This window comes from Mycobacterium sp. RTGN4, from assembly GCF_033804635.1.
Classification (GTDB): domain Bacteria; phylum Actinomycetota; class Actinomycetes; order Mycobacteriales; family Mycobacteriaceae; genus Mycobacterium.
In genome coordinates this window covers 1-56,731 of record NZ_JAPZLB010000019.1, presented here as the reverse complement: position 1 = coordinate 56,731, position 56,731 = coordinate 1, and the positions used below count along the sequence as shown (strand labels likewise).

The window sequence follows — 56,731 nt, the reverse complement described above, 5'->3', positions numbered from 1 at the left end:
CGGCCGCCAAGGCGTTGGCGCAGGAGTTCGCCGTCGAGATCGCCAGCGGCATATTCGAATTGACCGGTACCTCGGGTACAGACGGCGAGGCCAATCTCGACAGGCACTGGCGCAACGTGCGGACGCACTCGTTGCACGACCCCGCCCGTTGGAAGTACGTGCACCTCGGCAACCACACCCTGCACGGCGCCCGCCCGCCGCGGCTGGGCCTCGTGTACTGACCGCACCGGAACTCGAAGGAGCCGAATCATGAGCTACCAGAAGCGCTTTTATCTGACCGGAAGCATCAATGCGCCCAGCGTCGAGGACGCCTACCGTTTCGTCGGTAGCAGGCTGCAGCCTGGCGTGACGCGCGTGCCCGACGGCGAACCCGGCGATCGGGCCAACTGGGTGCTCACCCAAACGCCCCACTTCCTCGACAACCCGACGTTGGACGTCGTCGAAGCAGGCGGGCAACGCCTGGCCCGATTGCGGCCAGGTACGACCTCCGCCGACGTACGGTTTCCGGTGTTCGACTATCAAGACCACGCGATCGCGTCGTACGCGCTGTTCGTGGCGGCCCGCGAGCGCGGCGAGCTAGCCGCTGATTCGAAGTTCCTGGTGTCGATTCCGACGCCGTTCAACGCGGTCAACTTCTTCGTCGAGTTCGAATCGCAGGTCGAAGTGGCGCTTGCCTACGAGCGCCCGCTCAAGGACAGCGTCGATGCAATCCAGGCCGCGATCCCGCACCAGGACTTGGCAATTCAGTGGGACCTGCCGGTCGAGGACGCCACGCTCGAGGGCTGGTTCCCCAATCCGTACCGTGACTTCGAAGAGATCTTCGCCGCCACGGCGCGGCCTGCGTCGTGGGTGTCCGACGACGTCGAGTTGACCTTCCACCTCTGCTATGGCGACTCGAAGTTCGGAGCCTCGCCGTTCATGGGTGACCCGCCCGACGAGGAGGCGGCCGCTCGCGGAGGCCGACACATCTATCCGAGGGACGCATCCGTGATCGTCGCGGTGGCCAACGGACTGTCCCGCCACGTGCCGCGCCGCATCGATGCGTTCCAGGCGGCCACGGTCACGACCTGGAACAAGCTGGCCCACTGGCAACCCCTTGCCAACCTCGCGATCGAACCCGAGACCGAGTTCTTTCTGGGGCTGCTGCATGCAGAAGATGGGGCCGCAGGCGCGCGCTACCGGGCTTCCCTCGCGTCGAAGTTCCTGCCGAACTTCGGACTGTCGACCGAGTGCGGGCTCGGACGCCATTCGACGGATCAACTCGATCAGGTGGCCCAGGCCGTCGCGGAGTTGTTCGAGACCAGGGCGGCGGCGCTGGCCTGACCACCGATGGTGGCGCGGGCGCTCGACTAGGTTGATGCGGTGCGCACCTGGGTGATGTTGGCCGCTGCCATCGTCAGCGAGGTCGCGGCGACGCTGTCGCTGCGCGCATCCCAGGATCACGTCGCCTGGCTGGTCCTCGTCGTGATCGGCTACGCCATTGCGTTCGTCCTGCTCGCGCTCGTGCTGCGGGCCGGCCTCGCCGTCGGTGTCGCGTACGGCATCTGGGGTGCGAGCGGTACGGCGCTGACCGCAGTGTTGGCCGCCGTCATCTTCCGCGACGCGCTGACCTGGCCCATCGCCGTGGGCATCGCACTGATCATCGCCGGGGTGCTGTTCGTCGACCTCGGCGCTCGTCCGGTCGCGGCGGATTCCGACTCGTGACGATGTGGCTGGTGCTCGGCTGCGCGATCGGCGTCGAGGTATTCGGAACGTTGGGTCTGCGCGCCTCCGACGGGATTCGGAGGAAGGCGTGGATCGCCCCCGTGGTGCTTGCCTACCTGGCTTCCTTCTACTTGCTGTGGCTGACCTTGGCGCTCGGGATGCCGATCGGGATCGCCTACGGGGTGTGGACGGCATGCGGCGTTGCGCTCGTAGCGGTCATCGCCCGCTACCTGTTCCGAGATCCGCTGACCCCCAAGATGATGATCGGCATCGGTCTCATCGTGGCGGGTGTGCTCACGATCGAGTTGGCCGGTGTCGTGCACTGAGCACGCCGGCCGCCGCGACGATGACCAGCCCGGCGACGGGCACGATCAACAGACCGACCCGCAGACTCGTCGCATCGGCGATCATGCCGACAACTGGTGGCGCACCTACGAATCCGATCCGCATCAGCCATGCCACCGCAGTGAGTCCACTACCGGGTCGAAGCCCGGGCAGCCGGTCCGCACCGTGCATCGCGGCTGGCACCGCGGTCGCGACGCCTAGCCCGGCCGCGGCGAAGCCTGCGATGGTCCCCGGCACCGTTGGGAAGGCCAGCGCGATCCCCATGCCCGCGGCGGTCAGCAGGCCGCCCGTGCGCACCACCGCACGCTCGCCGAAGCGATCGACCATGCGATCGCCTGCCAGCCTGCCCACGAACTGGAAGCTCAGCAACGCAAGATAACCAAGCGCCGCAGCGCCTCCGGCGGCGCCCAGATTGTCACCCAGATACAGGGTGGCCCAGGAAGTTCCGGCATCTTCGACGATTGCCCCCGCGATCGCGATGGCCACCAGTAGGAGCAGTGCGACGTATACGCCGCGGGCCGCTCCACTGTCTGCCGCAGGCCCGGTTGTCGGACCGCCGTCGCCATCGGGGCCAGGGAGCAGGAACCGATATGCGGCCACCGCGACGCCGATGAAGAGCACTGCGGATACGCCCAGATGCGTTGCGCGCGGGACGTTCAATGCGATCGCCGCGGCGCCCATCGCACCGCCGAGCACTGCACCGGCCGACCAGACCGCGTGCAGCGAATTGATAATCGATCGTCCGTAGCCGCGCTGCACGCGCAGCCCGTGGGCATTCTGCGCGACGTCGGTGACGGCGTCACACGCCCCGCCGATGAACAGCGCGACCGCGAGCAGCGCGGGCAGGGTCGACGAAGCTGCCACGAAGAGGAGTACGGCGATGCCGATGGTGCCGGCGACGGCCATCCGGGCCGACGTGAATCTGCGGATGAGCGCACCAGCGCCGAGTCCGGCAACCAACGCTCCGGCGGGGAAGGCCGCCACGATGATGCCGTACCCGGTGTTCGAAAGCGTCAGGTCCGTCTTGATGCCGGGCAGGCGCGGCACCAAGTTGGCGAAGATGGCCCCGTTGGTCAGGAACAGCGCGGCCACCGCGACCCGGGCCCGACGCTCGCCCTTCGACGGCTCACCCGCGCGTGCGTCGAGCCCTCCAGACGCCATGTCGGCGACGATACTTGGCCAGTGGTACCCAAGCCGGGCGCGCAGGGGTCGTTACCGGCAAGATTGGCGTAATGACAGAGCTGGCCGCATCGCTGGTCGAATTGGCCGGCCGCTACGGAGTCGCGACGGGATACGACGACTGGGCGGGTCGCCACCAGGTAGTCGCGGAGTCGACGTTGGTGGCGGTGCTCGCCGCGCTGGGTGTACCTGCGGCCACCGAGGAAGAACGCGCCGCAAGCCTGCTCGCCCATGACAGCGACTACTGGCGGCGCTGCCTACCGCCGGCGATCGTCGTGCGGGCGGGGCGTCCTTCGCCGTTCTGGGTGCACGTCGCGCATGGTGATCCGGTCGGCGTGTGGATCCGACTCGAGGACGGCTCGGTTCGCGCGGGCCTACGCCAGCTGGAGAACAACAGCCCGCCCAACGATGTGGACGGGCGGTTGGTCGGAGAGGCGACGTTCGAACTGCCTGCCGACCTCCCGCTGGGATACCACGAACTTCACGCCCAGGCCGGTTCTGTCGACACCAGCACCAGGTTGATCGTGACCCCGGCGGCGCTCACGCTGCCCGCGACGCTCGGCAGCGGCCGCACGTGGGGGTTGGCCACGCAGCTCTACAGTGTGCATTCCGAAAAGTCTTGGGGTGTAGGCGATTTGACTGACCTCACAGATCTGGCGGTGTGGTCGGCGGCGCGTCACGGCGCGGGGTACATCCTGGTGAACCCCCTTCACGCGGCCGCGCCGACGGCGCCGATGGAACCCTCGCCCTATCTGCCGACCTCGCGGCGCTTCGTCAATCCGTTGTATCTGAGGGTGGAGGCGATCCCGGAGTTCGCCTACGTCCGCCACCGCGGTCGGCTGAACAAGGCGCGCGCCGTCGCCCAGGCTCACGCGAAGGCCTCTAAGCTCATCGATCGCGATGCTGCGTGGATCGTCAAGCGCGATGCGTTGAAGAGCGTGTACCGCGTCGAGCGCTCCCCGGGGCGGGCCCTGGCCTATGACGCTTACCGGGCTCGCGAGGGCCGCAGCCTCGACGACTTCGCGACGTGGTGCGCGTTGACTGAGCATCACGGCAACGACTGGCACGAGTGGCCGAGCGAGTTGCATCACCCGGGTGGCCAGGCGGTCACCGACTTCGCCGCGGCGCATTCCGACGAAGTCGACTTTCACCGCTGGTTGCAGTGGCAGTTGGACGACCAACTCACCCACGCGCATTCGAGCGCGCTTCGATCCGGGATGGCGCTCGGCGTGATGCACGACATCGCCGTCGGCGTGGATCCCAACGGTGCCGACGCGTGGGCTCTGCAGGACGTGCTCGCGCTCGGCGTCGCCGTCGGCGCACCGCCCGACGAGTACAACCAACTGGGGCAGAACTGGTCCCAGCCGCCATGGCGGCCGGACCGACTCGTCGCACTCGGCTACGAACCGTTCCGCGCGCTGGTGAACGCGGTGCTCAGGCACGCGGGCGGGGTTCGGATCGACCACATCATCGGGCTGTTCCGGCTCTGGTGGATTCCGCAGGGTGCCAAACCCACCGACGGCACCTACCTTCGCTACGACCACGAGGCCATGATCGGCATCGTCGCATTGGAGGCTCATCGTGCCGGTGCGGTCGTCGTCGGGGAGGACCTGGGCACCGTCGAACCGTGGGTGCGTGACTACCTGCGTGAGCGTGGTTTGTTGGGCACGTCGATCCTCTGGTTCGAGCAGGACCCATGGCGTGACGGAGAGCCCTTGCAGGCGCAGTGGTGGCGGGAGTACTGCCTTGCCTCGGTGACGACGCATGATCTGCCGCCGACCGCGGGTTACCTAGCCGGCGAGCACGTGCGGATTCGCAAGGAACTCGGATTGCTGACCAGACCCGCCGACGAGGAACTCGCGGCCGACCGCGCCGAACAGGCGGGCTGGCTCGCCGAGCTGCGGCGGGTCGGGGTGCTCTCGGCGCAGGATCCCTCCGTCGACGACATCGTGCGCGCGCTCTACGAATACCTCGGCCGCACGCCGTCGCGTCTGCTCGCGTTGGCGCTCCCGGACGCCGTCGGTGACGTTCGCGCCCAGAATCAGCCCGGTACCACCGACGAGTACCCCAACTGGCGGGTGCCGTTGGCGGATCCCAGTGGCCGTCGGATGCTGCTCGAAGACGTCTTCGTCGACCCGCGTGCGGACGCGCTCGCCGAGGTCATGCGCGGTGCGGTAACGACCACACCCGAGTGACCGAACTTCACGTGAGCGACTCATCTGCGATATGTTCGCAACGCACCGCGACACCCGGAGGTCACGTGAAGAAGCTTGTAGTGCTGGGGGCCGGCGCCATCGCCATGGCCTCAGCCGCCCTACTCCACCCGGCCGTTGCCCTGTCGGATCCTGCGGGCGCGTCCTCGGTCAACGTGGTCGGCGAGCCGTACGCGAAGGCGCTTGCCATTCTGAAGAGCCAGGGCGCCAGGGGTGTCTTCGGCGGCTCGTTCGGAAGCGACGTGCCTCAGTCGGCGTGCATCGTCGACAAGCAGAAGATCAACTCCAGCGGCAAGATGATTTTGATGCTCAACTGCACCACGAAGGCCGTCCAGGACGCGACGGCTAGTACGCCGCAAGCCCCGACCGCAGCCACGGGCGCCGCTCCAGGCGCGCCGGCACCTGGTACGCCCGGCCAGGGCACCTACGGTGGCCCCATCGGAGTGCCCGTCCCCGTCGGCTGAGGTTCAAACACCCGGTACCAGCGTTCCCACCTAACGTCGTAGACTTGCTCTTGTCACTTCGCTAGGAGGGCTTGCCATGCTCCGACCACGTCGCTTCGACATCGAGATCGATCCAGGTCCCGTCCAGATCCAGGCCCGCAAGGTCCACTTCGACGTCACCGGGATCCCCGCGCACTGGATTCCGGACCACCCGGTGGCCTCTCATATGGTCAGCCTGCTCAACATCGTGTTGCCCGCCGCCGAGCGCTGGTTCGTCGCGACGTACAACGAGGCACTGCCTCTGGTCAGGGACCCGAAGCTGGCTGAAGACATCCGTGGCTTCATCGGCCAGGAGGCCACCCACGCCGACACTCATGAACAGGTGCTGCGTGAGTACATGGACGTCAACGGCATCGACGTCGCGCCCATGCTGGAACTCATCGAGTACGTCTTCGAAAAGATGCTGGCTCCCAGCGACACCGCCGACCCCAGGCGCCGGATGAACGAGCTCTGCGACCGGTTGTGGCTCATCGCCGGCATCGAGCACTACACCGCCCTGCTCGGCGACTTCTCGCTGAACTGTGCGTGGGACGACCACGACGCCGATCCGACGATCGTCGATCTCTTCCGCTGGCATGGAAGCGAAGAGGTCGAGCACCGCATGGTGGCCCACGACGTCGCCACCTACTTCCGCGACAGCTACTTCGATCGCATCCGTGCCATGTCGATCGCCATTGGGATGATGTATTTCTTCTTCCAACGCGGCGCGTGGTACCTGGTCAAGTCGGACCCGAGCCTCGACGTGGGCTGGTTGCGCATGCAGCGCATGCGGATGCGCGACTCCAAGCTGGGACTGCTACCGGTCTTCCGAAAGCTGTTCGGCTCCAACACGTTCATGTACTTCCGGCCCAGTTTCTCGCCGGAGCAGATGGGATCCACCGCGCAGGCCGTCGCGTATCTGGCCAGCTCCCCCGCGGCCCGCGCGGCGCACCTTTGATGGGCCTGGTCTCGCGGTGGCGCGAACTGCCGCCCGCGCCGGCCAGTCGTCGGGGTGGGCGCGCATGGTCGGTCGGGCTCGCCGACGCCGCGGTGTCGGGGCTCTTCGCGTTGTCCGGCGCGTGGCGCAAGCCGGCAGGCCTCCAGGTCGTCGAGCGTGCCATTCCGCTTGTCGTCGCCGCCCGTGACGTCGTGGCGCGCGACCAGGACGTTATCGCCGTGCGCTTCGCCGCCCCTGGTGGGAGCGACCTTCCCAGGTGGCACCCGGGTTCACATCTCGACGTCCACCTGCCCAGCGGACGCGTCCGTCAGTACTCACTGTGCGGGGATCCGCAGGACAGGTCGTCGTACCGCATCGCGGTGCGTCGCATACCCCACGGTGGCGGCGGCTCGATCGAGATCCACGATGAACTAGCGGTCGGCACGCCAGTAACCACGAATGGGCCCCGCAACGCGTTCCCACTCACGATGCCGGGCTACGGATCGCCGACTCAGCAGTTCCGCTTCATTGCGGGCGGCATCGGGATCACGCCCATCCTGTCGATGCTGGCGGCGGCCGAAACGGTGGGTGTGGACTGGTCGATGGTGTACGCCGGCCGCAGCTTGGACAGCCTGCCGTTCCTCGAGGAACTGGCCCGCTTCGGGCCACGGGTCGACGTCCGGACAGACGATGTCCACGGCTTGCCATCGGCCGCGGATCTGCTCGGCGAGTGCCCGGACGGGACGACGGTCTACGCATGCGGCCCCGCGCCGATGCTCACCGCGATCCGTACGCAGCTGGTCGGGCGCGACGACGTCGAACTGCACTTCGAACGGTTCGCGGCGCCGCCGGTGGTCGACGGTTCCGAGTTCACGGTCACCATCGGCTCGACCGGCCAATCGGTTGACGTCGCTGCCGACGAGACCATACTCACTGCGCTCAACCGCGCGGGGGTACACGCCCCGTACTCCTGTCAGCAGGGGTTTTGCGGCACCTGCAGGACCAGGGTGGCATCGGGCACCGTGGACCATCGCGACACGCTGCTCACCGACCCAGAACGCGACGCCGGAATGATGCTCATTTGCGTCTCCCGCGCGGCAGCCGACGAGCCCCTCGTGCTCGAGCTCTGAGCCGCACCGCGGCGGACTACGATGCGCCCATGGCGTTGGCCGACGGGACGACTTTTGCCGGTTACACCATCGTGCGGCGGCTGGGCTCCGGCGGCATGGGTGAGGTCTATCTCGCTCAGCACCCCAGACTGCCCCGTCAGGACGCCCTCAAGGTGCTTCGTGCCGAAGTCTCCGCGGACGGTGAATATCGCGAGCGCTTCGAGCGCGAGGCCGATATCGCGGCCACCCTTTGGCACCCTCACATCGTCGGCGTGCACGACCGTGGCGAGTTCGGCGGCCAGCTGTGGATCGCCATGGACTACGTCGACGGCACCGATGCCGCTCACCTGCTCCGGGAGCGCCATCCCGACGGCATGCCTGGCCTCGAGGTCGCCGCGCTCATCACCGCCGTGGCCGAGGCGCTCGACTATGCACATCAACGCAACCTGCTGCACCGCGACGTCAAGCCCGCCAACGTGCTGCTTGCCCATCCCGATTCACCCGATCAGCGCATACTCTTGGCCGATTTCGGGATCGCCCGCTGGGCGGACGACCCCAGCGGGTTGACGGCTACCAACATGACGGTTGGCACGGTGTCGTACGCGGCACCCGAGCAGCTGATGGGCGGTGTGCTGGACGGGCGGGCGGACCAATATGCCTTGGCGGCCACGGCATTTCACCTACTTACCGGCGCGCCACCGTTTCAGCATTCCAATCCGGCCGTCGTCATCAGCCAGCACCTGAGCGCGACTCCCCCGGCCGTCGGCGACCGCCGCCCCGAACTGTCGGCGCTCGACCCGGTGCTCGCCAAGGCCTTGGCGAAGGACCCCAAGGACCGCCATGAGCGATGTGCAGACTTCGCACGCGCGCTGGCCCACCGGATCGGCGCGGACGACGGGTCCGACGCAACCCGGCTGTCGCACGCGACGACGGCCGCGCCAGCAGGCCGCCGGTCGCTGCTTCGGGCAGGCGTCATCGTGCCCGCCGTGCTGGCATTGCTGCTGGTCGCCGCCGTTGCCTTCGCGCTGCTGGAGTTGACCCGTGCTGACGACGAGCAGACCGCGCCGCGGACTACCAGCACATCGCCGACGACTTCACCCAGCACGCCGGCTCTGCTTACGCCCCCACCGCCCCCAATCACCGCGACGGTCACCGAGCAGGAGCCCTCGACCAGTGGCGTGGCCACCACGACGGCTCCCGCGGCGCCGGTCGCAGTCATCGGGGCAAGCTGTTCGCCCGTGGGGGCCACCGCCACTACCGCCGGCGGGCAGCAGGCCTACTGCTCGAACCTGCAGGGCACGGGCAGCACGATCTGGTCGTTGACACAGGGGGACGTGCCCAGTCCTACGGTGACAGTGACGACCCAACCGACCGATACGCCGCTGCCAACCGAGGAGGAATCGCCGGTGCGGGTCTGCATGCAGCAGACCGGGCAGTCGCGCTTGCGTTGCATGTTGGACATCCGGCGAAGCAACGGTCGGGCGTGACCGGGCCGCCCACGATCGCGGTGGCGGACCGGCTGGCGCTGACCGACCTGGTTCACCTCTATGCGGCCGCCGTTGACGACCGAAGATTCGACGACGTCGTCGAATTGTTCACCGATACAGCCGAATTGCGTCTTCCCAATCCTCCTCGTGAACTGACTCCGGTAGGCGTGCAACTCGGCCGGGCCGGTGTGCGTGCCGCGATGAACGCCTTGGCGGCCATCGACCGGACCGAACACGCGATCGTCGGCGAGGTGTACGCCGCGAGCCCCGATCCCGACTACGCGCTTGGGCGCATCACCTGCATCGCCCACCACTGGTCGGCGGGCGGCGGCCAGCCGACCGACCTGGTCTGGCACCTGCGCTACGACGACGAATACCTACGCACCAAGGCTGGTTGGCGGATCAACGGCCGCGCGCTCACGATCAACGCGATCGAGACCCGCCAGGTTCGTCGGTTGCGCCCGACGCACTCATCCGGCAACGGCAAGGTGCTCGAGTAGTCGATCGAGCAGCGGTTGTTGGCCCTTGAGTAGCTTCGACCGAGCTGTGTCGATTGCGAACCAGCCCACCCTGTCGACTTCGGGATACTCCCTGACTTTGCCGGAGCCCTTCGGCCATTCCAGTTCGAAGGTATTGCTCCTGCTGTGCGTGACGTCGAGGTCGCCACGTACCGCATACGCCGTAATGATCTTGCCGCCAGGCTGTTTCACGGGCGCCATGTCGAGTCGCGGGCCGGCTGGCGCGGACAATCCGAGCTCTTCGCGGAACTCCCGCTGCGCCGCCGCCCACGGGTCCTCGTCGTCGGCGTACTCCCCCTTCGGGATGGTCCAGACGCCGTCGTCCTTGCGCGCCCAGAACGGACCGCCGGGGTGACCCAGCAGCACCTCGACGCCCGCGTCGGTGATTCGATACAGCAGCAGCCCTGCACTCCGCTTCGGCACGGGCCAAGCCTAGGCAGTGGCTCGGTCGCAGCCGACGGGCAACCTGCGAAGTTGGCCCTCGGCACCGCGATGAAGGATGCTGAAGTAGTGACGCGTCCTGGCTCGTTGTTCGGGTGGGATCCGTTCCGGCCGTTCGTCGGACTGGCCAATAGCGGCGTCTTCGCGGCTCATTTGACGGCGTTCATCACGTTGCGTCAGTTGGTGCTGGGCAGGCGACTGGCGGTTCGGCTCGATACCGGCGAGCTGGTGCTCAGTCTCGTCGAGATCGACTCCCGCGTCGGTATGCGCGGAGTGGCGGTCGGGCAACTCAACGACGTCAGGTTGGTCGCCGAGCAGGTTCGCTGGAATCAGCATCACTTCGGCCAGGCCACCGCGGTGCTGCACAACGTTGCGCTCCGCCCGTCGGTACCGCCGGTGTTGGTGGCCGCGCCCGTCGAGTTGACGCTCGACGTGCCTGCCTCCGCGCTCGAAGAGCTGTTCCGGTGGGCGGCCCCGCGGCTGTCCGGCGAGGTCGGACCCGACGGGATTGCCCGGCTGCGCTTCGCGAACCGTCCGGGGGCCGGCCACGTCGAGGTGGAGACTCGCCTCGACGGATCCACCCTGTGGCTCAAACCGCGGGCGATCACGCGGCGGCGACGCTGGAAGCTGCCTGCTCGCACGCCCTCCTACCCCGTCCAACTGCCCCCGCTGCCACACGGTTTGCAGTTGACCGGCGTCGAGTTCGACGCCGACGTCATGCGCCTGCGCGGCACGCTCCCGGAATGGCGCGCGGAGCTGCCACGAATGCTTCTGGACGACATGATCGCTCAGCTGAGCGTCGTGGGGCGGACGCTGAACCTGAGCTGGCCGAGCACGGGTGTCTGATCGTTTACTACCATCTGCCGTCGTGGTAGATCGCAAGGCGCCCGCGTTCACTCGTTACGTCGCGATAGGCGACAGTCAGAGCGAGGGACTGTGGGACGGCGACGACACCACGGGCGTGCATGGCTTCGCCGACAGGCTCGCGGTGCGCCTGGATTCGCACGACCCCGGGCTCACCTACGCCAACCTGGCCGTCAGGGGCAAGCGGGTCCGTGACGTCATCGACGAACAGTTGCCCGTCGCGCTGGCCATGAAACCCGACCTCGTCACCAGCTGCATCGGCATGAACGACGTGACGAAACCGGGGCGCTCCTTCGGTCGCGCGCTCGCCGACCTGGAGTATCTGCACGACCGGCTCGCGGAATCCGGAGCCACGGTCGTCACGACTACGTTTCCCGATCTGGTGCAGATCCTGCCGGTGGGTCGGCTGATCGCGGACCGCGTGGTCGAGATCAACGAGGTGATCCGAGATGCGGCGGCGCGACACGGCTTCCGGCTCGTCGACCTCTATGGTGCGCCGTCGATGCTCGACCCGGACACGTGGAGCGCCGATCGCGTGCACGGCTCACCGCGAGGGCACGCGCTGTTCGCCGCCGCTGCGGCCGAGGCGTTGGAACTGCCTGGCAGCAACCATGATTGGGCGCGGGTCCGCGCTCACGTGGTGCGGCCCGGATTTCGGTCGCGGATGTATTCACAGGCCCTATGGACGCAGAACCTGTTGATGCCGTGGTTGTGGCGCCACTTCAGGGGGCGCTCCAGCGGCGACGGCCGCGACCCAAGGCGTGGAGCGCTGGCCGGGGTCGACGGGCTAGCCGACCTGCTCGAGCCGGCCCCTTCGTCAGAAGCCGAATAGTCCAAGCGGGAAAGGAGTCTGTCCGTTACTCGCTAGATTCCCGTCCAGGTGGAGTCCAGCTGCTCGGCCACGTCGATGATCTTGGCCTTGACTGACTCTGGGCTGTCGATCTCACCGGCCACATGGGCGGCGATGAAGCGCTTGATCTCGTCATCCACCCCCGCGACGATCCGTAGCACCTCCGCCCGCAGGGATTTCGATGTCACGTGAATGGCGATGTCCGACGGCCGGGGTTTGTGCACGTCGAGAATCAACAGCAACGGCTCGGCGGCGAGCGCGGTGGCCCGCAGGGCGATCTCGCCGAACACCATGAACCGCGGTTTGTCGATGCGGAGGTCGATGACCATGTCGATCTCGAGCGGAATGCGGATGGCGAACGTGATCTGCTCGCCGACCTGGCGCGTGACTTCCGGCGGCTGGACCTGGACCTTTGCCGTGACCTTGGCGATCTTGCCCGGGCCCTGGGCGATGGGGCCGATCTCGAACCCTTCACCGGCGATGGCACCGAGCGCGTCGGCGACGCGCTCCTCGGTGACGGCGATCTCGAAGAATTTCCGGCCGAATTCTTCGTACGTCAGTTGTTCGTGCTCAGGCATGGTGTTCCTACCGTCTCACGTCCGCCGCGGCGGACGTGACCAGGTGGCCCATTCTCAATCGTCGGCGAAGATCCGGATTCTGGAGATCTCCGTGGGCCTGCCCAATTCCGCGATGAGCACGCTGCGCTGACTGCCCCGCTCGATGGTCGCCGCCACCGAGCCACCAGATGCGATCACCTTGCGCCAGCGTGCGCCCGTGAGCCGGGACATCAGGTCCGACGTGCCGAGCCTGCTGTCATCGCCCAGTGTCACCAGCGCGGAGGCGAGCAGTCGCCGGGCCGCAAGCTCGTTGCCCGTGCACGCGGCGGAGAGCAACCGGACGACGTGGCGCTTACCGCGGCCACGGACACCGCGAAACCCCGAAAGGAAGCCAATGGTGCCGCCGATGCCTTGATTGGCGAGCAGTGCGCGCGAGAGCGACATCCCCGCTGGGACGACCGCCCGCCCGCCGCGGGCGAACTGCAGCACCATGGCCGGCAGCTCCCAATATGCTTGCAGCCGAGCGATCTTCAGTTGGTCACCGCTGGCGTCGACGTCGTAGCGCAGGTAGGTCGGAATCCGCATGACGAGCGACGAGGCCATTGTCACCTCGAGCTCGAGGTCGCGGATCACCGTCGCACCGGTCACGATGTCGGTATCGCGGTGAAACACGATGTCGCGCGGTCCGATGAAGGTGTCGTAGAAGCGGCTCAGTGCGGCGGCTGCGCGGTGCGGCCGCGAACCGACGGGGTCCTCGACGGTTCCGTCCGCCGTGAAGAGCCCGACCCAACCTGCGCGATCGTGTGCTCCGGCGGCCGCGGGCGACTGTTCGACGACGGCGAGCAGCTCGGCTCTGGAGTGGTCGTACTTCGCAACGGGCATGCCAATCACTTACCACCCCGGGATGGTGGACCGCGAAGGGCGTGGCGAACTTCGTCGTCGACCTGCACACTGGGCAGTAGCGCGGATGCCGAATACGGCGCGCATTGAGGAGTGCCCCATGAGTCAGAATCCGTTTGGTTTCGATCCCGACGACCTCGACCGAGTCATGCGTGAGGCCGGTGACGGACTGCGGGAGGCGCTCGGCAGGATGGGCAAGCAGGCCGGCTGGGCGACGCTGCTCGACGAGTTCACTCGTTCGACGCGACCCAAGAACGAACCCGAGACAACCGGCGAGACCGGCGACGGGGTGTGGTCCATCTACACCGTCAACGACGCGGGCGGCGCCCACATCGAAGAGGTCTACCCGACTGAACTGGACGCCCTACGTGCCAACAAGACCAATACCGACCCGAATCGCAAGGTGCGCTTCCTCCCGTACGGAATCGCGGTCAGCGTCCTCGACGCCGAATAACCAGGCCCGCGGGCGAAACCGCTCGAGTACTCCGCGATAGCCGTTAGGATTCGCGGCATGATTCGCGAACTGACGATTGCCGCCGCGATCGCTGGGGCGGCCATCGCGCTCGCACCGTCGGCCGTTGCCGACCCTGGCCCGATGTATCCCGACCATCCGGGCCGCTATCCGACGGACACTCCCGGCATGAACTACGAGGCCTCGTTGAATGCGCCGTGCGACAACTATGAGGTGAACACCTTCGGTCGCGGTCCAGGCGGCGAGTCGCTGGTCTGTCACTACATCCCGAACCAGTGGCCGCCCGTCTACACCGGCTTCTGGGTGTCGTCGTATCCGATCCAGGGCGTCAAGGACATCGGTTCGCCATGCGGCGGTCCCAAGATGGCAGCCCAGGCCCCGGACGGTCGCCCCATGGTGTGCCTCGGCGCGCAGGGTTGGCAGCCGGGCACGTTGACCGGCGCTGGCTTCTTCCCGGGCTGACGCGCCGCAATCCGATGTCGCCGCCGGCGCGGCTCCGCCGACCATACATAGGTTGACGGACTGTATGGTCGGCTGTCATGGGTGCTGACACGAAGTTCAACCTGTCGGACGTCTTCCGCACGGTAGCCACGACGATTCCCGACCACACCTACCTGGTGTGGCGCGACCGCAGGCTCACCTACGCTCAGGCCGACGCCCGCGTCGACGGCTTCGCCCGGTACCTGACGTCGGTGGGGTTGGGATGCCACACCGAGCGCGATGCCCTCGAAGGTCACGAATCCGGCCAGGACCACCTCGGGATCTACCTACGCAACGGCAACGAATATCTCGAGGCCATGACCGGCAGCTACCGCGCCAGGGTGGCCCCCTTCAACGTCAGCTACCGCTACGTCGAATCCGAACTGGTCTACCTGCTCACCGATTCGAAGGCGCGGGCCTTGGTGTATCCCGCAGAGTTCGCGCCGCGAGTGGCCGCCATCCGCGACCAGCTGCCCGACCTCCAAGTGTTGATTCAGGTCGCCGACGAGTCCGGAAACGCCCTCCTCGACGGGGCCGTCGACTACGAAACCATCCTGGCCACCCCGGAACCAGCGGGCGGGATGCCGACACCGTCTGGCGACGATCTGTACTTGCTCTACACCGGCGGAACCACCGGCATGCCGAAGGGCGTGCTGTGGCGACAGCACGACATCTTCCTGTCCTCTATGGGCGGGCGCCCTTGGGGCGCTGACGAATTCACCGCGTCGTATGCCGAGCTAGCCGAGAAGGCCAAGGCCGCAGCCGGGGCGATGTCGATCCTGGTGATCCCGCCGTTCATGCACGGCGCCGCCCAATGGGCGGCCTACACCATGGTCACGATGGGCGGCCGGTTGGTCATTCCCGACGACGTCGAGCGCATGCGTGCGCCCGACGTGCTGAGGCTGGTCGAGCGGGAGAAGGTGATCAGCATCCCCGTCGTCGGCGACGCGATCGCCCGGCCACTCATCGACGAGATCGAGCGGGGCGACTACGACCTGTCGAGTCTCATCACGTTCACCAACGGTGGTGCGCCGCTGTCGCCCACGGTCCGCGAACGCATCCATGCCGCGCTGCCCAATGTCATGGTCATGGACGCCGTCGGGGCCTCCGAATCCGGCGCGCAGATGAGCACGGTGAGCACACCGGGCGCCGGGTCGCAGGCGGCAGTCTTCACGCCGCAGTCCGACACCGCCGTCGTGTCGGCGGAGTTCGACCGGGTGCTCTCCCCCGGCGAGGGCCAGGGTTGGCTCGCGCGCCGCGCGCTGATCCCGCTGGGCTACCTCGGGGACGCGGAGAAGACGGCCCGTACCTTCCTCGTGATCGATGGCGTGCGGTGGTCGGTGCCGGGCGATCGGGCAAACGTGTTGGAAGACGGCAGAATTCAACTGCTCGGGCGCGACTCGGTCACCATCAACTCGGGCGGCGAGAAGATCTTCGTCGAGGAGGTCGAGCGCGCGGTCGCCGCTCATCCCAGCGTGTACGACGTCGTCGTGGTCGGGCGCCCGTCGGAACGCTGGGGTAGTGAAGTCGTGGCCGTCGTGCAGTTCGCCGACGGTGCGACCGCGACCGACGCGGAACTTGTCGAAACCTGCGGCAAGTCGATCGCGCGCTACAAGATTCCGAAGGCCTTCGTCCGGACCGAGAAGGTCGTGCGATCACCTGCAGGCAAGGCGGACTACCGCTGGGCCAAGGAAGTCGCCAGCGTGGCCGAGGTTTCGGGCTAGCCGGCCAGGAACGCGGTGGGTCTGCGCCGGAAGACCTCGACCGCACCGACCGGCTCGTCGAGTCCCGCAGCGCGCAGCGCATGCGCCTTGAACGCGCGCGCCGCCGAACTGAGCACGTGCTCGACGGATTCGACCCCGCGGTCGAATCCGCTGGTGCCAGAAGAACCCCAAAGCGTCACTTCGCCGAGCCCGCGCTTCATCGCGCGGAGCACGTCCTCCCGCAGCAGCGAGTTCGCCGCCAGGGCGTCCGTCGAGACGGCGAGCGCCAACGCGCGGGGCGGCGCGGTTGGATCGTCCTCGGACTCCAGTCGTTGAGCCCGCAGCCCAAGGATTTGGAGCGGGGTGATGTCGCCTTCGGTTGTGACCAGCACGCTGACGTCCCAGCCGGACATCGCGCGGTCGAACAGCCATCCCCCTGCGTGGCGCACGACATCGGTGACGTCGCAGGCAGTGACGTCGAGTTGGTACTTGCCGTGCCTGCCGCTAGCAACGCGCGCACGCATTCCTGACGTCTGTGCACTCACGACATCCCACCCCTGAGTTCTCTCGCATGGATTTTCAGGCCTGACCGCGGCATCTCATGAGCGTGACAGTTGCGCGCCGATCTGTAAAGGGGTCAATCGGCGATTCGGGCGACAACGTGCGTGTTCACTCAGTTCTTTGCGGCGACGTGAGCCCTCGTCAAATCGGTCACGCTGGCCACTCCCATCAGGGTCAGCGCCTTTCGCAGATCCTCGGCGAGCACGGTCAGTACGGCCTCGACGCCTGCGTCACCGGCCACCGCGAGGCCGTACAGGTACGGTCGCCCGACCATCACCGCGTCGGCACCGAGGGCGAGTGCAGTGACGACGTCCGTGCCGCTCCGGATGCCGCCGTCGAGCAGCACGGTCGCGCGATCGCCGACTGCGTCAGCGATGTCCAGCAGTGCGTCGAGCGACGCAGCTGCACCGTTGAGTTGGCGGCCACCGTGATTCGAGACGATCACTCCCGTCGCCCCGACTTGGTCGACGGCCAGCACGGCATCCTGAGGTTCGAGGACGCCCTTGACCAGGAATGGGCCGTCCCACCGCTTGCGCAGCGATGCCACGTCCGCCCAGGTGAGATCCGGTCGCATCCGGCGTTCCTGCAGCGTCACCGACTCGACGGCGCCTGCCGCCCCGCGGGTGGCGGTGAGGTTGCGCATCGTCATGCGGCGATGCCGCAACAATCCGTACCACCACGCGGGTCGGATCGCGGCGTCAACGATGCGCCGAGGCGTCAGGATCGGCGGGTGGCCCATGCCGGTGCGACGTTCGCCGGTCCGATTGCCCTGGACGGGCACGTCGACGGTGACGACCAGCGTGCGGTATCCGGCGTCCCTCGCCCGGTCGAGCATCGAGTCCATGAACGTGTCACCCCATGGATACAGCTGGAACCAGTGGTCGTGTCCGGTGCCTGCCGCCACCTCTTCGATCGAGTACGACGAGGCGGTGCTCAGCGTGATGCGGGTGCCTGCGCGCTCGGCGGCACGGGCCGCTCCGAGTTCGCCCGACCAGTGCGCCAGCCCGGTCAAGCCGGTCGGCGACAGCAGCACCGGCAACGCGAGGCTCTGTCCGCAGATGGTGGTCGAGATATCGGCTTCGGCATGACCGGTCAGGACCCGTTGGCGCAGTGCCCATTTCGCGAAGGCGTCGCGGTTGGCTCGCATGGTGCGTTCGTCCTCGGCTCCGCCGTCGAGGTATGCCCACACCATCTTCGGTAGGGCGCGCTGCGCGGCCGCCCGGTAATCGTCGACGCTGACCAAGGGCCGCCGTGTCCGCAGCCGGTATTGGAATGCGCCGCTCATTTGATGGCGATGGGACTGACCGGCGAGCCGACCGCGTGCGTGATGTGCAGCGGCGGTGCGACGAACATGAAACTCCACCGACCGTCCGCGGCGCAGTCGTCGGCCAGGGCGTCGAGATCGAGAATCTCCGCCAGCGGCATGCCCATGTCGCGAATCAGGATGCAGTGCAACGGCACCATCGCGCCGCGGATCGGGCTCGGCATCACCTCGATGGCCCAGTTGTCGGAGCCGACGGCGGCCACCGAGCGGTCATGCAGCCACTGAGCGCAATCGAGGTTCAGCCCAGGCTCAGTGGCCATCCAGCCGTCGCTTCCCTCGGCGAGCAGCTTGGCCCGCCATCCGGTCCGTACCAGCAGGAAGTCGCCGGCACCGACGGTAACGCCCTGGGCGCGTTCGGCGTCTTCGAGGTCGGCTGGCGTGATGGGAGTGCCGCCCTCGAGCCAGGACGTCTCTTGCAGACGGGCGATGTCGAGCAGCACCCCGCGCCCGACGAGCCGACCAGTCATGGCGTCGATGGCCAGTCGCCGGGCGCCGGACCGCGTGTCGACGTCATCCGTCGAGTAGCCGTTGTACATCTGGCCGTCGTAGGCGACGTGTGCGAGCGCGTCCCACTGCGTGCCGGACTGCAGCGGCATGATGATCCAGTCGTCGGAGATGGCCACGCCGTGCGGGTTCGCCCAGTCCCGCGGTTGCATCGACATGAGATGCACCGGGTTGATACGCCCGCCCATGCCGCTCTGGGGGCCGTCGCTTCCCACCGGGATGCTGAGGTGAAACGTCTTGCCGGCGCGCACCGCTGCAGCCGCTGCTTGGATGTGCTCCGGTCGTACCAGGTTCAAAGTGCCGAGCTGATCGTCGGGTCCCCATCGGCCCCAGTTGGACAACGCCTTGCCGAGCTCCTTGAAGTTCGCCGTCACGCGTTACAGAATTGCACAACACTGTCAACACGGACAGCGAGTTGCCCACTATTGGAGGACGCCCGTGCGCCAGGCCCCCGCGTTGACGTTCGACACCGCTGATCCCGAGTTCGTGCGCGCGCCGTGGGAGCGCTACGCGGAGATCCGCCGGCTCGGCGGGGTGGTCTACAACGAACAGGTCAACCGCTGGATGGTGTCCGACTTCGAACCGGTGCGACGAATCCTGACCACACCAACCATTTTCGGCTCCGAACGAGGGCAGGTCGAGCAGGCGGCAGTGTTCGGCGGACCGACGATGGAGTTCTACGACGGCCCGCACCACGACGACATGCGCGCCATCTGGTCGGACGACTTCCGGCCGAAGGCGTTGGCAGGGCTTCGCCCGGTCATCGCAGGGCTCGTCCGCGAGCGGCTCGCGCCCGTGGTGGACCGGCTTCTGGCAGGTGAGCAGGTCGAGGCAGTGGCGGAGCTGACCAGGGGCATTCCCACCGCGGTGATCGCCCACATGTTGGGCATCGAGCCGGACATGGTGGACCAATTCGCGGCGTGGAGCGACGCGATGGGTGCCTCCGCAGAGGGCTACACGAATCCCGGCGAACGCGGCCGGGAGCTTATCGCCGCGGGCAAGCAGGCGACCGCCGCCCTCAATGACTACATCCGCGCTCAACTCGAATTGCGCCGCTGCCCATCGCATGACGGCGCCGATCTCATCACCACGATGGTGCGCGCGGACTACGCATGCGACCACATGACCGAACAGGAGATCGTTGCGAGCAACACCCAGTTGGTGTTTGCGGGCAACGAGACCACGGCGAAATTGTTGGCGCAGCTCCTGGTCACCTTGGCTGCACATCCCGAGCAGCGCCGCGCCATCCAGGCCGACCGAACGCTGATACCGGCAGCGGTCGAGGAGACGCACCGTTTCGAGGCGATCACCCATTCGGTGTTCCGCGACGCCATCGGCGACGATGCGACGATCGGGGACGTCACGATCCCAGCGGACCAGAGGATCACGCTGTTGCTTGGCGCGGCCAACCGCGATCCTGCGCGTTGGGACCGCGCCAACGAGTTCGACGTGTTCCGTAAGAAGTTGCCCCACATCGGTTTTGCGTTCGGAATGCACAGCTGCCTCGGCATGAACCTGGCCAAACTGGAAGCCCAGATCTTCCTCGAACAGCTCGTCGACGCCGTGCCCGACTGGGACGTCGCCGATCCCGTCGACTATGGCAAGAACTTCGCCGTGCGTGGGCCGAGCGCGGTGCACATCTCGGTGCCCTGACGCAGATCGGGCGGGTTGTCCACCGATCGGGGGACCGCGGGTTCCTCCGGCGGAGGCCCGATGGGCGGACAGACTTCCGTGGTCACCCGCGACATAGTTGTGTCATCGCCGGAAACACACCGGCCGAGGAACTGAAAATTCCACTGACACAAGGAGAATCACATGAACGCCGTCGCTCGCCGGATCGCCGCCGCAGCCGCCTTGACCGTCGCCCCCGCAGTGCTCGCCGTTGGGCTCGCCGCCACCAGTCACGCATCCACCGTCGTACCCAACCCGGGTCCCCAGACCTTCGCGGGCCAGCACGACGTCGGCGGCGTGAACGGAACGGGCATCACCCCTGGCAGTCGGGAGCACCACCGCCACCAGAAGCACAAGAACAGGTAGTCACGTGTCGCCTACGGGCCCGGATGCCGTCAGCATCCGGGCGCTTGGTGCTTCAGGACCTATCCGAGTAGTCGCAGCGCCGCGGCGGGGCACTGCGTGACGGCCTGATTGAGCAGACTGCGGTCGAGGTTGGCGGCGTGCTCGTGGTCGATCACCACGCTGCCGTCGTCCTGCACCTCGAAGACGTCCTCGGCGATCGACTCACAGATGCCGTGCCCGGTGCACTTGCCGAGGTCGACTTCGACGTTCATGAGCCCTCCGGTGCGCGCTGATCGATACGCCCATAGCGTGACACTTTGTCCAAAATTTGTAAAGTCAGGCTAAGCCGTTGGCATGGTCACGTTTGTTCGAAGCACTGCCGGATCCCCCGGAGCATTTCCCGGTGGGCCTTGACGGCTTCGCGGGCGGTGAACGACGCGAGCGGCCGCGGGGCGGTGATGAGCAGCCGTTCGGTGAGCTTCGTGCCGCCGCCGACGGCGTCGAACGAGACGGTGCCGAACAGGCGCACGCGAGGGAATTGCCTCGCCTCGGTGTGCACGTCGCCTTGGAGCGGCACCTGGACGCTTGCGGTGTACGCGGTATTCATCGTGAAGGGACCGACCGGAATGCGGTCACGGATGAGGTAGTCCTGGGTGTAGCCGTCCGCAGTCTCGTGACGTTCCCGCGGGGTGACCGACACGACCAGCGGATGGACGAGGGCGATGTTTCGCAGTTCGACGTAGAAGTCGCGGACCTCGTCGGGTGTGCCCGGAATGTCCTCGCTGATCGCGTGCTCGGAGCTTCCGATCCACCACGCCGTGTCGTGCCCCACCCGTCGAATGTAGCCGGGGACGCCCGGGTAGCTTGTCGGAATGACGCACGGGCTGGGTCTGGATGTTCGGTTCTCCCACGTAGTGATTGCCGTGACCGACGTCGACCGCTCAATCACGTTCTACCGCGATGTGCTCGGCATGGACGTGGTGTTCGATCAGGTTCTGTCCGGCCAGCCCTTCGACGGCCGCGCCGTCGGCGGACTGCTCGGTGGGGTCAGTATCGAGCTGCTCCAGTTGGAATCCGGTCGAGCCAGGCCGACAGTGGGCGCGGGATCAGTTGGGGTGCAATTGATCTCCTTGTCCGTGCCAGATCTGGACGGGGCCTATCAGGCCGTGTCGGCCGCCGTCGGCGCGGCCGCAAACCAGCCGTTCGACGTGGACGGGGTGCGCATGTTCTTCGTAACGGATCCCGATGGCACGGTCATCGAGTTCGTCGAGTTTCCCGGCGCCGCAAGAACACCCGCCGAATTTCATCGTGGAGCCGAGGGCAAGCCGTGACCGAATACTCACATGCTCAGGCCCTGGCCGGCCGCGCCGTGATCGTGACCGGCGCGGCACAGGGCGTTGGCAAGGGGATCGCCGCTGCATTATTGAGTCGCGGCGCATCGGTGCTCCTGGTCGATCGCCAGGCCGAGACGTTGGCCTCGACAGAGGCGGAGTTGACCGCCGAAGGCGGAGTGGCCCAGTCGCTGATCGTCGATCTGCGCGACCCGTCGGGACCGCGCCAGATCGTCGACGCCGCACTGAGCGCATTTGGTGAAATAAGTGCGCTGGTCAACAATGCGATCGCCACGAACGAGCCGAAGCCGCTGGTCGACATCGACACCGCCGACTACGACCTGGTGTTCGACGTCGGTCCGCGCGCCACGTTCTTTCTCATGCAGGCCGTGCATCCGACCATGGCTGCCGCGGGCGGCGGTGTCATCGTCAACCTCGGGTCGGCCAGCGGTACCGGCGGCCAGGCGCAGTTCGCGGCCTATGCGGGGGCCAAGGAGGCGATCCGCGGGATGTCGAAGGCGGCGGCACTCGAGTGGGGTCGGGACAACGTCCGTGTGAACGTGGTGTGCCCGTTTGCAGACTCGCCTGGGGTGCAGTTCTGGCAGGACATCGCTCCGAAGGACTTCGAACGTGCAATTCGGTCGGTGCCCCTCAAGCGGGTCGGTCGCATCCGTGAGGACATCGGAGCCGTGGTCGCCTTCCTCGTCGGTGATGACGCCGCGTACCTGACAGGTCAGACGATCCACGTCGACGGCGGTATGGGCGTCCACCGCTAAATCTTCCGTACCCGCGGTGATTCAAATACCTTTTGCTGCAATCAAACTCAATGCTGCTTAACGATGATTTCGTGAGAAGTGTTGCACATGAACGGGTTTCGTTGGCTGCTCGGCAATTCCCCGACGACGAACGCGATGGTGTAGTCGGATGATTCCGGCCGTGCGGTAAAGGCGGCCAGGCCGGGGAATGACACCAACACGGGGTCGTCCACATCGGTTTCGCCCGCGATGACCTCCGAGCGCTCGCCTGCCAAACGCTAAAGTGCCCTTGAACTGGGTAAATGCGCCCAAAACCTCGGCTTTTTAGGCCTTGATCAACGAACGGCGCGTGGGCTATCGCGGACACCGTCATTGCGCTGGATCTGCCTGCCATTCGACCGGCCGGTTGGGGTGTTACTTTATCGATTCACCTGGCCAAATACTGGCAACGAAGCGACCCAGCGAGTTGACAAGAAGCGGTTCTTCTCACTCCGTTCGCGGTGACATTGCGCTGATCATCGTTAAAACCGTTTCTGAACAGGCATTTTCGTGGTTTTCCAGGAACGCCTGACGAGATTGACGCTGCCACAACGTTGCACGTATGCTTCACCGCATTCAGCAGCGAGAAGGCAACGCGCTCAACGTTTTTTGTTAGCTATGCCATCAATTTGACGAAACGTGATGGCGGCCACAAATTTTGGCTGCGCGCAAATCCCGTTGCTAGTGTCCGGCCACATGATTGGTATTGCGACCGCAACGTTGATGACGATTGTCAACCAGGTTTCGGGAACGCCGTACATCACCGGTGGCGATTCGCCCCGGGGTACGGATTGCTCGGGCCTGGCATCCTGGGTGGCCAACGCCGCCACCGGTAGGCCCGTCTATGGCGACCGTTTCCACACTGGCAATGAGGAGTCTGCACTCCTGGCGCGTGGGTTCAAGTACGGCACCGCTCCCGGCGCCCTGGTGATCGGGTGGAATGGCTCCCACACGGCTGTCACCCTGCCCGACGGCACCCCCGTGTCGAGCGGCGAGGGTGGCCGCGGCGTGAAGGTGGGCGGTGGTGGCGCATATCAACGCCAGTTCACCAAGCACATGTACCTCCCCGTCGAAGCCGTCGACGGCGTCCAGGGCGACGCGCCCGAGGACGCGCCGCCGCCTCCCCCGGCTGATCCGTTTGCGCCGCCGCCTCCCCCGGCTGATCCCTTTGCCCCCCCGCCGCCGCCTATGGACGTCGTGAACGCCGGATTCGTTACGCCGGCGCCCGAGCAGGGCATGGCGCTGCCTCCGGCTCCGCCTGAGGGCATTCCCGCACCTGGCCCGGACCTCGTGCCTGCGCCAGACCTGGCGCCGCCTCCGCCCGTGATCTAGAAACCTCGACAACACGCTGAATGCGCGGTGGGCCCACGGCCTCCGCGCATTCAGTGTTTCGGCTGGCTGGTTACCCGAGCGGCGTAGGTGAAGCCGAGTTGAGCATCGCGCGGCGCCACATTTCAGCGAGGGTGTGAACGGCCGTCTCCTCGTCGATGTCGGCGTCCACGTCATCACCGCCCGCAGCCATCCACGTCCAGCAGTAGGACTCGAGCATCGACACGATCGCCGATGCGAACACGGCATGGTCGAGGTCGACCGCCGTGCCGCCCTTCTCGACCTCGCCGATGAGCGCGAGCACCGACCTGATTCCGTAGGCGCGTTGGGCCCGCCACCACGCCGCGGCGCTGGCGTCGGTCATCGAGAGTTGAAATACCCCGATCATCTCCGGCAGATAGTCGCGAAAGGTCCGGAAGTACGCCCGCACGGCGGCCTCGACGTTGGCCCCCCAGTCGTCGGTCAGCTCGTCGCGGGTGCGTTCAACGATCTCGGCGGGAAACCTCTCCAGTAATGCCTCGAGAAGCTGCTGCTTGGTTTCGTAGTAGTTGTAGAACGACCCGATCGATCGGCCCGCCCTGCTGGTGATGTCGGAGATCTTCGCGTTCAGGTAACCAAGCTCGGCGAACACCTCCCTGGCCGCGTCAAGCAACGCCGCTTCGGTTGACTGACGTTTCGTGGTCGGGCCGGCGGTCATGCGATCGTGCAGGGCAGTGACTTGATCGTGTGCACGAAGGGCGACATCAAGAGGTCGGGTTGCGCGGTTGCGTGGATTTGCGGGAAGGCGTTCAACAGCTTGTCGAGGACGACGCGCAGCTCCATCCTTGCGAGATTCGAGCCGAGACAGAAGTGCGGGCCCCCTGCGCCAAAGGCAATGTGATCGCGGGCATTTGCCCGGGTGATGTCGAATGCGTCGGGATCGGCGAATACTGCAGGGTCGTGGTTCGCCGCGAGATACCACAGCACTACCTTGTCCCCCTTGGCAATTGGCTGCGTGCCAACTCGGGTATCGACCGTCGCGGTGCGCCGCATGTGGAGGGCGGGCGAGCACCAGCGCAGGATCTCGTCGATCGCGTTGCCGTGTCGCACGTCGAACTCATTGCGCAACAGTCGCTTCTGGTCTGGATGGTCGCTAAGTAGCTTCATCCCCCAGGTGAGTGCAGTTCGGGTGGTGTCATTGCCCGCCGAGACCAAGAGCACCACGAAGGATCCGAATTCTGCCGGCGTGAGCCGCTGACCGTCGATCTCGGCCTGCATCAGTACCGATGTGATGTCCTCGCCAGGATGCTTCTGCCGTTCCTTGCCCAGCTCGATCGCGTACCCGTACAGCGAAAGCAGGCTCTGCAGACTTTCCTGCGGCCCTCCGAAATCTGGATCGTTCACGCCGAGGATGCTGTTGATGAGCGTGCGCAGCTGAGGACGATCAGAAGCCGGGATGTCCAGCAGGTCGCATATCACCTGTAGCGGCAGGTTCGCCCCCACCGCCGTGACGAAGTCGAACGAGCGCGCGCCGCGCAGTTCATCGACGATGACATCGGCCAACGCGTCGACGGAGGTGGCGAGCCGCTTGATGGCGCGCGGCGCGAACGCACTCTGCACGAGCTTGCGCTGTCGACCGTGGCGTGGGTCGTCCATGGCGATGATCGACGCCATCACCTCCAGCACCTCGGGCGGGAAGTCGTCGAGCGAGAACCCCGCCGTGCTAGTGAACGTCGCGGGATCGCGACTGACTTCACTCACGGCGGCGTGAGAAGTCAATGACCACAAACCCTTTCCGTGTTCATCGCGATGGAACTCGACGCCGCCGCTGCGTGCGCGCATGGCAGCGAAGCTCTTCAATCGACTGTCGATGTCGGCGGCCCAAAATGGCCGCAGCACGGCGGGTGACGACTCGTCGAGTACCTGGGTCACGTCATGGTTCCCTTCCAATCATGAAACTGAATTCAGATTCATATTAACGGACGGGACTCACCGATGACTGCGGAGTCAGGTTTTAGGCCAACTCCCCCGCAGCGGTCGGCGTCGTGCGTCGGCGTGTCGCGCCCCAGAGCCCCACGCCGATCCCCACGACTGCGCCGCCGAGGCCGACGAGCTGTTCGGACCGCTTTAGCTCGTGGTGGACGCTCAATCCGCCAAGCAGGTCGGCGGCATCCGCCCCGCCGGACGCGAGAAACCAGCCGCGGGTGTCCCGCCCACGCAACGCCGCCATCGTCAGCAATCCACCGACCAGAGCGTCGCGGTAACCCATGGAGTACAGCAACAGGCGGTGCGTGCCCTTCGGCTCGTCGGGCGAGCCCCACAGCCGGTTCGCACGGACGGGATCGACGAGGAACGAAATGCCGGAGGCCAGTCTTATGCCGCCGACAACGAGGCCGGCGCGATCGATCGACATGGATGGCAGCCTATGACCTCATCGGCTCGTCGCGGGCGAGTTCGTCTCGAAGCCGCTTGGCCGGCGCGAGTGTCGTGGGAAAGTACCGGACATGACGATCATTTGGCGCCATTTGCGACCAAGGAACCGTCACGGACTCCCATGACGCGCGAGTTCTCCCGCCAGGCCTTCGTCCGAGGCGCGCTCGGACTGACGGCCGCAGGTGTGCTCCTGGGGTCGTGCCGCGAGACCGCGGCGCCGGACGCTGCAACGCCTTCACCGCGGGCCGGGCCGCAGAACTGGCACGCCCTCGACGAGTCGCTCGATGGTCACGTCGTGATGCCATCCAACCCTGACTTCCCAACGGCGAAGGGGTTATTCAATACGCGCTTCGCGGATTCGACACCCGCCGCGGTCGTTTCGGCGCAGTCGACGGGTGACGTGCAGAAGGCGGTCGCCTTCGCAGCCGAGCGCGACCTCAAGATCACCGTCCGCAGTGGTGGGCACTCATACATCGGGGCGTCTGCGGCGAATGGCGCGCTGGTCGTCGACCTGCGGCAGCTGCCCGGGGGAATCGTCGTCGACGAGGTATCCGGACTCGCGACGATTCCTGCTGCGGCGGTGCTGAATTCGATCCACCCCGCACTCAATGCGCATGGACGGTCGATACCCGCGGGCAGCTGTCCCTCCGTCGGCGTCCCCGGACTGACGCTGGGCGGCGGGCTCGGGGCAGATGCTCGGCAAGCGGGGTTGACGTGCGATGCGCTGGTGTCGGCGTCCGTCGTACTGCCCAGCGGAGAAGAGGTTACGGCGGCCCACGATGACCACCAGGATCTGTTTTGGGCGCTTCGCGGTGGCGGCGCCAACGTCGGCGTCGTCACCTCGTTCACCTTCCAGACGTTTCCGACCGCCGATCGTGACGTCGTCAGTCTCATCTTCCCCGAGGAAGTTACGGCACAGGTGATCGCCGGGTGGCACGGATGGCTCCGCGCCGCGGACCGCGCAATCTGGAGCATGGTCAACGTCACGTGCGGTCCGAACACCTGGCGCTGCGGCATCGTGCTGGCGACCCCACCCGGCGACGGAGCACGGATCGCAGGCGACCTCAGCGCGGCGATCGGGGTGCAACCCGTCGGCAACACCGTGAGAACACTCGACCACTTGGACTTCGTGAGCTACTTCGCCGGCGGCGCCGACGCGATGCGACCGCGGGCGTTCGTCGCTGGTTCCGACATCATCGAGACGATGACAACAGCGGCCGCGGAATCCATCGTCGCCGCGATGTCCGCGTGGTCGCGGGCCGTTGGCTCGGCGACCGCGGTCATCGAGTCACTCGATGGCGCGGTGGACGACATCGCTTCTGGCGAAACCGCTTTCCCGTGGCGACAGCACGCGGCCTGCGTGCAGTGGTACGTCGAGACGCCGTCGCAGGCGGCTGCCACGGCCGGTGACGCCTGGCTTGGCGCCGCCCATCAAGCGGTCGCGGCTCACTCAGTGGGCGGCTACGTCAACTACGTCGAACCCGCGATGCCGGCCGCGCGGTACTTCGCCGGTAATCTGCCGCAGCTCACGGCGGTACGGCAGCGCTATGACCCAACCGCGGTGATGTACTCGAACCTTGGCTTCTGACGGTTGGACGCCGTTCGGTCAATGTCCGACCGGCCGTCGACCTACCCTGTTCTGATGATTGCCAGGCACGACGAATGGTGGAAGCAATGAGCAATCCAGCGGCAGGCGCGAACGTCGACATGAAGTTCGAAATCGTCGTGATCCCAGTAGCGGATGTCGACCGCGCCAAGGAATTCTACGCAAGGCTCGGGTGGCGGCTCGATGCCGACTTCGAGGGCGGCCCTGAGTACCGCGTCGTCCAATTCACGCCACCTGGCTCTGGATGCTCCGTCATCTTCGGAGTCAATGTCACCGCTGCCCAACCCGGCTCCGCCCAAGGTCTGTACCTGGTCGTCTCTGACATCGTGGTCGCCCGCGCCGAATTGCTCAGTCGCGGAATCGAAGTCGGCGAGGTGTTCCACCCAGGCGATGACACCGCGGGCCAGGATGAGCCGTACCTCTTCGGGCGGCTCCGACTCGCGGGGGCCGCCCCCAATGGGGAGAGCTACAAATCGTTCGCTTCGTTCGAGGATCCGGACGGTAACGGCTGGCTGTTTCAGGAGATCACGAGACGGCTGCCGGGACGCGTGGCGGGCGACACCACGTATGGGTCGGCGAGCGAACTCGCGCAGGCGCTACGGCGTGCAGCCGCGGCGCACGACGACCGTGCGGCACCGGCGGGCGGCAGCGACTCGAACTTGCTGGATTGGTACGCCGAATACATGGTGCGCGAGCAGGCCGGCGAGGAGTTGCCGCGCTCGGAGGAGTCATGACCCGCCAGGCCAGCCTCGATCTTCCACGACGCGAACCGGAACTGGCCGGCCAGACGGTCGTGCTGATCGGCGGCAGTGCAGGTATCGGGCTGGAGACCGCTCGACGGGCGCGTGCGGAGGGCGCCGACGTGATCCTCACGGGCCGCAATCCCGACCGGCTCGCGCAAGCGGCGCGCGACGTCGGGGCGCAGCGCACGGCAGCCTTCGACGCCGACGACCCGGAAGCGATGGCGCAGTTCTTCCGTGAGCTGTCAGATCCAATAGACCACGTGCTCGTCACGGCCGGAGGCCCGAGCTATGGGCCGATGCTCGAGCTGGACTCAGCACAGGTGCTGCAGGCGCTCGGCAGTCACGTCGTGCTGGCCCTCGACGTGGCGCGCAACGCGGTGGGCAAGATGAGGCCGGGTGGCACGCTATTGCTGATGGGTGGCACCGGCGGCCGACGCATCAGTCGCGAGCTCGGCATCGTCTCGGCGGCCACCGCCGCGTTGCCTCCGTTCACGGCCGCGCTCGCACTCGAACTCGCCCCCGTGCGCGTCAACCTGATCGCGGCTGGCTTCGTCGACACCCCGCTGTCGGCAACGTTGCTCGGGGCCGGACTCGAGGAACGCCGAAATGAGTTGCGGGCCAAGCTCCCGATCGGACGCGTTGTCGGCCCGGCCGACGTCGCAGCACTCGCCGTGCACATCATGAGCAACACGGCGCTCACCGGGGCGACGTACGACATCGACGGCGGCCAACAATTCGTCTTTTGATCGCCCGGCCGCGCCCCGATGCCTTACCGAGTGAGCCGATCCACTTGAGATGTTGTCCCCGTTGGCGATTCAGCTCCCGAGCCCGCCGCACACGCCCGCGCTGCCCCGGCTCCGGCGAGGAAGCATGCGAGTGACGCCCACCCGGCGAACCCTGTGAGTCCGTACTTGGCCATCAGCAACAGTGCCAGGCCCGAAAGGCAGATCAACGCACCGGCCGCAGTCGACCGGGCACCCGTAGTCCGGAGCCGCGTATCCCACCACGGCAACGGCCGATGCTCAAGCGGTGCAAGCAGTTTGAATGCGGCGGCCATCACGATCGCGAACACCAGTGCGCGCAACGCGAGCCGACCCACGAATCCCGGCGCATGGACGTCATAGGCGTCGAGCCCGACGGCATGCAGGGCGAACATCGACACCGCGATCGCCGGGATGTGCCAGAGGTAGAGCGTCATCGCTCCCCCATTGCCCATCGCAACGGCGTGCCAGACCCGTGGCCGCGTCGCCCATCGTTGGATCGAGCCTGCGGCAGCGACGAATGCGCACGACATCCACGTGCAGTGCAGCGCGAGCAACAGTGTCGGAGGCGATACGTTGGACACCCGCTCCACGCCGGTGACCACCAGGGCGACCTCGTATGTGCCGGTCACGGCGAGCGCTACCTGTGCGGCAAATGTGCAGGCCGCCACGGCGATTGCCGCACGCGGGTCGATCAGTTTGCGCGCATAGGCCACGCCGATGACCACCGGGATCAACCAGACGATCAAATAGTTCGCCACGCCCGACTCGGGCGTGCCGACGGCGAACCGAATCCCGTCGACGGCCGCCGCGACCGCAAGCAGGACAGCGACTACCCGTGCTGCTGCCCACCCCGTGCGAAGCCGCGTCAACGCCGGGACGAACCCAAGCACCACGAGGTACACGCCTAGGAACCAGAGCAGCGCCACGCACTCGCGCCCGATCCCCGCCGCCGACTCGGCGCCAAGAGTCATGCGGACCACGACGAGCCCGACCGCCCATGCGGCGAGATACCAAAAGACGGGCCGGCACAGGCGCTGTGCGCGGGTGACGAGCCACGTGCCCCACGGCGTGCCGGGGCGCCAGCCGTACGCGCCTGCGGCACCACCCGCGAAGAAGAACAACGGCATTACCTGCGCAACCCAGGTAAGGGGTTGGATCCACGGCAGCTCACCGAGAAGGTTGCCGATCTGCAGGCCGTTGCCGTCGATCGTGGCGAGCAGCAGCGCGCAGTGCCCGAAGATCACGACTACGAGGGCGGCGAGTCGGGCGACGTCGACGGCACGATCGCGACCAGAGGCGGCCTGATCGGCAACCGCGTGCGCGGCAGGCGTTGGCTTGGCAATTTGCATGGGTTCAGCATGCCGCGCCGCGGGCGGCTACGGATTGAGTAGGACTACCCGTCCTACTCCGTGGAGATCGGTCGCCCGTGGGCCTACATTGCAGGTGATGCGTTCTGCACTGATCGTTCTCGCCCTATCCATTGGCGTCGTGGTGTGCCCGTCTGCTCCCGCGGCCGCCGAGCCACCGACAATGCCAGACCTGCGCGAGTACAGCGCGGTCACACCCGACGGATTCGTGGTGGGCAACGCTGCGTACTTCCAGACGCCCGACGGACTCCGGTGCGCGATTCAGCCCGACCGTGGCACCGCCGGATGTGATGGACGACTGCCCGGGGCACCGACTGGTGCCAACGAGGTCGTGCTTGCCGCCGACGTCAATGCGCGCGGCCTGCGCGCAACCGCGAATCCCGGCTTCGGCAAGCCCGGCGGCGACGCTGCCCCGGTGCTGCACGAGGGCCAGAAGATCGTGTTCGCAGACTTCGAATGTGGCGTTGGGCCCGGGTCGTTCACGGCCTGCACCAAGGGTGCACCTGCCACGCAATGGATGGTCATCTCGCCATCTCGCACCGGCATCGGGCCCAGGACCGAAGGGCTGCCACCGGACTTTCCCGACCCCAACGACTTCGTCGTGGGCGACGAGACCTATGTCGTCGGCGTCGGCGCGAAGAACCTGTTTCCGGTCTTCACAGTCGGCGGAGGCCTGACCTGCTCGATCATCGTGTACAGCGGCGGTGAGGTCGGTTGTGACGGCCCCCTGCCAGGTGTCACCGGTGGCGAGAACGAAGTGTTCACCCAGCTTCCGGGTACGACGGGGACGCGTCGCACGGACAAGCCGAAGTTCAACACCCCGGCATACCCGGGGCCGATCAAGCAGTTGCCAGTTGGGTTCCGCGTCAACGGAATCGGCTCCACATGCATGGCAATCGCCGGCGGCGCGGCATGCGTCGGCACGCTCGCGGGCGCCACCCAAGGGTTCGAGGTGTCGTCGGCGGGAGTGTCCACCTTCAGTGGGTGACCGCGTGCATCGGAAAGGAAATCACGATGAATCAGAAGGCGGTGATCGCCCTCGCTAGGGCGGTGGCGGTTCCGCAACGACGACGCCAGCCGGGGCGTCGCCTTCCCTGACCAACGTGATCGGGTACTTCGCGGTATTCCCGGACCCCGTGCATGCGCCGGAACCCCGCTTCAACTCGGTGTAGGCCTTGATACCAGTGAGCGTGCCGTCGGCTAGCGGTGCGAACGACCAGCTAGTCGCCACCTTCAGCCTGAGTTCCGGATCGGCCGCACACGCCACGGTGCCTGTGATCGGCGTGATCGTCTGCCACCTTCCGTCGGTGAACCTCAGCGTGGCAGTCGCACCGTTCTGCTTCGCCTCGCTGTGATCGTGGTTTTCCAGTTGGGTCGCGGCTGCCGTGCAGCCGGCGGGAGTGCACGCCGAGCGGAAGGCGTACCAGCGAGTCGTGTCAGTTCCACCAGGCAATGGCGCTCCGTCGGCCGTGCCCTGGGAGAACTTGGTGGCTATCCGATAGGTGCCATCCAATCGCGGTCCAGGAGCCGCGGGGGCGCTCGCCGCGCCCATTGACGACGGTGATGCGCCGGATTCCCGCGACGACGGGGTCGAGGCGCAGCCGGCAACGCTGCCGCTGACTCCCAGCGCGGCCGTCGCGAGCACCATCGACGTAGTGCGAATGAACGCCATCCAAATCCCTTGTGAACTGTCCCGCTGCTGCCCAGCGGGAGGACGCAAGTATCCAGCTTTGGGCCCGGTTGTGCACCGGAACGAACGGCGCGCTCCACGGTGGGCTTGCGCTCGGCGCGGGTCCGGAATACGGAGGCCGTGGCAGCACCCTGAGGCGTGATATTCGCAATCACGCCTCACCCGGCTCGGTGTCCAGCACCTCACGATTGAAGATCATCATCTTGGCGAAGTAGGGACCCGCCTTGTGCTCCAGGGGTTTCCGCTCCGCACCGCGAGGTAGAGGGTCATGATGGTCGCCGCGAAGTAGCCGGTAGCGCTTACTCCAGTTGCCGCAGGTGATCCTACGGATAACGTTCCGCCCCAACGATTTCCGACATTGGTAGGCGTCAGCGGTATCCCGCGGGTGTGCTCGCAGTCATCGCCGGGGAGGCTACGGACGTCTCGGGTGCCGTCGGCGGTGTCGTTGTCGTCGCCGTTGCCTCGGGAGCCGACCTAATGGTGTCCGTTTCAGTCCGCCCATTCGTTACGGCAACCGCTCCCATGATCACGACGGCGCTGCCGCCGATTACCGCCGATAGGAACTTGACTTGCTTTTGTTGGTCCACACTGACCACTCCATTCGGCCCGGGCTTGTCCGCCGCCCGGCGAAGCGCCCTTGAGGGTGAACGCGCTCAATTCATACGTCTCACACCCTGTGAAAGGATTCGGCATTCTACGCCGCTTAAGCCGGAGAAGACCAGAGGCGTGTCCTGTGAAATACCTTGGCGGCCCACAACATCGCAACGCAACCGGCCGTAGCGAGCACACAAAGGTGCTTCACCTTCAAGATCATCGCGCGAGAATGCCTGCATTGTCCTCGCTGCGTCCGGCTGGCAATTGGGATCCGCCAATGACGAACGAAGTAGCGCTGCGTGTGGTTGCCCGTGCTGCACTGGGCCAGTTACCCCGGCTGGGGTCTGACTACCAAGTCCCCGGCTGCAGGTGGGGCCGTGTCGACGATGCGCCGATTGGGGCGCGCGCAACGCTGATCGCACGGGAGCCCGGTCGGGGTGGCCCGCTCCGACATGGGCCCGCATTTTGCAGTGGCGAGGGGTGCTCGGCGGCCGGGCCAGACAGGGGAATCATGGTCCGGCCGCCGAGCGGTCGCCCTACGCTGCCATTGGCAGTGGTGTCGCTTTTGCCAACGCCGAATTCACCGAAAGCGCCGCAGCGCTACCACACTGCAGCGTGACCATGAACGCAAAAGGTGCGTCGGCACCGTTGCTGGCGGAACTAGAATCGCTCCATGGGAATGGAGGGACGTTGCTAGTTCGCCCCATGACCAACACGTCGGCTAGCGCGTACGCCAGGACGGCGTCATGACGGTCACGATCCCTCAGGTGGAGGCGTCAAAGCCCGAGGGGTTGACCCAAACAGCCACGGCCCTGGGCCAGTCAGCGTCGAGTCTGTCGTCGCAAATCGACACCCAACGTGCCACGATCGACGGGCTGCGCAACAAGTGGCAGGGCCCCGCCTCCGACGCCGCGATCGCGAAGGCGCAACCAACGCTGCTGAAGATGCAACAGATCCACGACGCACTCGGCCGCGCCCAGTCGGTCCTGCAGCAGGGTGGCAGCGCACTCACCCAGACTCGCACCAACGTGCTCCACACCGTGAGCGAGTTGAAGGGCCAGGGTTGGCAGGTTGGACCGGATGGCAACGTGTCGGTGCGCCCCGGCAGCCCGATAGATCGGTTCGCGAAGATCAGTGAGCCCAACGCGATGAAGGTCCAGCAGTTGGCGGCGACGAACTCGGCGAACGTGAAGGCACTGTTGGCCAGTTTCGACACCACAGACCGACAACTGAGCCAGAACGTTCGCACTGCCGTCGGCGGACTGCAGGGTGGACCGCTGAAGTTGGGCCCCGACGGGAACCCGCTACCGCAAGCACCTTCATACGACACCGGTTCCGAGATCCCCGTCGGCAAGGACCCCACAGAGGTCAAGAAGTGGTGGGATTCGCTGCCTCCGGACAAGCAGGCTCAACTGCTCAGGGATTGGCCCGGCAAGTTGGGCAATCTCAACGGCATCCCCGTCGCCAACCGCGACACCGCGAATAGGACTCTCCTCGCACGGGATCTCGACCTCCCCTACGAAATAGCCAAGTCCCGTGGGGTGACGAAGGAGGAGGTGCTGGCGCACCCCGAGAATTACGGCTTGACCGGGCCGACGATGGACCGCTACCAGAATGCCCTCAAGGTTCAAGACGCATTGGACAAGGACGCCGCGAACGCCCGGGATGCGAATAACAGGACACCCGACATCCTGCTGATGAAGTACGACCCCGAGGCGTTCGGCGGCAAGGGTGCCGCCGCCATCGCCATCGGCGACCCCGATCACTCCGCGAACACGTCGGTGACGGTATCCGGTCTGACGACGTCGGTGGCATCCGGATCGTTGTCCGACGGGACCGGGGCCAACCTGTACAACGAGGCGAACAAGGCGGACGTGAACAATTCCACCGCAGTCGTCCAGTGGATGGGCTACGACGCCCCGAACGATCAAGCGGTCGCCGAGCCGAACATGGCGCGCAACGGCGCGCACCTCCTAGTCTCCGACGTCAACGGCCTCGCGGTCACCCACGACGGAAGCCCGTCGCATACGACGGTGATCGGTCACTCCTACGGGTCGACCACGGTCTCCGACGCCGCGTATTACGGCATGCACGCCGACGACGTCGTGCTGATCGGCTGCCCGGGAACGGATCTGGCGCAGTCAGCGGCCGACTTCCATCTGCCGCCCGACGGTCACCTGTACGTGGGCGCGGCTTCGACCGACATCGTCACGAACTTGGGCAGCGAACACCTCAACGTGCCCGGTACCGGACTTGGCAAGGATCCCGCCATGGATGGGTTCGGCTCCACCCGCTTTCACGCCGAGGTGGCCGACTGGCACATCAACCCGATCGACGAGCACACCTCGTACTACCAGGCCGGATCGGAGTCGTTGTTCAGCATGGCCGACATTGTGTCCGGGCACGGCGATGCACTCGAGCACGACGGGATGACCGCTAACCACCGCGTACAGCCCGGGCTACCCTTCCCCGTACCGGGGTTGCCTCAGGGACCAGTTATCGATCCGGAGTCATTGCACTTCCCGACCAACGACCACCGCCACACTGGATTGGGCGGCTAAGCCATGCCGGCCGAACGAACAGGAGCAACGACCATTGAGGCTCGCACCCGCCCGCATTACCGCCGTGCTCATGGCGCTGCTCCCGCTAATGGGATGCACTGAGATCGTGGCGAATCCGATTTCTCCGCAAGAAAGCCGCTGGCAGGTCATCGATGTGTCCCGTCAAGTGGTGTCGGATCTCGGCGGCGAGGTGGCTGAAGCGAAGTTCGGATACGACTCCTGCAACGACCAAGGCGACCCGCCGTTCCGGGCGCATAGCAATCTGCTGCTGTGGATGCCTGGGGCCGACCGGTCCCGCGAGGTATCCCCCGATACGGTGCTGGACCGCCTGCGACAGCACGGGTGGCAGACCGATCCGGACTTTCACTCACATGGCATCGCGTTCAAGCGCAACGGGGTGGACGTGGATGTGTGGGTGATACCGCCACCCAAACCCAACGACCCGCCCGTCGGCCACGTGAGCGTCGACGTCCTCGGCGAGTGTCGCGACACCTTCGACCATCGCACCGACAAAACTGACAGGCTCTCCACGGATATTCGCGGAGAAGTCACCTCCGGCTGAAGGCTTCCCCCGATGGCCGGGCGCGACACTACTTCTCGAGGGTGAACTGGTTGACGTCGATGTAGCCGATCCGAAACATCTTGGCGCAGCCGGTTAGGTACTTCATATAGCGCTCGTAGACCTCTTGGGACTGAATCTCGATGGCTTCGCTTTCATGTGCCTCCAGCGCCTCTGCCCACAGGTCGAGGGTCCTGGCGTAGTGGAGCTGCAGCGACTGGCGGCGGGTCAGCGTGAGACCCGCCTTCGCCGAGTGCTCCTTCACCATCTCGATCGTCGGCAGCCTGCCTCCCGGGAAGATCTCGGTCAGGATGAACTTGATGAACTGGACGAGCGCGACCGTAATCGGCAAGCCGCTTTCGATCATTTGCTGTTCCGCCAAGCCGGTGATGGTGTGCAGCAGCATGACGCCGTCAACGGGCAGGATGTTGTGGGCCAGCGCGAAGAAGTCGTCGTAGCGGTCAGGGCCAAAGTGCTCGAACGCGCCGATCGACACAATGCGGTCGACGGGCTCGCCGAACTGTTCCCAGCCATTGAGCAACACCCGCCTGCGGCGCGGGCTGTCCATCTCGTCGAACGACCTCTGCACATGAGCCGCCTGATTCTTCGACAACGTCAGGCCCACGACGTTCACGTCGTACTTCTCGATCGCCCGCCGCATGGTGGCACCCCACCCGCAGCCAACGTCGAGCAACATCATGCCCGGCTGCAGGCCCAGCTTGCCCAGCGACAGGTCGATCTTGGCGATCTGGGCATCTTCCAGCGTCATGTCCTCGCGCTCGAAGTATGCGCAACTGTAAGTCTGGCTGGGGTCCAGAAACAGGCGGAAGAAGCCGTCGGACAGGTCGTAGTGCGCCTGCACATCGGCGAAGTGTGGCGTCAGCTTGTTCGCCATAACCTCGTGTGCCCTTTTCGCTAAACCAATCGATATTTGTTGTGCGAGCAATGAACACGACCGCCAAGAGCAATTTGTGAGTCGAGCGGTGCCGCTCGCTCGTCGAGCACCTCTTCCATGTACACGGTGCTCGGTGAGCAGCCGTTCAATTGGCGAGCCACGCGCCCCTGGGATTGTGTTGGAGTCCGTACCGAATTCGACTTCGAGGATGGGCAGCAAGCCTCATGGGAGTCGTCCCCGCCCGCTGTTCGGTAGTCGAGCGGTGGGGGTAAAGATGGGGGCACCAACGGAAAAAGGCACCTTCCGGAATATTCGGAAAGTGCCTCTGACCTGCGTCGGGCTGACAGGATTCGAACCTGCGACCCCTTGACCCCCAGTCAAGTGCGCTACCAAGCTGCGCCACAGCCCGCGGCGCTGCCGGGATCGCCGGCAGCAGGTCGTGAGCCTACCGTAGGGCCACGCTGCAATCCCAACCGCCGCCGGTCGCGCGTGGTCGTGTCCGGTGAGGCTAATCACACGGCGAGCAGGCGGTACAACCCGATGAGGCCGACGACGACGATGATCACGCGAAGGGCGTTGGGCGACAGCCTGCGTCCGTAGTGCGCGCCCAGGAACCCGCCGAACAGGGAGCCGACTGCGATCAGCCCGGCGGCCAGCCAACTGATCCGGTCGAAGGCCACCAGGGTGTACGCCGCCGCCGCGACCACGTTGACCAGTAGCGACAAGAGGTTCTTCGCGGCGTTCATCCGCTGCATGTCCTCGGGCAAGAGCGCACCCATGACGCCGATCAGCAGAATGCCCTGCGCCGCAGTGAAATACCCGCCATAGATGCCGACGGCGAAGGTGCCTGCGACGAGGGCGGCCATCCGACCCCGGGACACGTGCTCGACCGAACGCCCGTCGGCGTCGGCCCTCCGCCGCGCCCAGGCCTGGATCCTCGGGCCGAACACGACGAGCAGCAGTGCGCCGATGAGCAGGACCGGAACGACTGCGACGAACACCCTCTCGGGCAGGTGCAGCAGCAGCCAGGACCCCAGCACCGCGCCGAGCAACGACCCTGGGATCTGCCATCGCAATCGGGACCATTGGCCGCGAAGTTCGCGTCGGTAACCCCATGTGCCAGAGATGCCGCCGGCCACCAGCCCGACGGCATTCGACATGGTTGCGGTGACGGGCGGATACCCCAACGCCACCAGAGTGGGGAACGTGATGAGCGTGCCCGAGCCCACCACCGCGTTGATCGCGCCCGCGCCGACACCTGCCAGCGCAATGAGGATCATGTCGAGGACAGGCACTACCGCAACGTTAGCGGGTACCACGCGGACCGCCTGAATCGGCTAGGAGCGCTTGCTTCCACGCTTCTCGCGCACCCGCACGTTCACCCTGACCGGACTGCCCTCGAAGCCGAACGTCTCGCGCAAGCGTCGTTCCAGGAAGCGCCGATAGCCCGCTTCGAGGAAGCCACTGCTGAACAGCACGAAAGTAGGAGGCCGCGCAGTGGCCTGGGTGGCGAACAGAATCTTGGGCTGCTTGCCACCTCGCACCGGCGGTGGTGTCGCGGCGACGACTTCCTTGAGGAACGTGTTGAGCCGCCCGGTCGAAATCCGGGAGTCCCACGACTCGAGGGCGCCCTCTAGGGCGGGCACCAACTTCTGCACCGCACGGCCCGTCTTCGCCGAGATGTTGACGCGCTGCGCCCACTGCACCTGCGCAAGACTCAGATCGATCTCGCGGTCGAGCAGGTAACGCCGGTCCTCGTCGACCAGGTCCCACTTGTTGAACGCCAAAACCAGCGCGCGGCCGGCCTCGATCACCATGGTCAGGATCCGCTGATCCTGCTCGGTCAGCGGCTCCGACGCGTCGATCAGAACGATGACCACTTCGGCGGCGTCGATGGCGCCACGCGTGCGCACCGACGCATAGAACTCATGTCCGCTGGCCTGACCGACCTTGCGGCGCAAACCCGCGGTGTCGACGAAACGCCAAGGCTTGCCACCTAATTCGATCAACGAGTCCACCGGGTCGACGGTGGTGCCTGCGACGTCGTGCACCACGGACCGCTCGTCGCCAGCCAGCCTGTTCAGCAGCGAGCTCTTGCCCACGTTCGGCTTCCCCACCAGTGCGACCCGACGAGGTCCGCTGCCTGCCGAGGCGACCTGTGAGGCCTCGGGCAGCTTTTCGAGCACGGTGTCGAGCAGGTCGGCCACCCCGCGGCCGTGGATGGCGCTGATCGAGTACGGCTGCCCAAGTCCGAGTGACCACAACGCGGCCGCTTCGGCTTCGACTCGTTCGCTGTCGACCTTGTTGGCAGCCAGGAACACGGGCTTGCCCGCACGCTGCAACCGCTTGGCCGCAGCCTCGTCGGCCGAGGTGGCGCCGACTACCGCGTCGACCACCAAGATGATCGCGTCGGCGGTCCGCATCGCCACCGCGGCCTGCTCGGCGACCAACTGCTGCAAGCCCTTTGCGTCCGGCTCCCAGCCGCCGGTGTCTTGGACGACGAAGCGGCGGCCGAGCCAGTTCGCGTCGTACGACACCCGGTCTCGGGTCACCCCGGGGATGTCCTGCACCACGGCCTCGCGGCGCCCGAGAATGCGGTTCACCAATGTCGACTTGCCGACGTTGGGCCGCCCGACGACCGCGACGACGGGTGGCGGCGCGAACTCCCCCTCGAGCTCAGCGGCCAGGTCGTCGGGAACGTCGCCGAGCTCCCAGTCGCGCTCGTCGACCCAGGTGCCGTCCGATTCAGATTCGCTCATCGCTGCCTTCTACTCATCGGCGGGCCCCGGCACGCAGCTCCACCAATTCGAGCAGGTGCGCGACCGTCTGGTCCTCCGTCATGTCACTGCTGTCGACTACCAGCGCGTCGTCTGCTGCGCGCAATGGCGACACCGCTCGCGTCGAATCCAGGTGATCGCGCCGTTTCACGTCGGTCAGCACGGCGGCGTAGTCATCACCAAGTCCGGTCGCGACGTTCTGGTCGTTGCGTCGCCGCGCACGTTCCTCCGCCGAAGCGGTCAGGAAGATCTTCACGTCTGCGTCGGGCAGCACGACGGTGCCGATGTCACGGCCCTCGACGACGACGTTGTCGGACCCCTCGGCCAGTTCGCGTTGACGTTGTACCAGCAGTGTCCGCACGGCGGGTACGGCCGACACCGCGGACACCCCCTTGGTCACCTCGTCCCCGCGGATCTCTGCTGAAACATCCACTCCGGCAAGGTAAGCCACGTCGGTATCGGGATCGAACCCGACGGCCAAGTCGACGCCAGGGGCGAACGCGCCGACCGCAGCCGAGTCGTCGATGTCGATGCGGGCGCGCAGTACGGCCAGCGTCACGATCCGGTACATCGCACCGGTATTGAGATAACGCGCACCCAGTGCCCGGGCCAGCCCCCGCGAGACCGAGGACTTGCCCGTCCCGGCCGGTCCGTCGACCGCGATCGTCAACGCGCTCACAATCCCACCGCCTTGTAGAGCTCGCCGATCTCCTTGCGCGTCAACACCCTGATGGTGCCGGGCCGGGAATCGCCCAGTTCTACGGAACCGATGTTGATCCTCACCAGTTCCTGAACGGGAAAGCCGACCTCGGCCAGCATTCGTCGCACGATGCGCTTGCGACCCTCGTGCAGTACCACTCGCACCAACGACTTGCCGGGTACCGCGTCCACCACCGCGAAGTCGTCGACGCTCGCGGGTCCGTCGCTCAACTCGACTCCGGCCTTCAGCTTCTTGCCTAATCCCCTTGGTACCGAACCGATCACGGTGGCCAGATATGTCTTCGGCACTTCGTAGGACGGATGCATCAGGCGGTGCGCCAGTTCCCCGTCGTTGGTGAGCAGCATCAGCCCCTCGGTGTCGGCATCGAGCCGGCCGACGTGGAACAACTTCTTGTTGCCTCGGACGCGGTGCTCGACGAGATCGCCGATGCAGGGTCGCCCCCGGTCGTCCGACATCGTCGAGTGCATGCCGCGTTCCTTGTTGATGGCCAGATAAACCATCGTGTCGTCGACCTGGACCCGAACGCCGTCCGCCCGGATTTCCGAGACATCTGGGTGCACGCGCGTACCGAGTTCGGTGACGACGTGTCCATCGACCTCGACCCGGCCATCTCGGATCATCTTCTCGGCAACCCGTCGCGACGCAACTCCCGCCTGCGACAACACCTTCTGAAGGCGGACGCCGTCAGCTTCCTCGTCCACGTCAGTCCTTGTCCACGTCGAAGGCCAACGGCGTTTCCGTTGCCCGGGCGCCACCCAATTTGATGAATCGCGGTTCGTCGCCCAGAGATTCGGTGATGTCGTCGATCCCGTCGACATCTGGCAGCAATGGCGCGATGTCGGGCAGGTCTAGAAGTGACGTCAAGCCCAATCGTTCCAGGAACAGCTCGGTGGTTGCGAACGCCGACGCACCGGTGTCCGCATCGACTCCGGCCTCGGTGATCAGCCCGCGCGCCAACAACGTCCGCATCACCGCATCGACGTTCACGCCGCGCACGGCGCTCACCCGGGCTCTGGTCACCGGCTGTCGGTAGGCCACCACCGCCAAGGTCTCAAGCGCCGCGCGGGTCAGCTTCGAGCGCGTCCCGTCGAGCAGCAGCCGCTCGACGTATGGGGCGTACCGCGCGCGTGTGTACATGCGCCATCCACCACCTGCTTCGCGGAGGTCGATGCCGCTTTCGCGCGCGGTGAGCTCGTCGGCCATCAGCCGCAACTTGGCCGCCACGCGGTACGCGGGCTGTTCGATGGCGACGGCCAGCGCATCGACCGGCACCGGGGTGTCCACGACCAATAGCAGCGCCTCGAGCGTCGCCCCGAGTTCCGCGTCGTCCAGTTCCGGGGGTTCTGCGACGTCGATGCCGAGATCTTCGTCGGAGACGTGTTCCGCGACTTCCTGTGGGTGCGGGTGGTCCGCGATGTCTTCAGTCATGAGTCTTCTTCCACCGCCGCGGCCAAGTGCTCGTTGGTCGGCCGATCACCGGTCCACGAAACTTGCAGCACACCAAGCGGTTCTACTTGCTCGAATGCTACCGCCCGAGCACGGTACAGCTCGAGCAGCGCCATGAAGCGCCCCACGATCTCGATCGTCGCCCCGCAGTCGGATACCAGCTCCGAGAACGTCGCCCACTGTCCGACGCCGCGCTGTTCGAGCATGCTCAGCAACCGCCGCGCCTGCTCTGGCACCGACACTCCTGGCACGTGGAGGTGGTCCATGCCCACGGTGGGGATGGGCCGCGGTGTGAAGGTGCTCGCTGCGATCTCGGCGAAGCTCGCGGCGTCCACCCCCAGCATGACCTCGGGCAACAGCTCGGCGAAGCCTTCCTCCAACGCCACTGAACGCGGGTAGCTGCGCAGTGCCGCCGCCTCGAGTTCGGCGAACATCTCGGCGACGTGCTTGAACGCCCGGTACTGCAGCAACCGCGCGAACAACAGGTCGCGTACTTCCAACAGTGCGAGGTCTTCTTCGTCGTGCACGTCGCCCGCGGGCAGTAGCCGGGCCGCCTTGAGGTCCAGCAAGGTGGCGGCGATCACCAGGAACGTCGTCGTCTCGTCGAGGCCTAGCTGGGTGCCGATCGCCTTGGTGTAGCCGATGAAGTCGTCGGTGACCTGATGCAACGCCACCTCGGTGACGTCGAGGCGGTGCGCGAAGATGAGTTGCAGCAGCAGGTCGAAAGGACCCTCGAAATTGCTCAGCCGGACCTGGAAGCCTGCCCGGGGTGCCTCCGCTGCCGTCTCCGTGGTCACGCGCCGAACCGGTCGATGACCTCGCGCGCCAACGACCGATAAGCTTGGGCACCACCGGATTTCGGAGCCCACGTGGTAATCGGTTCACCCGCGACGCTGGTCTCGGGAAAGCGCACCGTCCTGGTGATGACGGTGTCGAATACCAGGTCTCCGAAGCGCTCGAGCACGCGGTTCATGACCTCGCGGGCGTTCACCGTGCGCGGATCGAAGCGCGTGATGAGGATGCCGCTGATCTCGAGCTTGGGGTTCAGTCTGTCGTGCACCTTCTCCACGGTGTCGGTCAGCAGCGCAAGGCCGCGAAGCGAGAAGTACTCGCATTCGGTGGGGATGATGACACCGTCCGAACAAGCCAGCCCGTTGACGGTGAGCAGACCCAGCGACGGCTGGCAGTCGATCAGCACGTAGTCGTATCGGTCGAGCACCGGGTGCAACGAGCGGGAAAGGGCATGCTCCCGACCGACCTCGTTGACGAGCTGGATCTCGGCGGCCGACAGGTCGATGTTGCTGGGCACCAGATCCATGCCCTTGACCCTGGTCTTGATCAACACGTCGTCGACCGAGACGCGTGGCTCGATGAGCAGGTTGTGCACGGTGTGCTGCAGTTCGTAGAGCGGGACGCCCAATCCGGCCGACAGCGCGCCCTGCGGGTCGAGGTCGACCAGCAACACCCGGCGACCGTATTCGGCGAGGCTCGCGCCGAGGTTGATCGTCGACGTCGTCTTGCCGACCCCGCCCTTCTGGTTGCACATCGCGATGACCTTGGCGGGACCGTGCACGCTCTTGGGCTTGGGATCGGGGATCGCGCGAGGCGAACGGCCAGTCAGGGTGGCGCCTTCGGCACGTCCTGCGTCGTCGGTCATGCGAGACCGGGACCGGTCGAGCAATCCACTGGCTTGGCGAACATCCGGGAAGTTTAACGGGATCGGAACGCCAGGTACGGCAGACCCGGCGTCCTAGCTCGACCTTTGTGTCGGGGAAACCGCGATTGCGCCTAGAAGAGCTTCTTCTTGGTCCGGCCCGCCTCGGCCAATTCGCGGGCGATGCGTCCTGCCATCCGGATCGATTGTCGGGAGACGTAGCCGATGAGCGCCGGCCGCGACAGCAACCCGAGGAACCAGAGCCCGCGCTCGGCGGGTACGTCGCCACCCGCCAGCGGTACTCCGGCGTCGGTGAGCACGCCGAGGTGCCCGACCATCGGCTCCAGCTCAGACGAGTAGCCCGTCGCCGCGATTACCGCGTCGACCTGCAGTTGGCTGCCGTCGGCCAGCACCGCGCCCGATGGGCCGTCGAAGCCCGTCAACGCCGACACCACCTCGATGGAGCCGTCGCGGATCGCATCGATCACGTCGCGGTCGACGATGGAGGGTGCGACGTGCAGCCGGTGCGCCCTGGCGAACGGACCCTCTGTGGGAATGGGCAGGCCGAACTCGCTGAGGTCGCCGAACGTGGCCGTGCGTGCGGTGCGGGCCATCACGTCGGACATCCAAGGTGGCAAGTGGTACAGCGGCACTGCGACGGCGTCTCCCGGCAGTCCGGCCGGCCCCCGCCGCGAGAGGATGTTCGGTGGCGTGCGCACCGCCAGCCACACCTTGGCCGCTCCCCCGGTGGCCACGTCGTGGGCGATCTCCATGCCCGACGATCCGGCGCCGACCACCATCACTCGCTTCCCGACGAACGGCGTCGGATTGCGGTAGCTCGCCGAGTGCAGCAGCTCACCCGCGAACGACGTCGCGCCTGACCAGTCGGGCATGACCGGGGTGTGCGCATAGCCGGTGGCGATGACGACGTGCGCGGCGTCAACGATGCCGTCCGGGGTGACGACGCCCCACCCGGAGGGTTTGCGGCGCAGGACGCGTTCCACAGGGGTTTCGAGCCGCAGTTCTATCCCGCGTTCCCCGGCGTGGTGCTCGAGGTGTGCCACCACCTCGTCGCGGGTGGGAAAGGCGGGCGTGCCCTTGGGGTATGGACGCCTCGGAAGATGGGAGGACTGACGTCCGGTGTTGAGCCGCAGGCGGTCGTATCGCGAACGCCACGACGCACCAACCTGGTCACTGCGGTCCAGCACCAACGACTTCACGCCGAGATCGCTGAGGCTGACCGCGGCGGCGATGCCAGCCGGTCCGGCTCCGACGATCACTACGGGGTGGTCGGGAGCGGTCACCGCTACCGGGCCCGCGGATGTGCGCCGGCCCAGACCTCGCGCAGCGTCGACACCGTCACCAACGTGTAGATCTGCGTCGTCGTCACCGACGCGTGGCCGAGCAGTTCTTGTACGACCCTGACGTCGGCGCCCCCCTCGAGCAGGTGAGTCGCGAACGAATGGCGCAGCGTGTGAGGCGAGACCGCCGACGAGATGCCTGCGCGTTCCGCGGAGTCTTGCAGCACCTGCCACGCGCTCTGACGCGACAGCCGTCCGCCTCGAACATTGAGGAAGATGGCGGGCGTGCCCTTGCCCCGTCGCGCAAGGTCGGGACGGCCACGCACCAGATACGTGTCGAGTGCGCTCACCGCGGGCCTGCCGATGGGAACCAACCGCTGCTTGTCACCCTTGCCACGCAAGAGCACCGAGCGCGAATGCGTGTCGATGTCGTCGACGTCCAGCCCGACGGCCTCCGAAATCCGGGCGCCGGTCGAATACAACACTTCGAGCAGCGCCCTGTTGCGCAGGGTCAAGGGTCCGTCGCCCTCGCTGTCGCCACCGGCGCCGTCGAGCAGCGCCAGCACCTCGTCGAGTGAAAGGCTCTTCGGCAGCCGCCGGCTCGGTGTCGGAGGTTTGACCGCGCGCGCGACGTCGACTGCCGTCAGACCTTCGGACGCGGCGAAGCGGTGCAGTCCACGAACGGCGATCAAGGCGCGGGCAGCCGACACCGCCGACAGCGGCAGAGCTCCGCCGTCCGCGTCACCGCGCCGCAGCGCCACCAGGAAGTCACTGACGTCGGCCTCGGCAACCGCGGCCAGGTCGTCGATGCCCCGCGTCGTGAGGTGAGCGGTGTAGCGACGGAGATCGCGCCGGTAGGAGCTCAGGGTGTTGGCCGCCACGCCACGCTCGATCGTCAAGTGCTCGAGGTAGCCCTGAACCTGGCCGTCCAGCGTTCCGATCAATTCGCCGTGACCTGGGAGATGATCAGAGTGGACGGTGGTCACTGCGCGGCCTGCCGCGCGGCGAATGCGGTGGACCGCAGTGGCCATGGCGCATCGACGGGACGCAACGGCTGCACGTCCCGGTCGATGGTGCGCGCGGCCAGAATTCCGGCCACCGCAAGGCAATTGACGATCTCGCCGCTGAGCACCATCTTGACCGCATCGACCAGCGGGAACCACTCCAGCTTCAGGTCGGCTTCCTCGTCGTGCGCGGCGGGCCTATCGACCCGGGTGAGCCCGGTCGCGAGATACACGCGGACACATTCGTCGCTGAATCCGGGCGCCGAGAGCACGTCGACGAGCACGCCCCAATCGCGCGCCTGCAAGCCGGCTTCTTCCTCGAGCTCGCGGGCCGCGCTGACTTGCGGCGGTTCACTTCCCATGTCCAGCAGTCCCGCGGGCAGCTCCCACAGCCGGCGACCGACCGCGTGCCGGTACTGGTAGACCATCGCGAGGTTGTTGCTCTCGTCGAGCGCGACGATCGCGACTGCTCCGAAATGTTCGACGATCTCGCGGCGAGCGGTGTTGCCGCCTGGCATGCGTACCTCGTCGGCCCGCAGCGCAAAGATCTTGCCGACGTGCAGGGTTTCGCTTGAGACCGTTTCGAATTCGTGCTCAGCCACGGTGCGCGGGTTCTGACAGCTCGGCGCCGTTGGGCCGCTGGGTGGCCAGTTCGACCGGCAACCGTTCGGCGGCCTTGTAGTCCATGGCGGCGCCGATGAATGCCACGAAGAGCGGATGTGGCCGCGTCGGGCGGCTCTTCAACTCGGGGTGGGCCTGGGTTCCGACGAGGAATGGGTGGACCTCCGGCGCGTACTCGACGAATTCGACGAGATGACCATCGGGGGACGTGCCCGAGAACCGCAGGCCGCTCTCGGCGATTCGGTCGCGGTAGGAGTTGTTGACCTCGTACCGGTGACGATGGCGTTCGGACACCTCCGTGGACTGATAGGCCTCCGCCACGATCGAATTCGGCTCGAGCACGGCCGGATAGGCGCCAAGGCGCATGGTTCCGCCGAGGTCGGCTTCGCCTGCGACCGCGTCACGTTGATCAGCCATCGTGGAGATGACCGGATCGGGGGTCTTCGGATCGAACTCCGCGGAGTTGGCCCCGTCGACGCCGACCGAACGCGCCGCGTCGATGACGATGCACTGCAGGCCGAGACACAGGCCGAGCACTGGCAGGCGTTGCTTGCGGGCGAACTTGATGGCCCCGAGTTTGCCCTCGATACCCCTGATGCCGAAGCCGCCGGGAATCAGTACGCCGTCGACGTCACCGAGCGCGGAAGCGGCGCTGACGTCGGTCTCGCAGTCGTCGGACGCCACCCAGCGGATCTCGACCTTGGCATGGTGCCTGAATCCGCCAGCCCGCAACGCCTCGGCGACGGACAGATAGGCGTCGGACAGGTCGATGTACTTGCCCACCAAGGCAATCCGCACTGTTTCCTGCGGCTCGTGCACGCGGCGCAGCAGGTCGTCCCACTCGGTCCAGTCGACGTCGCGGAAGGGCAGGTTGAGCCGTCGCACGACGTATGCGTCGAGTTCTTCGCGGTGCAGCACCTTGGGGATGTCGTAGATCGATGGCGCATCCGGGGTCGAGATGACGCCGTCGATGTCGACGTCGCACATCAACGCGATCTTGTTCTTCAGCGGTTCGGGCACGTCGCGGTCGCAGCGCAGGATCAGCGCGTCCGGACTGATGCCGATGCTGCGCAGCGCAGCGACCGAGTGCTGGGTTGGCTTGGTCTTCAGCTCGCCCGATGGCGCAAGGTATGGCACCAGCGAGACGTGTAGGAAGAAGACGTTGTCGCGCCCCACCTCGTGCCGGACCTGGCGGGCGGCCTCGAGGAACGGCAGGGATTCGATGTCGCCGACCGTGCCGCCGATCTCGGTGATCACGATGTCCGGCCGCCGACCCTTACTGTCGGGCTCGGCCATGGCCAGGATGCGGCTCTTGATCTCGTCGGTGATGTGTGGGATCACCTGAACGGTGTCGCCGAGGTATTCGCCACGCCGTTCCTTGGCGATCACGGTCGAATACACCTGGCCGGTGGTCACATTCGCGGACCCGGACAGGTTGCGGTCGAGGAAGCGCTCGTAATGACCGACGTCGAGGTCGGTTTCCGCACCGTCCTCGGTGACGAACACCTCACCGTGTTGAAACGGGTTCATGGTGCCCGGGTCGACGTTCAGATAGGGGTCGAGCTTCTGCATCGTCACCTGGAGGCCGCGCGCAGTGAGCAGTTGTCCGAGGCTGCTTGCGGTCAGGCCCTTGCCGAGCGAGGACGCGACGCCACCGCTGACGAAGAGATGCTTGGTCGCGGTCTGCGGATGCTTGCGTAACGATGGCAAGTGCAACCTCCGTGGCAATGGGGCAGGGCTTACTTTTCTAGGACGGGCCTAGCTTCGGGGCCTGCCGACCCACGGAATCTCACCCTAACACCGACCCCGACACAGTGCCGTTGACGCGCCGAGGGGAGCGCCTATTGCTGGACGGTCACCGATGTCGCGCCGCGCCCAGTGCCGTACTGCGCAGGCTTTCCACCGCCGACGAGGTCGTGCAGGGCGAGCACCGCGGTGAGCCGACCAGCCTGGCTGCCGACGTCATCGACTGTGCTCACGGCGCCGCTCATGCCGGCGTCGGACCTAGTCACTGCGACTGCTGCGGTGCCGGACGCCGATCCGTCCCGCCCGGCGAGCACGGTCCCGAAACCGTGAGGGGCGAGCCCAGCGGCGAAACGCGCGACCGTGGCGCCCTGATTTCCTGCGTCGTCACCCAGGCCGGCGCCGGTGACGATCAGCGCCGCGTCGGCCGGACCGATCCGCTCGCCGCCATAGCTCACGAAGCCGGTGTCACGCAGCGTGGCGAGCACGGTGTCGCGTTGGGTGTCGTCGACGGGCGGAACGGCGGGGTCCCGGCCCCTCAGCAGGGCGATGCCCAACAGGTCGCCGGCCTGCGACCCCTGGTCGACCAGCTTCGTGCTGAGCGCCCGTCCGGCAGGCACGACGGGCGAGTTGACCACCGACATGAGCTTCTCGGCGGAATTGGCATCGACGAACTGTTGTGTCAAGGAGATCGTGCCGGAAACCGTGCCGCCTCCGGCCGACACGAAACGCGTCAGCCCGTCGACGTCGTCGTCCGCCGCGTCCGGGGTGCGAAACACCACGACCGTCTTGTCCTTGAGCGTGCCGCCGAGGATCCGCGGTGACATCTGCGCATCGAATTCGCCAGCGGCAACCAGCTTTTCGTTGAGCGCATTCTTCTCGTCAGTGAGGCCGTTGATCTGATTCTGCAGCTCCGCCTTGTCGTCACGAAGCCCGGACAACAGGGTGTTGGACAACAGGCCAGAGCCCAGGAGCACGCCGACGGCCAGCGCCAGGAACACCGCCGCCAGCGAAATCGCGTGGGAACGTAGGGAAATCACCGGTCACCCTCCTCGGACGTCGTCGAGATCGGTTAAGTGACCAGGCTCTGCACCCAGAGCGAAAACTGGTTCCAGTAGGCCGTGATCCACTCCAGCACGGCGCCATCCGCGCGGGAGACCCATAGTGCGGCGATGACGGCGACGAGCATCGCCAGCACCAACAGTGCGATCGCGCCGCCCGACACCCGGCTGCGGTACAGGGTGGCCACGGCCTTCGCGTCGACCAGCTTCTCCCCCACCTTGAGCCGGGTCAGGAACATCGAAGGGTTGCTCTGTTGCCGGGATCGATCGAAGAACTCCTCGATGCTTGCGCTGTGTCCCGCGGTCACGATGAGTGACGCTCCGTGGTGATCGCAGAGCAGAAGCGCCAGGTCGGCAGCCGAACCTGCGGCGGGGAACGTCATGGCGCCGACCCCGAGATCCTGGATCCGCTCCAGTCCCTTGGCGTGCCCGTCGGCGTCGGCGGGCAGCACCACCTGAGCGCCCGACCGAAGCACCTCGACGCTCATCGACTCGGGATCGCCGACGATGAGTTGGGGCCGGTAACCGCCCTTGCGCAGGGTGTCGGCTCCCGTGCCGACACCGACCAGGACGGGTTGATACTCCTTGATGAACGGCTTGAGCGCCCTCAGGTCGTCGGCCGCGCTCGGATCCTCGGCGACGACGATGACGTGCCTGCGATTGATGTCGACGTCGATGTCGGGGATGCCCATCCCATCGATCAGCAGCGGGCTCTCACTGCGAATGAACTCGATGGTGTTGCCGGCGAAGGCTTCCAGGTGGGCGACTAGCCCGCTCTTGGCTTCGTGCATGAGCTCATGGATCTCTTCGTCGGTGCGCTCGGTGCCGTGCGCGATGCGCCGGTCGCCCGCGTACACGCCGCCGTTGTTCACCCGAACTCGGGCGCCGTCCTTGATCTTCTTGAAGACGTCGGGGCCGGTGTCGTCGATGAGTGTCACGTGGTTGGCGACCAACACCTCCGGGCCGAGGTTCGGGTAGCGGCCCGAGATCGACGTGGAGGCGTTCACGACCGCGGCCACCCCTGCTTCGACGAGTGCGTCCGCGGTGATCCGGTCGAGGTCCAGGGCGTCGAGCACGACGATGTCACCAGGCCCGACGCGACGCAGTAGCCGATCGATATCGCGGTCGACTCGGGCGGTACCCGAGAAGCCTGGGCGAGTTTCGGCATTACGCGAGAGCAGCGCTGACATCTTCATTCGGCCGATTCTGTCGGCCAACCCTCAAGTTGAGGTGGAGGCGCGCCGTAACACCAGCCTCACAAGTTATGTTTTGTCACATCTGCAACACATATTGGATGACGTTTCATGACGTTGCGTTCGTCCGTGCGGACTCGAGCAGCTCGCGGGCGTGCGCGCGGCCGCTATCCGATTCACCCAACCCCGCCAGCATGCGAGCCAGTTCGGCCACGCGATCGTCATCGTCGAGCAGGCGGACCTCGCTGGCTTTGCCACGACCGGCGCCGCTGTCGACGATCAGATGAACATCGGCGTACGCGGCCACCTGCGGCAGGTGGGTCACCACGATGACCTGGTGGGTCTTGGCCAGCCGTGCGAGCCTGCGGCCGATCTGGACCGCCGCCCGGCCGCCGACACCGGCGTCCACCTCGTCGAACACCATCGTGGTGCCCTCAGCCGACGCGGCCAACACCACCTCTAGCGCGAGCATGACCCGCGACAGTTCTCCGCCAGAGGCGCTCTTGGCCAGCGGCAGCACGTCGGACCCGGAGTGTGGTGTGAACCCGAACTCGACCGCGTCGACGCCGTCGTGCCCCGCGTGCACGACGTCACCGGACGCCAGCGTCAGCGGAGCTGAATCGTCGGGGCGTGCGCGCAGCGGTGACACGTCGATGCTGAAGGAGGCACCGGCCATCGCCAGGCCGCCGAGTTCTCCGGTGACTTCCTTGGCCAACGCCTTCGCGGCCTTGGTCCTGGCCTTGGTCACGGCGGCCCCTGAGTCGACGACTTGCCCCTCGAGCTCGTCGACGCGTTTCGCCAACGTCGCCAACGTCTCCTCGGACACGTCGAGCTGCGCCAGCCGATCGCGGGCCTCGCGTGCCCACCGCAGCACCCCGTCGATGTCGGCCGCGTATTTGCGGGTCAGATTGCGCAACTCCCCCTGGCGGGCCAGCTTGCCTTCCAAGGTGCTTGCGTCACTTGGCAACTCGGATAGGTAACCGCCAAGCTCGGTCGACACGTCGCCGATCAGCGCCTGCGCCTCGCCAAGCCGGTCGGCCAACGCCCTCAAGGCCGCATCGTCGGTGGCCTGCAACGCAGCTCTGGCCTGCCCGACGCCATCGGCGGCCGACGTCACCTCGGGCGCGGCCTCGTCCAACTCGCCCGACAACGCAAGCCGGGCTGACTGTGCCGCCTCGCGCAGCGCGTCCAGCTCGGACAACCGCTGGATGTCCGACACCAGCGTCTCGTCCTCGCCGGGTTGTGGTGCTACGGAATCGATTTCGCCAAGCCCGAACTGCAGCCGGTCGGCCTCCTGGGCCAGTTCGCGGGCGCGGTTGCGTCGATCGGTCAGATCTCGCCGGGCAGTCAGCCAATCGTTCCGGAGTCGGCGGTACTTGGCGAGCAGCGCGGTCACGTCGACGAATCGGTCCAGCGCGCCGCGTTGCTCGTCCGGTCGCATCAACCGCAGTTGGTCGTTCTGACCGTGTAGCGCCAGCAATTCGGTAGTGAAGCCACTCAACGACTTGGCCGGCACGCTTCGGCCGCCGAGGTATGCGCGCGACGGACCGTCCCGACTGACCGAACGAGCTGCGATGATGCTGCCGTCGTCGTCACGCTCGGCGCCCGACGAGTCGAGGATCTCGTCGATGCGGGTCGATACGCCGTTGCCGAGTTCGGTTGTCGTGAAACGTCCTTCGACGAGCGCTCGATTGGAGCCAGAACGCACCCGACTGGCGTCTGCCCGCGCTCCCCCGAGGAGGTGCAGGCCGGTGACGACCATCGTCTTACCCGTGCCCGTCTCGCCGGTCAGCACCGTCAGGCCGCGGCCGAATTCTGCGGTGGCCGCACTGATGGCGCCCAGCGCCTCGATTCGGATCTCGGAGAGCACTACTGACCGCGCCATCCCGTGACTGGCAGCCGAAACTTGCGCACCAGCCGATCGGTGAATGGCGCACTGTCCAGCCGCACCCACTTGAGCGGGGTACCGCACCGGGTCACCTCGAGCCGTCCACCCGCGGGGACGACCATTTCGCGACGACCATCGCAGAACACCATCGCGTCGTACCCGCTGGCCTCGACCTCGATGGCGATGCTCGAGTCCGGACTGGTCACCATCGGGCGGGCGAAGAGGGCGTGAGCGTTGTTGGGTACTACCAGGATCGACTCGAGGTTGGGCCAGAGAATCGGGCCGCCTGCGGAGAACGCGTAGGCGGTGGACCCGGTGGGTGTCGAGATCAGCACGCCGTCACAGCCGAAGGACGAGACGGGGCGTCCATCGACTTCGAGCACCACACCGAGCACGCCGAGTCGCGGGCCCTTCTCGAGGCTGGCCTCGTTCAGCGCCCAGCCCCGATGGGCGATCTTGCCGTCGACCCGCACGACGATGTCGAGCGTCATCCGTTCCTCGACGCGGTAGTTGCCGTTGACGACGTGGTCGAGCACGCTGTCGATGGCCTCCGCTTCGGCCTCGGCCAGAAATCCGATGTGCCCGAGATTGACTCCGAGCACCGGGATCTCGACGTTGCGGGCGAGTTCGGCGGCGCGTAGGAAAGTGCCATCTCCGCCGAGCACGAGCACGAGTTCGCAGCCCTCGGCGGCGCGCTCGTCGGCGTCGACGACCTCGATCCCGTTCCCGAGTGAACTGATTTCGTCGGGCCCCAGGTACAACGGTTGATGGTCGACGGTCTCTGCGGCCAGCACGCGTAGTCCGATGCCGTTGTCACTCAGCACCTTCTTCACCCGTCGCGCGGTGTCGGTGGCTTCTTCTCTGCCGGTGTGTACGACAAGCAGAATCGTCCGCTCGGACGTCATTGCGGCCCCTCGGATACGGCATGAGCGACGGCTGACGTCAGCGCGTCGCCCAGCAGCGGGTGGTCTGCGCGCGAGCGCAGATGCAGAAAGTATTCGACGTTGCCCGACGGACCCGGCAGCGGACTTGCCGTCACATCGACGGTCAGCCAGTCGAGTTCAGCCGCGCGGCGAGCCACCGTCAGCACCGACTCTGCCCGTAGCGCGGGATCGCTGACCACCCCGCCGGCACCGACCCGGTCCTTGCCGACCTCGAACTGTGGCTTCACCATGGGAACGATATCCGCGTCCGCTGACGCGCATGCCGTCAGTGCGGGTAGCACCGTGGACAGGGAGATGAAGGAGAGGTCCGCGACGACGAGGTCGACGGGGCCCCCGATGGCGTCGGCATCGAGCGCCCGGACGTTGGTGCGCTCCATCACCGTCACCCGTGGATCGGACCGCAGCGACCATGCGAGCTGGCCGTAACCGACGTCGGCCGCGACCACCTCGCGCGCCCCGCGAGCCAGCAGCACTTCGGTGAAACCGCCGGTCGATGCCCCGGCATCCAGACACCGACGGGCGTCCACGGACAGCTGGAACGCATCCAACGCACCGATGAGTTTGTGCGCGCCGCGCGACACCCAGCTGCGTTCGTCTGCTTCGGCGACGACGAGCCGGGCGTCCAAGGTGATCGCCGTTGCGGGCTTCGCGGCGGGGAGCCCGTCGATGCTCACCCGACCTGCGTCGATCAACTCCGCGGCTTGTTGACGTGACCGGGCAAGCCCACGTCGGACAAGCTCGGCGTCTACGCGAGCGCGCCGTGCCACGTGCGCTACCCTTCGATCCCCGAGCTCGTCGCTCCGCCGGTGGGGCTGCGCTCTACCGATTGCAGCGCGTCGACGAGCACTTCGTGTGCCTGCTCCAACCGCGCCGCAATTTCCTCGATGTCCGCGTCGGGCGCATCGGGATCAGGAAGGCCGGCGAGCAACGTCGTGAGCTCGCCACGAATCTGTTGGGGATCGGTCGTCATCGTCGTTCACGCTAGCCGATGGGCTGTGCGAGCAGCGACCAACGTTCCAACGCCTGGCGAGCCGCTTCGTCACCTGCGGTCAGCACGGGTGGCTGACCCGTCCAGCCCGTACTCCATATCGCAGCGGCCGTCGCGCGGACGACAGCGAGCGTGTCCTCTGCCGGCAGGCCCGTCGACCGCACGGTCACCTCATTGGATTCGGTGGTGACCTGCCACGCCGGATGCGGTCCGATGCGCAAACCCGCACTGTCGGCAAGCAGCGAACGCAGGTCGGCGGCAACGAAGTTCGGGCGTTCCTCGGGAATGGCGAACACCATGTCGGCCGCGGTGCTGACGCCACACAGGACCAAAAGGCTCGGCAACTCGGCAGCGTTCGCCCCTGCAATGTCGGTGTCGAGGCGGTCGCCCACCACCAAGGGCTTTTCGAACCGGCCGCGGCTGAGCGCGTCGTTGAGCAGTGTCGGGGCGGGCTTGCCTGCCACCTGGGGCTCACTGTCGGTCGCCGATCGAACGGCGGCCACCATCGAGCCGTTGCCCACGAGCAGCCCTCGCTCGGACGGCAATGTCCGGTCGACGTTGGTGGCGATCCACACCGCTCCGGAGCGGATCGCGAGGGCCGCCTCGCTGAGGTCCGACCATCCCGTCTGCGGAGAGTGGCCCTGGACGACTGCAGCCGTATCGTCGGCGAACTGCCGAACGGGCCGTAGCCCGACGTTGGTGACTTCGGCCGCCAGCGCCTCGGTGCCGACGACGAGTACGGCTGAACCAGAAGGCAATTGGTTGGACAGCAGCTTCGCCGCACTTTGTGAGCTGGTTACCACGTCGCCGGCCTCGGCGGCGAACCCGAGCTGTACCAGGTGGTCAGCGACCTCGGAGGGGCTGCGCGACGCGTTGTTGGTCACGTAGAGGGTGCGGGCCTCGACGGCGGCTAGCGTGCCGACAGCGCCTTCGGTGGCTTCCGCTCCGCGAAAGACCGTTCCATCGAGATCGAGCAGCAGGCAGTCGTGTTCCTCCGCGAGCGCAGTCACCTCAGGCCAACTCCGTGATGCGTTCTTCGGCGTCGGTCACTCCCTCGACGTCGGCGGCCGCCGCGCGCATGAACGACTGCAAGGCTTCGTCCGACCGGCCGAGGGCCAGCAGCGTCTCAGCGTGGGCGTAGTGAAGTCGCGCGGCAGCTTGACCGGTTTGCGCCGGATCGAGTGGCGGCGACGACAGCACCGCCAGCGCTTGTTCGAACTGACCAAGGTCGGATCGTGCTCCCGCGACCACGATGCGCAGTTCGTCGGCGTCGTCGCCGGTGAGTTGTTCGGCTTCCGCGCTGCGCGCGAGTTCGATGGCGCGCTCGGGCCGTCCGACACCCCGCTCGCAGTCGGCGATGAGCGCCAAAAGCGGTGAGCGGCTGCCCATTCGGCGTGCGGCGCGCAGCTCGGCGAGCGCCTGCGCCCAGTCGCCGCAGTGATACGCCGCAATGCCGACCGCTTCCCGGACCGCCGCGATGCGACCGGAGCGTGCCCGCGCCGCTCGTGCATGCTCCAGCGCGGCAGCAGGATCCTCTTCCAGTAGCTCGCCAGCGGCGACCAGGTGACGTGCCACGAAGTCTGCCGTCGTCTTGTCCAACGTGGTCAACTCGCCGCGAATCTCCGGCGACAACTGCCTTGCGTCGATGTCGGCGGGAAGCCGGGGTCCTGTCGGTGTCGGCCGTTGCCCGTCGTCCTGGCGTCGCGGCTGCGCATGGCGGGCACGGTTAGGACCTGACGTCGGGGGCGCCCCGCGGCGATCACGCGATCCGCCGCGCGAGGCGCCGGCGTTGGAAGTCCCCCGCGGACGCCGCTCCTCACCACCAGCCTGTCGGTCGTCAGCCACCGGGTACCTTCCTGTTCTTCCACTTGCCCCGCAAAGGATACGGTGGAATTCGCCATTCCGCGATGAATGGTGAATTTGCCATAAATTGTTCGGAATTCATGTGGAATATAGAATCACCCCCCGCATTACGCGGGGGGTGATTCTTAATGGGTGTTCGGCGGTGTCCTACTTTTCCACCCGTATGGGTAGTATCATTGGCGCTGGTAGGCTTAGCTTCCGGGTTCGGGATGGGTCCGGGCGTTTCCCTGCCGCTG

At 66.5% G+C, this 56,731-nt stretch carries 60 protein-coding genes, 1 tRNA gene and 1 rRNA gene (1 of these 62 cut by a window edge); 26 read left to right on the top strand and 36 right to left on the bottom strand.

What is annotated here, in order from left to right; genetic code table 11:
* The 4 genes in view from SLQ30_RS29635 to SLQ30_RS29620 are tightly spaced (at most 39 nt apart) and all read left to right on the top strand, a layout consistent with a single transcriptional unit that may run on beyond the window.
* Positions 1–221, top strand: the final stretch of a protein-coding gene (locus SLQ30_RS29635; RefSeq protein ID WP_319450504.1) for an acyl-CoA dehydrogenase family protein. 1,021 nt of this gene lie to the left of the window's left edge; only the last 221 of its 1,242 coding nucleotides appear in the window; its start codon lies beyond the left edge, outside the window; it ends in the stop codon at positions 219–221.
* A 28-nt stretch (positions 222–249) separates the two neighbouring features.
* Positions 250–1,323, top strand: a complete 1,074-nt coding sequence (locus SLQ30_RS29630) for a hypothetical protein (protein ID WP_319450505.1) — start codon at positions 250–252, stop codon at positions 1,321–1,323.
* Between the two features lie 39 nt (positions 1,324–1,362).
* Complete coding sequence (locus SLQ30_RS29625; protein WP_319450506.1) at positions 1,363–1,704, top strand: DMT family transporter; 342 nt, start codon at positions 1,363–1,365, stop codon at positions 1,702–1,704.
* Positions 1,705–1,706: 2 nt separating this feature from the next.
* Positions 1,707–2,030: a multidrug efflux SMR transporter gene (locus SLQ30_RS29620; RefSeq protein ID WP_319450565.1), complete on the top strand. Its 324-nt coding sequence runs from the start codon at positions 1,707–1,709 to the stop codon at positions 2,028–2,030.
* Here SLQ30_RS29620 and SLQ30_RS29615 read toward each other — a convergent pair.
* Complete coding sequence (locus SLQ30_RS29615; RefSeq protein ID WP_319450507.1) at positions 1,999–3,210, bottom strand: MFS transporter; 1,212 nt, start codon at positions 3,208–3,210, stop codon at positions 1,999–2,001. The two genes, SLQ30_RS29620 and SLQ30_RS29615, sit on opposite strands and share 32 nt — an antisense overlap.
* A gap of 71 nt (positions 3,211–3,281) precedes the next feature.
* Here SLQ30_RS29615 and malQ point away from each other — a divergent pair, with 71 nt between their 5' ends.
* The 6 genes from malQ (at position 3,282) to SLQ30_RS29585 (ending at position 9,956) form a co-directional block, all read left to right on the top strand.
* A complete protein-coding gene (gene malQ, locus SLQ30_RS29610) occupies positions 3,282–5,423 on the top strand; it encodes a 4-alpha-glucanotransferase (protein ID WP_319450508.1) in 2,142 nt (713 codons plus the stop codon).
* 65 nt (positions 5,424–5,488) lie between these two features.
* The gene (locus SLQ30_RS29605) at positions 5,489–5,905 is read left to right on the top strand and encodes a hypothetical protein (protein WP_319450509.1); all 417 of its coding nucleotides are present in this window, start codon (positions 5,489–5,491) and stop codon (positions 5,903–5,905) included.
* Positions 5,906–5,981: 76 nt separating this feature from the next.
* Positions 5,982–6,881 carry a metal-dependent hydrolase gene (locus tag SLQ30_RS29600; protein ID WP_319450510.1) on the top strand — a complete coding sequence of 300 codons (900 nt, stop codon included), beginning with the start codon at positions 5,982–5,984 and terminating at the stop codon, positions 6,879–6,881.
* Positions 6,881–7,990 carry a PDR/VanB family oxidoreductase gene (locus SLQ30_RS29595; protein ID WP_319450511.1) on the top strand — a complete coding sequence of 370 codons (1,110 nt, stop codon included), beginning with the start codon at positions 6,881–6,883 and terminating at the stop codon, positions 7,988–7,990. The genes SLQ30_RS29600 and SLQ30_RS29595 overlap by 1 nt, the downstream gene beginning before the upstream one ends.
* A gap of 29 nt (positions 7,991–8,019) precedes the next feature.
* Complete coding sequence (locus SLQ30_RS29590; protein WP_319450512.1) at positions 8,020–9,456, top strand: serine/threonine-protein kinase; 1,437 nt, start codon at positions 8,020–8,022, stop codon at positions 9,454–9,456.
* A complete protein-coding gene (locus SLQ30_RS29585) occupies positions 9,453–9,956 on the top strand; it encodes a nuclear transport factor 2 family protein (protein ID WP_319450513.1) in 504 nt (167 codons plus the stop codon). Before SLQ30_RS29590 ends, SLQ30_RS29585 begins: the two co-directional genes overlap by 4 nt.
* On the opposite strand, the gene SLQ30_RS29580 is transcribed toward SLQ30_RS29585, so the two are convergent.
* A complete protein-coding gene (locus SLQ30_RS29580) occupies positions 9,927–10,397 on the bottom strand; it encodes an NUDIX domain-containing protein (protein ID WP_319450514.1) in 471 nt (156 codons plus the stop codon). The genes SLQ30_RS29585 and SLQ30_RS29580 overlap by 30 nt on opposite strands.
* A gap of 87 nt (positions 10,398–10,484) precedes the next feature.
* Between SLQ30_RS29580 and SLQ30_RS29575 the strand changes: the two genes are divergently transcribed.
* Both SLQ30_RS29575 and SLQ30_RS29570 read left to right on the top strand, forming a co-directional pair.
* Positions 10,485–11,261 (top strand): hypothetical protein, encoded by a 777-nt coding sequence (locus SLQ30_RS29575; RefSeq protein WP_319450515.1) that lies wholly within the window; start codon positions 10,485–10,487, stop codon positions 11,259–11,261.
* A 22-nt stretch (positions 11,262–11,283) separates the two neighbouring features.
* A complete protein-coding gene (locus SLQ30_RS29570) occupies positions 11,284–12,111 on the top strand; it encodes an SGNH/GDSL hydrolase family protein (protein WP_319450516.1) in 828 nt (275 codons plus the stop codon).
* 32 nt (positions 12,112–12,143) lie between these two features.
* Here SLQ30_RS29570 and SLQ30_RS29565 read toward each other — a convergent pair whose 3' ends face one another.
* Together SLQ30_RS29565 and SLQ30_RS29560 are read right to left on the bottom strand one after the other, a co-directional pair.
* Positions 12,144–12,707: a hypothetical protein gene (locus SLQ30_RS29565; RefSeq protein ID WP_319450517.1), complete on the bottom strand. Its 564-nt coding sequence runs from the start codon at positions 12,705–12,707 to the stop codon at positions 12,144–12,146.
* Positions 12,708–12,761: 54 nt separating this feature from the next.
* A complete protein-coding gene (locus tag SLQ30_RS29560) occupies positions 12,762–13,568 on the bottom strand; it encodes a ketosteroid isomerase family protein (RefSeq protein WP_319450518.1) in 807 nt (268 codons plus the stop codon).
* 118 nt (positions 13,569–13,686) lie between these two features.
* On the opposite strand from SLQ30_RS29560, the gene SLQ30_RS29555 reads away from it, so the two are divergent.
* The 3 genes from SLQ30_RS29555 to SLQ30_RS29545 all read left to right on the top strand — a co-directional run bounded on the left by SLQ30_RS29555 (position 13,687) and on the right by SLQ30_RS29545 (position 16,262).
* Positions 13,687–14,040, top strand: coding sequence for a hypothetical protein (locus SLQ30_RS29555; RefSeq protein WP_319450519.1), 354 nt, complete (start codon positions 13,687–13,689; stop codon positions 14,038–14,040).
* 57 nt (positions 14,041–14,097) lie between these two features.
* Positions 14,098–14,520 (top strand): hypothetical protein, encoded by a 423-nt coding sequence (locus tag SLQ30_RS29550; protein WP_319450520.1) that lies wholly within the window; start codon positions 14,098–14,100, stop codon positions 14,518–14,520.
* Positions 14,521–14,597: 77 nt separating this feature from the next.
* On the top strand, positions 14,598–16,262 hold the full coding sequence (locus tag SLQ30_RS29545) for an acyl-CoA synthetase (RefSeq protein ID WP_319450521.1): 1,665 nt from the start codon (positions 14,598–14,600) through the stop codon (positions 16,260–16,262).
* Here SLQ30_RS29545 and SLQ30_RS29540 read toward each other — a convergent pair.
* From SLQ30_RS29540 to SLQ30_RS29530, 3 genes are all read right to left on the bottom strand, one after another.
* A complete protein-coding gene (locus SLQ30_RS29540; protein ID WP_319450522.1) occupies positions 16,259–16,786 on the bottom strand; it encodes a hypothetical protein in 528 nt (175 codons plus the stop codon). The two genes, SLQ30_RS29545 and SLQ30_RS29540, sit on opposite strands and share 4 nt — an antisense overlap.
* Positions 16,787–16,914: 128 nt before the next feature.
* Positions 16,915–18,087: an alpha-hydroxy acid oxidase gene (locus SLQ30_RS29535; RefSeq protein ID WP_319450523.1), complete on the bottom strand. Its 1,173-nt coding sequence runs from the start codon at positions 18,085–18,087 to the stop codon at positions 16,915–16,917.
* A complete protein-coding gene (locus SLQ30_RS29530; RefSeq protein ID WP_319450524.1) occupies positions 18,084–19,004 on the bottom strand; it encodes a cyclase family protein in 921 nt (306 codons plus the stop codon). The genes SLQ30_RS29535 and SLQ30_RS29530 overlap by 4 nt, the downstream gene beginning before the upstream one ends.
* Positions 19,005–19,068: 64 nt before the next feature.
* On the opposite strand from SLQ30_RS29530, the gene SLQ30_RS29525 reads away from it, so the two are divergent.
* Positions 19,069–20,283: a cytochrome P450 gene (locus SLQ30_RS29525; RefSeq protein WP_319450525.1), complete on the top strand. Its 1,215-nt coding sequence runs from the start codon at positions 19,069–19,071 to the stop codon at positions 20,281–20,283.
* A 162-nt stretch (positions 20,284–20,445) separates the two neighbouring features.
* A complete protein-coding gene (locus SLQ30_RS29520) occupies positions 20,446–20,667 on the top strand; it encodes a hypothetical protein (protein ID WP_319450526.1) in 222 nt (73 codons plus the stop codon).
* 59 nt (positions 20,668–20,726) lie between these two features.
* Here the strand turns inward: SLQ30_RS29520 and SLQ30_RS29515 are convergent, their stop codons facing one another.
* Positions 20,727–20,918 carry a ferredoxin gene (locus tag SLQ30_RS29515; RefSeq protein WP_319450527.1) on the bottom strand — a complete coding sequence of 64 codons (192 nt, stop codon included), beginning with the start codon at positions 20,916–20,918 and terminating at the stop codon, positions 20,727–20,729.
* Positions 20,919–21,004: 86 nt separating this feature from the next.
* Entirely contained in the window at positions 21,005–21,478 is a 474-nt protein-coding gene (locus tag SLQ30_RS29510; protein WP_319450528.1) for an SRPBCC family protein, read from the bottom strand.
* Between the two features lie 40 nt (positions 21,479–21,518).
* On the opposite strand from SLQ30_RS29510, the gene SLQ30_RS29505 reads away from it, so the two are divergent.
* The 3 genes from SLQ30_RS29505 to SLQ30_RS29495 all read left to right on the top strand — a co-directional run bounded on the left by SLQ30_RS29505 (position 21,519) and on the right by SLQ30_RS29495 (position 24,103).
* Positions 21,519–21,977, top strand: coding sequence for a VOC family protein (locus SLQ30_RS29505; protein ID WP_319450529.1), 459 nt, complete (start codon positions 21,519–21,521; stop codon positions 21,975–21,977).
* Complete coding sequence (locus SLQ30_RS29500; protein ID WP_319450530.1) at positions 21,974–22,753, top strand: SDR family NAD(P)-dependent oxidoreductase; 780 nt, start codon at positions 21,974–21,976, stop codon at positions 22,751–22,753. The genes SLQ30_RS29505 and SLQ30_RS29500 overlap by 4 nt, the downstream gene beginning before the upstream one ends.
* A gap of 714 nt (positions 22,754–23,467) precedes the next feature.
* Positions 23,468–24,103 (top strand): peptidoglycan endopeptidase, encoded by a 636-nt coding sequence (locus tag SLQ30_RS29495; protein ID WP_319450532.1) that lies wholly within the window; start codon positions 23,468–23,470, stop codon positions 24,101–24,103.
* A 70-nt stretch (positions 24,104–24,173) separates the two neighbouring features.
* Here the strand turns inward: SLQ30_RS29495 and SLQ30_RS29490 are convergent, their stop codons facing one another.
* The 3 genes from SLQ30_RS29490 to SLQ30_RS29480 all read right to left on the bottom strand — a co-directional run bounded on the left by SLQ30_RS29490 (position 24,174) and on the right by SLQ30_RS29480 (position 26,492).
* Positions 24,174–24,797: a TetR/AcrR family transcriptional regulator gene (locus tag SLQ30_RS29490; RefSeq protein ID WP_319450533.1), complete on the bottom strand. Its 624-nt coding sequence runs from the start codon at positions 24,795–24,797 to the stop codon at positions 24,174–24,176.
* The gene (locus SLQ30_RS29485; protein WP_319450534.1) at positions 24,794–26,011 is read right to left on the bottom strand and encodes a cytochrome P450; all 1,218 of its coding nucleotides are present in this window, start codon (positions 26,009–26,011) and stop codon (positions 24,794–24,796) included. The genes SLQ30_RS29490 and SLQ30_RS29485 overlap by 4 nt, the downstream gene beginning before the upstream one ends.
* A gap of 82 nt (positions 26,012–26,093) precedes the next feature.
* Positions 26,094–26,492 carry a DUF4267 domain-containing protein gene (locus SLQ30_RS29480; RefSeq protein WP_319450535.1) on the bottom strand — a complete coding sequence of 133 codons (399 nt, stop codon included), beginning with the start codon at positions 26,490–26,492 and terminating at the stop codon, positions 26,094–26,096.
* A 141-nt stretch (positions 26,493–26,633) separates the two neighbouring features.
* Here SLQ30_RS29480 and SLQ30_RS29475 point away from each other — a divergent pair, with 141 nt between their 5' ends.
* From SLQ30_RS29475 to SLQ30_RS29465, 3 genes are all read left to right on the top strand, one after another.
* On the top strand, positions 26,634–28,100 hold the full coding sequence (locus SLQ30_RS29475) for an FAD-binding oxidoreductase (RefSeq protein ID WP_319450536.1): 1,467 nt from the start codon (positions 26,634–26,636) through the stop codon (positions 28,098–28,100).
* A gap of 86 nt (positions 28,101–28,186) precedes the next feature.
* Positions 28,187–28,852, top strand: a complete 666-nt coding sequence (locus tag SLQ30_RS29470) for a VOC family protein (RefSeq protein WP_319450537.1) — start codon at positions 28,187–28,189, stop codon at positions 28,850–28,852.
* Complete coding sequence (locus tag SLQ30_RS29465; protein WP_319450538.1) at positions 28,849–29,607, top strand: SDR family oxidoreductase; 759 nt, start codon at positions 28,849–28,851, stop codon at positions 29,605–29,607. Before SLQ30_RS29470 ends, SLQ30_RS29465 begins: the two co-directional genes overlap by 4 nt.
* Positions 29,608–29,630: 23 nt before the next feature.
* Here SLQ30_RS29465 and SLQ30_RS29460 read toward each other — a convergent pair whose 3' ends face one another.
* The gene (locus tag SLQ30_RS29460) at positions 29,631–30,974 is read right to left on the bottom strand and encodes an acyltransferase family protein (RefSeq protein WP_319450539.1); all 1,344 of its coding nucleotides are present in this window, start codon (positions 30,972–30,974) and stop codon (positions 29,631–29,633) included.
* 97 nt (positions 30,975–31,071) lie between these two features.
* Here SLQ30_RS29460 and SLQ30_RS29455 point away from each other — a divergent pair, with 97 nt between their 5' ends.
* A complete protein-coding gene (locus tag SLQ30_RS29455; RefSeq protein WP_319450540.1) occupies positions 31,072–31,980 on the top strand; it encodes a hypothetical protein in 909 nt (302 codons plus the stop codon).
* A 54-nt stretch (positions 31,981–32,034) separates the two neighbouring features.
* Here the strand turns inward: SLQ30_RS29455 and SLQ30_RS29450 are convergent, their stop codons facing one another.
* A complete protein-coding gene (locus SLQ30_RS29450; RefSeq protein WP_319450541.1) occupies positions 32,035–32,664 on the bottom strand; it encodes a hypothetical protein in 630 nt (209 codons plus the stop codon).
* Between the two features lie 1,358 nt (positions 32,665–34,022).
* Between SLQ30_RS29450 and SLQ30_RS29445 the strand changes: the two genes are divergently transcribed.
* Positions 34,023–35,837 carry an alpha/beta hydrolase gene (locus SLQ30_RS29445; protein WP_319450542.1) on the top strand — a complete coding sequence of 605 codons (1,815 nt, stop codon included), beginning with the start codon at positions 34,023–34,025 and terminating at the stop codon, positions 35,835–35,837.
* A gap of 34 nt (positions 35,838–35,871) precedes the next feature.
* Positions 35,872–36,399: a hypothetical protein gene (locus SLQ30_RS29440; protein ID WP_319450543.1), complete on the top strand. Its 528-nt coding sequence runs from the start codon at positions 35,872–35,874 to the stop codon at positions 36,397–36,399.
* 28 nt (positions 36,400–36,427) lie between these two features.
* Here the strand turns inward: SLQ30_RS29440 and mmaA2 are convergent, their stop codons facing one another.
* The 22 genes from mmaA2 to rrf all read right to left on the bottom strand — a co-directional run.
* Complete coding sequence (mmaA2, locus tag SLQ30_RS29435) at positions 36,428–37,291, bottom strand: cyclopropane mycolic acid synthase MmaA2 (protein WP_319450566.1); 864 nt, start codon at positions 37,289–37,291, stop codon at positions 36,428–36,430.
* Positions 37,292–37,626: 335 nt separating this feature from the next.
* A tRNA-Pro gene (locus tag SLQ30_RS29430) sits at positions 37,627–37,700 on the bottom strand.
* Between the two features lie 103 nt (positions 37,701–37,803).
* On the bottom strand, positions 37,804–38,586 hold the full coding sequence (locus tag SLQ30_RS29425) for a sulfite exporter TauE/SafE family protein (protein ID WP_319450544.1): 783 nt from the start codon (positions 38,584–38,586) through the stop codon (positions 37,804–37,806).
* A 42-nt stretch (positions 38,587–38,628) separates the two neighbouring features.
* Positions 38,629–40,050, bottom strand: coding sequence for a ribosome biogenesis GTPase Der (gene der / locus SLQ30_RS29420; protein WP_319450545.1), 1,422 nt, complete (start codon positions 40,048–40,050; stop codon positions 38,629–38,631).
* Between the two features lie 13 nt (positions 40,051–40,063).
* Positions 40,064–40,750 (bottom strand): (d)CMP kinase, encoded by a 687-nt coding sequence (gene cmk / locus SLQ30_RS29415; RefSeq protein ID WP_319450567.1) that lies wholly within the window; start codon positions 40,748–40,750, stop codon positions 40,064–40,066.
* Entirely contained in the window at positions 40,744–41,490 is a 747-nt protein-coding gene (locus tag SLQ30_RS29410; RefSeq protein WP_319450546.1) for a pseudouridine synthase, read from the bottom strand. The genes cmk and SLQ30_RS29410 overlap by 7 nt, the downstream gene beginning before the upstream one ends.
* A 1-nt stretch (position 41,491) precedes the next feature.
* Positions 41,492–42,217 carry an SMC-Scp complex subunit ScpB gene (gene scpB, locus SLQ30_RS29405; RefSeq protein WP_319450547.1) on the bottom strand — a complete coding sequence of 242 codons (726 nt, stop codon included), beginning with the start codon at positions 42,215–42,217 and terminating at the stop codon, positions 41,492–41,494.
* On the bottom strand, positions 42,214–43,032 hold the full coding sequence (locus SLQ30_RS29400) for a segregation/condensation protein A (RefSeq protein ID WP_319450548.1): 819 nt from the start codon (positions 43,030–43,032) through the stop codon (positions 42,214–42,216). The genes scpB and SLQ30_RS29400 overlap by 4 nt, the downstream gene beginning before the upstream one ends.
* Positions 43,029–43,892, bottom strand: coding sequence for a ParA family protein (locus tag SLQ30_RS29395; protein WP_319450549.1), 864 nt, complete (start codon positions 43,890–43,892; stop codon positions 43,029–43,031). The genes SLQ30_RS29400 and SLQ30_RS29395 overlap by 4 nt, the downstream gene beginning before the upstream one ends.
* 131 nt (positions 43,893–44,023) lie before the next feature.
* Positions 44,024–45,193, bottom strand: a complete 1,170-nt coding sequence (locus SLQ30_RS29390) for an NAD(P)/FAD-dependent oxidoreductase (protein ID WP_319450550.1) — start codon at positions 45,191–45,193, stop codon at positions 44,024–44,026.
* Positions 45,194–45,195: 2 nt separating this feature from the next.
* Positions 45,196–46,131: a site-specific tyrosine recombinase XerD gene (gene xerD / locus SLQ30_RS29385; RefSeq protein ID WP_319450568.1), complete on the bottom strand. Its 936-nt coding sequence runs from the start codon at positions 46,129–46,131 to the stop codon at positions 45,196–45,198.
* A gap of 41 nt (positions 46,132–46,172) precedes the next feature.
* Positions 46,173–46,796, bottom strand: a complete 624-nt coding sequence (locus SLQ30_RS29380; RefSeq protein ID WP_319450551.1) for an NUDIX hydrolase — start codon at positions 46,794–46,796, stop codon at positions 46,173–46,175.
* Complete coding sequence (locus tag SLQ30_RS29375) at positions 46,789–48,525, bottom strand: CTP synthase (protein ID WP_319450552.1); 1,737 nt, start codon at positions 48,523–48,525, stop codon at positions 46,789–46,791. Before SLQ30_RS29375 ends, SLQ30_RS29380 begins: the two co-directional genes overlap by 8 nt.
* Positions 48,526–48,656: 131 nt before the next feature.
* Positions 48,657–49,598, bottom strand: coding sequence for a copper transporter (locus SLQ30_RS29370; RefSeq protein WP_319450553.1), 942 nt, complete (start codon positions 49,596–49,598; stop codon positions 48,657–48,659).
* A 32-nt stretch (positions 49,599–49,630) separates the two neighbouring features.
* Complete coding sequence (steA, locus tag SLQ30_RS29365; RefSeq protein ID WP_319450554.1) at positions 49,631–50,815, bottom strand: putative cytokinetic ring protein SteA; 1,185 nt, start codon at positions 50,813–50,815, stop codon at positions 49,631–49,633.
* Positions 50,816–50,921: 106 nt separating this feature from the next.
* Positions 50,922–52,682: a DNA repair protein RecN gene (gene recN, locus SLQ30_RS29360; RefSeq protein WP_319450569.1), complete on the bottom strand. Its 1,761-nt coding sequence runs from the start codon at positions 52,680–52,682 to the stop codon at positions 50,922–50,924.
* A complete protein-coding gene (locus SLQ30_RS29355; protein ID WP_319450555.1) occupies positions 52,682–53,605 on the bottom strand; it encodes an NAD kinase in 924 nt (307 codons plus the stop codon). Before SLQ30_RS29355 ends, recN begins: the two co-directional genes overlap by 1 nt.
* The gene (locus tag SLQ30_RS29350; RefSeq protein WP_319450556.1) at positions 53,602–54,411 is read right to left on the bottom strand and encodes a TlyA family RNA methyltransferase; all 810 of its coding nucleotides are present in this window, start codon (positions 54,409–54,411) and stop codon (positions 53,602–53,604) included. Before SLQ30_RS29350 ends, SLQ30_RS29355 begins: the two co-directional genes overlap by 4 nt.
* Positions 54,412–54,416: 5 nt before the next feature.
* Positions 54,417–54,614, bottom strand: coding sequence for a hypothetical protein (locus tag SLQ30_RS29345; RefSeq protein ID WP_319450557.1), 198 nt, complete (start codon positions 54,612–54,614; stop codon positions 54,417–54,419).
* A gap of 11 nt (positions 54,615–54,625) precedes the next feature.
* The gene (locus SLQ30_RS29340) at positions 54,626–55,642 is read right to left on the bottom strand and encodes an HAD-IIA family hydrolase (RefSeq protein WP_319450558.1); all 1,017 of its coding nucleotides are present in this window, start codon (positions 55,640–55,642) and stop codon (positions 54,626–54,628) included.
* Between the two features lies 1 nt (position 55,643).
* A complete protein-coding gene (locus SLQ30_RS29335; protein ID WP_319450559.1) occupies positions 55,644–56,477 on the bottom strand; it encodes a tetratricopeptide repeat protein in 834 nt (277 codons plus the stop codon).
* A 152-nt stretch (positions 56,478–56,629) separates the two neighbouring features.
* Positions 56,630–56,731: ribosomal RNA gene (rrf, locus tag SLQ30_RS29330) — 5S ribosomal RNA — on the bottom strand; the annotation flags it as partial.

Coding starts and splice junctions, on each gene's coding strand:
- SLQ30_RS29450 (WP_319450541.1), bottom strand. CDS start 32,664: ATGGCGTTCATTCGCACTACGTCGATGGTGCTCGCGACGGCCGCGCTG.
- SLQ30_RS29490 (WP_319450533.1), bottom strand. CDS start 24,797: ATGACCGCCGGCCCGACCACGAAACGTCAGTCAACCGAAGCGGCGTTG.
- der (WP_319450545.1), bottom strand. CDS start 40,050: ATGAGCGAATCTGAATCGGACGGCACCTGGGTCGACGAGCGCGACTGG.
- SLQ30_RS29470 (WP_319450537.1), top strand. CDS start 28,187: ATGAGCAATCCAGCGGCAGGCGCGAACGTCGACATGAAGTTCGAAATC.
- SLQ30_RS29460 (WP_319450539.1), bottom strand. CDS start 30,974: ATGCAAATTGCCAAGCCAACGCCTGCCGCGCACGCGGTTGCCGATCAG.
- SLQ30_RS29595 (WP_319450511.1), top strand. CDS start 6,881: ATGGGCCTGGTCTCGCGGTGGCGCGAACTGCCGCCCGCGCCGGCCAGT.
- SLQ30_RS29395 (WP_319450549.1), bottom strand. CDS start 43,892: ATGACCGACGACGCAGGACGTGCCGAAGGCGCCACCCTGACTGGCCGT.
- SLQ30_RS29465 (WP_319450538.1), top strand. CDS start 28,849: ATGACCCGCCAGGCCAGCCTCGATCTTCCACGACGCGAACCGGAACTG.
- SLQ30_RS29615 (WP_319450507.1), bottom strand. CDS start 3,210: ATGGCGTCTGGAGGGCTCGACGCACGCGCGGGTGAGCCGTCGAAGGGC.
- SLQ30_RS29600 (WP_319450510.1), top strand. CDS start 5,982: ATGCTCCGACCACGTCGCTTCGACATCGAGATCGATCCAGGTCCCGTC.
- mmaA2 (WP_319450566.1), bottom strand. CDS start 37,291: ATGGCGAACAAGCTGACGCCACACTTCGCCGATGTGCAGGCGCACTAC.
- SLQ30_RS29495 (WP_319450532.1), top strand. CDS start 23,468: ATGATTGGTATTGCGACCGCAACGTTGATGACGATTGTCAACCAGGTT.
- SLQ30_RS29505 (WP_319450529.1), top strand. CDS start 21,519: ATGACGCACGGGCTGGGTCTGGATGTTCGGTTCTCCCACGTAGTGATT.
- SLQ30_RS29455 (WP_319450540.1), top strand. CDS start 31,072: ATGCGTTCTGCACTGATCGTTCTCGCCCTATCCATTGGCGTCGTGGTG.
- SLQ30_RS29520 (WP_319450526.1), top strand. CDS start 20,446: ATGAACGCCGTCGCTCGCCGGATCGCCGCCGCAGCCGCCTTGACCGTC.
- scpB (WP_319450547.1), bottom strand. CDS start 42,217: ATGACTGAAGACATCGCGGACCACCCGCACCCACAGGAAGTCGCGGAA.
- SLQ30_RS29355 (WP_319450555.1), bottom strand. CDS start 53,605: ATGACGTCCGAGCGGACGATTCTGCTTGTCGTACACACCGGCAGAGAA.
- SLQ30_RS29590 (WP_319450512.1), top strand. CDS start 8,020: ATGGCGTTGGCCGACGGGACGACTTTTGCCGGTTACACCATCGTGCGG.
- SLQ30_RS29515 (WP_319450527.1), bottom strand. CDS start 20,918: ATGAACGTCGAAGTCGACCTCGGCAAGTGCACCGGGCACGGCATCTGT.
- malQ (WP_319450508.1), top strand. CDS start 3,282: ATGACAGAGCTGGCCGCATCGCTGGTCGAATTGGCCGGCCGCTACGGA.
- SLQ30_RS29545 (WP_319450521.1), top strand. CDS start 14,598: ATGGGTGCTGACACGAAGTTCAACCTGTCGGACGTCTTCCGCACGGTA.
- SLQ30_RS29550 (WP_319450520.1), top strand. CDS start 14,098: ATGATTCGCGAACTGACGATTGCCGCCGCGATCGCTGGGGCGGCCATC.
- SLQ30_RS29555 (WP_319450519.1), top strand. CDS start 13,687: ATGAGTCAGAATCCGTTTGGTTTCGATCCCGACGACCTCGACCGAGTC.
- SLQ30_RS29620 (WP_319450565.1), top strand. CDS start 1,707: ATGTGGCTGGTGCTCGGCTGCGCGATCGGCGTCGAGGTATTCGGAACG.
- SLQ30_RS29475 (WP_319450536.1), top strand. CDS start 26,634: ATGACGCGCGAGTTCTCCCGCCAGGCCTTCGTCCGAGGCGCGCTCGGA.
- SLQ30_RS29630 (WP_319450505.1), top strand. CDS start 250: ATGAGCTACCAGAAGCGCTTTTATCTGACCGGAAGCATCAATGCGCCC.
- SLQ30_RS29445 (WP_319450542.1), top strand. CDS start 34,023: ATGACGGTCACGATCCCTCAGGTGGAGGCGTCAAAGCCCGAGGGGTTG.
- SLQ30_RS29565 (WP_319450517.1), bottom strand. CDS start 12,707: ATGCCTGAGCACGAACAACTGACGTACGAAGAATTCGGCCGGAAATTC.
- SLQ30_RS29480 (WP_319450535.1), bottom strand. CDS start 26,492: ATGTCGATCGATCGCGCCGGCCTCGTTGTCGGCGGCATAAGACTGGCC.
- steA (WP_319450554.1), bottom strand. CDS start 50,815: ATGAAGATGTCAGCGCTGCTCTCGCGTAATGCCGAAACTCGCCCAGGC.
- SLQ30_RS29345 (WP_319450557.1), bottom strand. CDS start 54,614: ATGACGACCGATCCCCAACAGATTCGTGGCGAGCTCACGACGTTGCTC.
- SLQ30_RS29535 (WP_319450523.1), bottom strand. CDS start 18,087: ATGAGCGGCGCATTCCAATACCGGCTGCGGACACGGCGGCCCTTGGTC.
- SLQ30_RS29560 (WP_319450518.1), bottom strand. CDS start 13,568: ATGCCCGTTGCGAAGTACGACCACTCCAGAGCCGAGCTGCTCGCCGTC.